Source organism: Dokdonia sp. LLG6352-1, assembly GCF_045055815.1.
In the GTDB taxonomy this organism is placed as follows: domain Bacteria; phylum Bacteroidota; class Bacteroidia; order Flavobacteriales; family Flavobacteriaceae; genus Dokdonia; species Dokdonia donghaensis.
In genome coordinates this window covers 1,016,715-1,074,385 of the sequence record NZ_CP159329.1, presented here as the reverse complement: position 1 = coordinate 1,074,385, position 57,671 = coordinate 1,016,715, and the positions used below count along the sequence as shown (strand labels likewise).

At 38.3% G+C, this 57,671-nt stretch carries 51 protein-coding genes and 1 tRNA gene (2 of these 52 cut by a window edge); 29 read left to right on the top strand and 23 right to left on the bottom strand.

Translation table 11 applies throughout. The features are described 5' to 3' along the window. A protein-coding gene (locus tag ABVM49_RS04940; protein WP_405203656.1) for a UDP-2,3-diacylglucosamine diphosphatase crosses the window boundary here: on the top strand, positions 1-217 show its 3' end. The gene continues 545 nt to the left of window position 1, outside the view; the window shows 217 of its 762 coding nt (coding positions 546-762); the start codon falls outside the window, past its left edge; its stop codon occupies positions 215-217. 25 nt (positions 218-242) lie between these two features. Here the strand turns inward: ABVM49_RS04940 and recJ are convergent, their stop codons facing one another. Genes recJ through ABVM49_RS04925 form a run of 3 tightly spaced genes read right to left on the bottom strand, consistent with a single transcriptional unit; the run spans position 243 to position 3,947 of the window. Next, on the bottom strand, positions 243-1,934 hold the full coding sequence (recJ, locus tag ABVM49_RS04935; RefSeq protein WP_405203277.1) for a single-stranded-DNA-specific exonuclease RecJ: 1,692 nt from the start codon (positions 1,932-1,934) through the stop codon (positions 243-245). Beyond that, positions 1,934-3,487, bottom strand: a complete 1,554-nt coding sequence (locus ABVM49_RS04930; protein WP_405203276.1) for an SPOR domain-containing protein — start codon at positions 3,485-3,487, stop codon at positions 1,934-1,936. The genes recJ and ABVM49_RS04930 overlap by 1 nt, the downstream gene beginning before the upstream one ends. Before the next feature lie 10 nt (positions 3,488-3,497). After that, positions 3,498-3,947 (bottom strand): OsmC family protein, encoded by a 450-nt coding sequence (locus ABVM49_RS04925; RefSeq protein WP_035326110.1) that lies wholly within the window; start codon positions 3,945-3,947, stop codon positions 3,498-3,500. 106 nt (positions 3,948-4,053) lie between these two features. Here ABVM49_RS04925 and ABVM49_RS04920 point away from each other — a divergent pair, with 106 nt between their 5' ends. From ABVM49_RS04920 to ABVM49_RS04900, 5 genes are all read left to right on the top strand, one after another. Next, positions 4,054-4,644 (top strand): carboxymuconolactone decarboxylase family protein, encoded by a 591-nt coding sequence (locus tag ABVM49_RS04920; RefSeq protein WP_375251878.1) that lies wholly within the window; start codon positions 4,054-4,056, stop codon positions 4,642-4,644. Positions 4,645-4,764: 120 nt separating this feature from the next. Continuing rightward, positions 4,765-8,172, top strand: a complete 3,408-nt coding sequence (gene ileS / locus ABVM49_RS04915; protein WP_405203274.1) for an isoleucine--tRNA ligase — start codon at positions 4,765-4,767, stop codon at positions 8,170-8,172. Between the two features lie 2 nt (positions 8,173-8,174). Continuing rightward, positions 8,175-8,558, top strand: a complete 384-nt coding sequence (locus ABVM49_RS04910) for a TraR/DksA C4-type zinc finger protein (RefSeq protein WP_035326112.1) — start codon at positions 8,175-8,177, stop codon at positions 8,556-8,558. A 69-nt stretch (positions 8,559-8,627) separates the two neighbouring features. Further along, positions 8,628-9,254, top strand: coding sequence for a hypothetical protein (locus tag ABVM49_RS04905; protein WP_405203273.1), 627 nt, complete (start codon positions 8,628-8,630; stop codon positions 9,252-9,254). Between the two features lie 34 nt (positions 9,255-9,288). Continuing rightward, entirely contained in the window at positions 9,289-9,921 is a 633-nt protein-coding gene (locus ABVM49_RS04900; RefSeq protein ID WP_405203272.1) for a lipoprotein signal peptidase, read from the top strand. Here the strand turns inward: ABVM49_RS04900 and ABVM49_RS04895 are convergent. Genes ABVM49_RS04895 through ABVM49_RS04870 form a run of 6 tightly spaced genes read right to left on the bottom strand, consistent with a single transcriptional unit; the run spans position 9,908 to position 14,399 of the window. After that, positions 9,908-10,327 (bottom strand): response regulator, encoded by a 420-nt coding sequence (locus tag ABVM49_RS04895; protein ID WP_405203271.1) that lies wholly within the window; start codon positions 10,325-10,327, stop codon positions 9,908-9,910. The genes ABVM49_RS04900 and ABVM49_RS04895 overlap by 14 nt on opposite strands. 26 nt (positions 10,328-10,353) lie before the next feature. Then, positions 10,354-11,505 carry an ATP-binding protein gene (locus ABVM49_RS04890; protein ID WP_405203270.1) on the bottom strand — a complete coding sequence of 384 codons (1,152 nt, stop codon included), beginning with the start codon at positions 11,503-11,505 and terminating at the stop codon, positions 10,354-10,356. Between the two features lie 45 nt (positions 11,506-11,550). Then, a complete protein-coding gene (locus ABVM49_RS04885) occupies positions 11,551-12,111 on the bottom strand; it encodes a 5-formyltetrahydrofolate cyclo-ligase (RefSeq protein WP_405203269.1) in 561 nt (186 codons plus the stop codon). Then, positions 12,083-13,093, bottom strand: coding sequence for a succinylglutamate desuccinylase/aspartoacylase family protein (locus ABVM49_RS04880; RefSeq protein WP_035326119.1), 1,011 nt, complete (start codon positions 13,091-13,093; stop codon positions 12,083-12,085). The genes ABVM49_RS04885 and ABVM49_RS04880 overlap by 29 nt, the downstream gene beginning before the upstream one ends. 12 nt (positions 13,094-13,105) lie before the next feature. Continuing rightward, positions 13,106-13,978, bottom strand: coding sequence for a 30S ribosomal protein S6--L-glutamate ligase (rimK, locus tag ABVM49_RS04875; protein WP_038598070.1), 873 nt, complete (start codon positions 13,976-13,978; stop codon positions 13,106-13,108). Next, complete coding sequence (locus tag ABVM49_RS04870) at positions 13,953-14,399, bottom strand: ATP-dependent zinc protease (RefSeq protein WP_405203268.1); 447 nt, start codon at positions 14,397-14,399, stop codon at positions 13,953-13,955. The genes rimK and ABVM49_RS04870 overlap by 26 nt, the downstream gene beginning before the upstream one ends. A 102-nt stretch (positions 14,400-14,501) precedes the next feature. On the opposite strand from ABVM49_RS04870, the gene uvrC reads away from it, so the two are divergent. The 3 genes from uvrC to ABVM49_RS04855 all read left to right on the top strand — a co-directional run bounded on the left by uvrC (position 14,502) and on the right by ABVM49_RS04855 (position 19,424). Beyond that, positions 14,502-16,298, top strand: a complete 1,797-nt coding sequence (uvrC, locus tag ABVM49_RS04865; RefSeq protein ID WP_380031713.1) for an excinuclease ABC subunit UvrC — start codon at positions 14,502-14,504, stop codon at positions 16,296-16,298. Continuing rightward, on the top strand, positions 16,295-18,526 hold the full coding sequence (locus ABVM49_RS04860) for a patatin-like phospholipase family protein (protein WP_405203267.1): 2,232 nt from the start codon (positions 16,295-16,297) through the stop codon (positions 18,524-18,526). Before uvrC ends, ABVM49_RS04860 begins: the two co-directional genes overlap by 4 nt. Positions 18,527-18,656: 130 nt before the next feature. Further along, positions 18,657-19,424 (top strand): hypothetical protein, encoded by a 768-nt coding sequence (locus tag ABVM49_RS04855; RefSeq protein WP_405203266.1) that lies wholly within the window; start codon positions 18,657-18,659, stop codon positions 19,422-19,424. Positions 19,425-19,492: 68 nt separating this feature from the next. On the opposite strand, the gene pyk is transcribed toward ABVM49_RS04855, so the two are convergent. From pyk to ABVM49_RS04825, 6 genes are all read right to left on the bottom strand, one after another. Then, the gene (gene pyk, locus ABVM49_RS04850; RefSeq protein WP_405203265.1) at positions 19,493-20,920 is read right to left on the bottom strand and encodes a pyruvate kinase; all 1,428 of its coding nucleotides are present in this window, start codon (positions 20,918-20,920) and stop codon (positions 19,493-19,495) included. After that, the gene (locus tag ABVM49_RS04845; protein WP_405203264.1) at positions 20,920-21,402 is read right to left on the bottom strand and encodes an IPExxxVDY family protein; all 483 of its coding nucleotides are present in this window, start codon (positions 21,400-21,402) and stop codon (positions 20,920-20,922) included. The genes pyk and ABVM49_RS04845 overlap by 1 nt, the downstream gene beginning before the upstream one ends. 99 nt (positions 21,403-21,501) lie before the next feature. Continuing rightward, positions 21,502-23,142 (bottom strand): sensor histidine kinase, encoded by a 1,641-nt coding sequence (locus tag ABVM49_RS04840; RefSeq protein WP_405203263.1) that lies wholly within the window; start codon positions 23,140-23,142, stop codon positions 21,502-21,504. 89 nt (positions 23,143-23,231) lie between these two features. Then, positions 23,232-23,969 (bottom strand): ribonuclease III, encoded by a 738-nt coding sequence (gene rnc / locus ABVM49_RS04835; protein ID WP_038598085.1) that lies wholly within the window; start codon positions 23,967-23,969, stop codon positions 23,232-23,234. 7 nt (positions 23,970-23,976) lie between these two features. After that, the gene (gene fabF, locus ABVM49_RS04830) at positions 23,977-25,230 is read right to left on the bottom strand and encodes a beta-ketoacyl-ACP synthase II (RefSeq protein ID WP_375251862.1); all 1,254 of its coding nucleotides are present in this window, start codon (positions 25,228-25,230) and stop codon (positions 23,977-23,979) included. 10 nt (positions 25,231-25,240) lie between these two features. Then, complete coding sequence (locus ABVM49_RS04825; protein WP_013750595.1) at positions 25,241-25,474, bottom strand: acyl carrier protein; 234 nt, start codon at positions 25,472-25,474, stop codon at positions 25,241-25,243. Positions 25,475-25,651: 177 nt separating this feature from the next. Here ABVM49_RS04825 and ABVM49_RS04820 point away from each other — a divergent pair, with 177 nt between their 5' ends. From ABVM49_RS04820 to ABVM49_RS04805, 4 genes are all read left to right on the top strand, one after another. Continuing rightward, positions 25,652-26,245 carry a phosphoribosylglycinamide formyltransferase gene (locus ABVM49_RS04820; protein WP_405203262.1) on the top strand — a complete coding sequence of 198 codons (594 nt, stop codon included), beginning with the start codon at positions 25,652-25,654 and terminating at the stop codon, positions 26,243-26,245. A gap of 4 nt (positions 26,246-26,249) precedes the next feature. Then, positions 26,250-26,885, top strand: coding sequence for a viroplasmin family protein (locus ABVM49_RS04815; protein ID WP_405203261.1), 636 nt, complete (start codon positions 26,250-26,252; stop codon positions 26,883-26,885). 207 nt (positions 26,886-27,092) lie between these two features. Beyond that, the gene (locus ABVM49_RS04810; protein WP_035326150.1) at positions 27,093-28,025 is read left to right on the top strand and encodes a PfkB family carbohydrate kinase; all 933 of its coding nucleotides are present in this window, start codon (positions 27,093-27,095) and stop codon (positions 28,023-28,025) included. 44 nt (positions 28,026-28,069) lie between these two features. Beyond that, entirely contained in the window at positions 28,070-29,968 is a 1,899-nt protein-coding gene (locus tag ABVM49_RS04805; RefSeq protein ID WP_405203260.1) for an amidophosphoribosyltransferase, read from the top strand. Positions 29,969-30,314: 346 nt separating this feature from the next. On the opposite strand, the gene ABVM49_RS04800 is transcribed toward ABVM49_RS04805, so the two are convergent. Beyond that, a complete protein-coding gene (locus tag ABVM49_RS04800) occupies positions 30,315-30,923 on the bottom strand; it encodes a superoxide dismutase (RefSeq protein WP_035326152.1) in 609 nt (202 codons plus the stop codon). A 267-nt stretch (positions 30,924-31,190) separates the two neighbouring features. On the opposite strand from ABVM49_RS04800, the gene ABVM49_RS04795 reads away from it, so the two are divergent. From ABVM49_RS04795 to ABVM49_RS04780, 4 genes are all read left to right on the top strand, one after another. Next, positions 31,191-34,328 (top strand): UvrD-helicase domain-containing protein, encoded by a 3,138-nt coding sequence (locus ABVM49_RS04795; protein WP_405203259.1) that lies wholly within the window; start codon positions 31,191-31,193, stop codon positions 34,326-34,328. A gap of 24 nt (positions 34,329-34,352) precedes the next feature. Continuing rightward, the gene (gene kbl / locus ABVM49_RS04790) at positions 34,353-35,546 is read left to right on the top strand and encodes a glycine C-acetyltransferase (RefSeq protein ID WP_405203257.1); all 1,194 of its coding nucleotides are present in this window, start codon (positions 34,353-34,355) and stop codon (positions 35,544-35,546) included. Between the two features lie 120 nt (positions 35,547-35,666). Continuing rightward, on the top strand, positions 35,667-37,079 hold the full coding sequence (locus ABVM49_RS04785; protein WP_405203256.1) for an OmpA family protein: 1,413 nt from the start codon (positions 35,667-35,669) through the stop codon (positions 37,077-37,079). Between the two features lie 67 nt (positions 37,080-37,146). Then, entirely contained in the window at positions 37,147-39,837 is a 2,691-nt protein-coding gene (locus ABVM49_RS04780; RefSeq protein ID WP_405203255.1) for a PD-(D/E)XK nuclease family protein, read from the top strand. 79 nt (positions 39,838-39,916) lie between these two features. Here the strand turns inward: ABVM49_RS04780 and ABVM49_RS04775 are convergent. Continuing rightward, a tRNA-Ala gene (locus ABVM49_RS04775) sits at positions 39,917-39,990 on the bottom strand. Positions 39,991-40,000: 10 nt separating this feature from the next. Then, positions 40,001-40,795 (bottom strand): universal stress protein, encoded by a 795-nt coding sequence (locus tag ABVM49_RS04770; protein ID WP_405203254.1) that lies wholly within the window; start codon positions 40,793-40,795, stop codon positions 40,001-40,003. Between the two features lie 47 nt (positions 40,796-40,842). Here ABVM49_RS04770 and ABVM49_RS04765 point away from each other — a divergent pair, with 47 nt between their 5' ends. Next, positions 40,843-41,343 carry a GNAT family N-acetyltransferase gene (locus tag ABVM49_RS04765; protein WP_405203253.1) on the top strand — a complete coding sequence of 167 codons (501 nt, stop codon included), beginning with the start codon at positions 40,843-40,845 and terminating at the stop codon, positions 41,341-41,343. A gap of 20 nt (positions 41,344-41,363) precedes the next feature. Here ABVM49_RS04765 and ABVM49_RS04760 read toward each other — a convergent pair whose 3' ends face one another. Next, on the bottom strand, positions 41,364-41,510 hold the full coding sequence (locus tag ABVM49_RS04760) for a hypothetical protein (protein ID WP_237747102.1): 147 nt from the start codon (positions 41,508-41,510) through the stop codon (positions 41,364-41,366). Between ABVM49_RS04760 and ABVM49_RS04755 the strand changes: the two genes are divergently transcribed. Beyond that, complete coding sequence (locus ABVM49_RS04755) at positions 41,452-42,729, top strand: MATE family efflux transporter (protein ID WP_237747167.1); 1,278 nt, start codon at positions 41,452-41,454, stop codon at positions 42,727-42,729. The genes ABVM49_RS04760 and ABVM49_RS04755 overlap by 59 nt on opposite strands. A 56-nt stretch (positions 42,730-42,785) precedes the next feature. On the opposite strand, the gene ABVM49_RS04750 is transcribed toward ABVM49_RS04755, so the two are convergent. Next, complete coding sequence (locus tag ABVM49_RS04750) at positions 42,786-44,672, bottom strand: cation:proton antiporter (RefSeq protein WP_405203250.1); 1,887 nt, start codon at positions 44,670-44,672, stop codon at positions 42,786-42,788. Between the two features lie 219 nt (positions 44,673-44,891). Here ABVM49_RS04750 and ABVM49_RS04745 point away from each other — a divergent pair, with 219 nt between their 5' ends. The 6 genes from ABVM49_RS04745 (at position 44,892) to ABVM49_RS04720 (ending at position 51,687) form a co-directional block, all read left to right on the top strand. Next, positions 44,892-45,752 carry an MBL fold metallo-hydrolase gene (locus tag ABVM49_RS04745; RefSeq protein ID WP_298349691.1) on the top strand — a complete coding sequence of 287 codons (861 nt, stop codon included), beginning with the start codon at positions 44,892-44,894 and terminating at the stop codon, positions 45,750-45,752. After that, positions 45,736-47,430: a S8 family peptidase gene (locus ABVM49_RS04740; protein ID WP_405203249.1), complete on the top strand. Its 1,695-nt coding sequence runs from the start codon at positions 45,736-45,738 to the stop codon at positions 47,428-47,430. The genes ABVM49_RS04745 and ABVM49_RS04740 overlap by 17 nt, the downstream gene beginning before the upstream one ends. A 72-nt stretch (positions 47,431-47,502) precedes the next feature. Further along, entirely contained in the window at positions 47,503-49,350 is a 1,848-nt protein-coding gene (locus tag ABVM49_RS04735) for a M1 family metallopeptidase (RefSeq protein ID WP_405203248.1), read from the top strand. A 126-nt stretch (positions 49,351-49,476) separates the two neighbouring features. Further along, positions 49,477-50,025, top strand: a complete 549-nt coding sequence (locus ABVM49_RS04730) for a hypothetical protein (protein ID WP_405203246.1) — start codon at positions 49,477-49,479, stop codon at positions 50,023-50,025. A gap of 80 nt (positions 50,026-50,105) precedes the next feature. Continuing rightward, positions 50,106-50,765: a hypothetical protein gene (locus ABVM49_RS04725; protein WP_405203244.1), complete on the top strand. Its 660-nt coding sequence runs from the start codon at positions 50,106-50,108 to the stop codon at positions 50,763-50,765. Between the two features lie 169 nt (positions 50,766-50,934). Next, positions 50,935-51,687, top strand: a complete 753-nt coding sequence (locus ABVM49_RS04720; protein ID WP_405203243.1) for a hypothetical protein — start codon at positions 50,935-50,937, stop codon at positions 51,685-51,687. Positions 51,688-51,698: 11 nt separating this feature from the next. Here ABVM49_RS04720 and ABVM49_RS04715 read toward each other — a convergent pair whose 3' ends face one another. Beyond that, positions 51,699-52,973: a Y-family DNA polymerase gene (locus tag ABVM49_RS04715; protein WP_405203242.1), complete on the bottom strand. Its 1,275-nt coding sequence runs from the start codon at positions 52,971-52,973 to the stop codon at positions 51,699-51,701. Beyond that, a complete protein-coding gene (locus ABVM49_RS04710; protein WP_038598120.1) occupies positions 52,970-53,326 on the bottom strand; it encodes a S24 family peptidase in 357 nt (118 codons plus the stop codon). The genes ABVM49_RS04715 and ABVM49_RS04710 overlap by 4 nt, the downstream gene beginning before the upstream one ends. A gap of 138 nt (positions 53,327-53,464) precedes the next feature. Between ABVM49_RS04710 and rnpA the strand changes: the two genes are divergently transcribed. From rnpA to ABVM49_RS04690, 4 genes are all read left to right on the top strand, one after another. Next, positions 53,465-53,845 carry a ribonuclease P protein component gene (rnpA, locus tag ABVM49_RS04705; RefSeq protein WP_405203241.1) on the top strand — a complete coding sequence of 127 codons (381 nt, stop codon included), beginning with the start codon at positions 53,465-53,467 and terminating at the stop codon, positions 53,843-53,845. Positions 53,846-53,994: 149 nt separating this feature from the next. Next, complete coding sequence (locus ABVM49_RS04700) at positions 53,995-55,620, top strand: S41 family peptidase (RefSeq protein WP_405203240.1); 1,626 nt, start codon at positions 53,995-53,997, stop codon at positions 55,618-55,620. Continuing rightward, on the top strand, positions 55,613-56,494 hold the full coding sequence (locus ABVM49_RS04695) for an OmpA family protein (protein ID WP_380032195.1): 882 nt from the start codon (positions 55,613-55,615) through the stop codon (positions 56,492-56,494). The genes ABVM49_RS04700 and ABVM49_RS04695 overlap by 8 nt, the downstream gene beginning before the upstream one ends. A 4-nt stretch (positions 56,495-56,498) precedes the next feature. Beyond that, positions 56,499-57,290 (top strand): SUMF1/EgtB/PvdO family nonheme iron enzyme, encoded by a 792-nt coding sequence (locus ABVM49_RS04690; protein WP_405203239.1) that lies wholly within the window; start codon positions 56,499-56,501, stop codon positions 57,288-57,290. 55 nt (positions 57,291-57,345) lie between these two features. Here ABVM49_RS04690 and ABVM49_RS04685 read toward each other — a convergent pair whose 3' ends face one another. Then, positions 57,346-57,671 carry the 3' portion of a GNAT family N-acetyltransferase gene (locus ABVM49_RS04685; RefSeq protein ID WP_405203238.1) on the bottom strand. It continues 130 nt past the right edge of the window, so the window shows 326 of its 456 coding nt (coding positions 131-456); its start codon lies beyond the right edge, outside the window; it ends in the stop codon at positions 57,346-57,348.

Below are 57,671 nucleotides of genomic sequence, written 5' to 3'. Positions count from 1 at the left end.
TCTCGGAGAAGAAAACGAGTGGCTTGCAGCTTATGCAAAGCGCAAACTTGAGACTGCTCACTATGATTATTTTGTTTTTGGGCACCGTCACTTACCTATGACCATACAGGTGGGAGAAAACAGCACCTATTACAACATAGGTGACTGGATTGCACACTACACTTATGGAGTGTATGATGAGAATGGCTTTAAACTCGAGGAGTTTCTCAAGAAATAAATTATCATAAGGAAAGGCCTAGATATTACTTAATATCTTTTAGTCTAAGCTGGAGGCTTACATTACCATTCCACTCATTTTCATCTATGGCGTAGGCTGCCATAAATGGCTTTTTATTTGTAATTAAATCATACTTATCGCCTAGATTAAAACCTATACACCCTATCTGTGAACCTCTGCTGTTTTGAACAACAGCCGCTTTAAGATGTGTTTGATCTGCCCCTACTTTTTTACCATAACCAGTATCTGTCAAGTTTTTAGTCATAAACGTAGGTGACATATTACGTGGCCCAAACGGTGCAAACTGCTTTATAATACGGTGAAACTTAGGCGTAATATCTGCGAGGTTTATCTCACTATCTATAGAAATCTCTGGCACTAGCAAGCGCTCATCACAACTAGCGGCAACCACCTCCTCAAACTTTGCTTTAAAAGCCTCATATTGCTCTGGTAACAAAGTGAGTCCTGCGGCATATTTATGTCCACCAAACTGCTCTATATGCTCTGCACACTCGTGTAGGGCGTTATATACATCAAAACCTTTTACAGATCTCGCAGAGGCTGCATACTTATCACCACTTCTTGTAAAAACAAGGGTAGGCCTGTAATATGTTTCAATAAGTCTAGAAGCCACAATCCCTATCACCCCTTTATGCCAGTCTTCTTGAAAAACAACGGTGGTTTTATTTCCCTCCTCTTTATTCTCTATAATTTGATCTAAGGCTTGCTGAGTAATACTCTTATCTGCTTCCTTTCGGTCGGAGTTATATTGCTCTATCTCAGATGCAAACTTGGTTGCTGTCTCTAGATCTGTCTCTCGTAATAAGCTCACCGCGTGATTACCGTGCACCATCCTTCCCGCGGCATTTATACGTGGGCCTATGATAAAAACAACATCTGTGATGGTAAGGGTTTCCTTTTTGACTTGCTTGATTATGGCTTCAAATCCGGCTCGAGGTACTTGGTTTATCACATTAAGCCCGTGATAGGCAAGTATTCTGTTTTCTCCTGTGATAGGTACTATATCTGCGCCTATTGCGGTAGCAACAAGATCTAGGTAAGGAAGAAGTTCTTCAAAATTTTGCTTTCGCAAAAGCGCTATTGCACTTATAAGTTTAAAACCTACACCACAACCACATAACTCATCATAAGGATACGAGCAATCTTCTCTTTTTGGGTCTAAAATAGCAACAGCATCTGGCAGCTGATTACCGGGTCTGTGGTGATCACAAATAATAAAGTCAATTCCTTTTTCTTTTGCATAAGCGACTTTCTCAATCGCTTTTACACCACAATCTAAAGCGATAATGAGTGTCATATCATTATCTGCCGCAAAGTCTATACCCATATAAGAAACACCATAACCCTCTGCATAGCGATCTGGAATATAAGTTGCCACCTGCGGGTGAATGGTATCGAGATAAGAACTCATTAAGGCAACACTCGTGGTACCATCTACATCATAATCACCAAATACTAGGATGTTTTCGCCTTGAGCTATTGCCTGCTCGATACGTGCTACAGCTTTATCCATATCTTTCATCAAGAATGGATCGTGCAAAGCATCTAGTGAGGGTCTAAAAAAGTTTTTTGCTTTCTCAAACGTGTCAATATCTCGCTGAATAAGGAGTGTTGCAATAGGAGCTTCTACTCCCAGCTCTTGTGCTAGTTTTGCTACTTTTTGTGCCTCTGGTTTTGGTTTTAAAGTCCAGCGCATTAATTAAGATTCGTTTTAAGCATCCACGTTTTTTCTAAACCTGGTATTTGTTTAATCGTTTTAAGTTTATCGTACAGAGATACCGCATCCTTACCCGCCTCTGTAAATACATAAAAGAGCTTATTATCTGGGCGGTAAAACATTTGTGGCTGTAGATCTTTTTCTTGTAACGTTTCCATCCACCGCTCTGCATTTGCAGCGTTAGAAAATGCGTTTGTAATAATGTAATACCCCGGTGCTATACCTTCTATAGTAATTGACGGCTTTTCTAATAAAGCGGCTAGGTCTTTATTTACCACCGCTGGTGCTTGATATTTTTTGTCTTCTTTTACGGTAACATCTGGCACTGCAATTGCTACTTTTTGATTTACAATAACTTTTTTAGGCTTAGGTACAACCGGTTCTTTTACAGGAGCAACGGTAGCAGTCTCTGAGGTAGGCGATCCTACACGCTTCTCATTATAATAGCGCTCACTTATGGTGGTTTGGAAAGCGGTAAAAAATAAAAAGAAACGATCTGAGCGTGTTTTAAATTTCATTTTTACACCACCCGTGCTATTTGCAATAATCTTATTTTGAGCTGTAGGGATTTTAATTTTTGCAAGGTCAAAGCCTAACGTATTAAGACTACTAGGCACTCTTTTTGTAAACCGCTTGTCGTTTATAGTAATCGTACTGTTAAAGAAGTTGCTAGAAGCTCTCACCTCATTATCTAGTGTGACAAATATTTTAGTTTGAGGGTCAAAAATACTTATCTCATCACGACCTAAGTTACCATCACCCTCGAGTGCTCCTATAGTTACAGCAGTCTCTAGCTCACCATTTTCTGAGGATTGAAAATTTCCAAAATCAATTTCTACGGCTTTTTTATTTACAAACTCAAGTCCATTAAACGTGGTGATATATTGTAGTGGCTCACTATCGTCTTCATACACCACGTATAGTAACCATCCAGCAGAGCTTCCTCCTATTATTTCACCTTGAGTGGCACTTACATTTGCGACTGTAATCTCCCCATCTACAAAAGCCTGCATTTGTTCTGTTACATCTGCCACACACGCATACGGTGCTCTAGATTTTACAGAAACATTAGTTGCATTTTCTCCATCATACACTAGTGAACCACGCACGCGTTGATAAGCTCCGTTAGGTAATTTTAGTAACACTTCTTGTATGTCGTGAGCACGCTCATCAAGCATTTTATGATAGACCCTACCATCTTTCATACGTTTGCCACTGCGCTCGCCATTATAGGTGCCAGACCAGTGCAAACCAGCATAAACAATCTTAACATCTTTCTTGAGATTAAGATATGCGCTACTAGAGCTCCAGGTACTGGCATCATTATCTATGTCTACATACTTCATCTTAAACTCATCGTTCACCTTTTCTAAGTCATTAAAAGGCTTTTCGGTGTTTTTACTCAAGATATTATTGCCTATTACAGCTGTGTTACCACGCACATAAAATTCTTTATCACGTGTAAAAGCTTGTGAATCTTGGGCGATTGCAATGGTAGGTAGCGCGCAGAGTAAGAGTAGCAGTTTTCTCATTACTTGCTGGTTATGAGTTGCTAGTTTCTAAGGCTGCTTCTGGGTGGTAGTGAACTGCTATTTCTAGCTTACAGAATTTTCTAAACATTTCCATTACTCCGCAGTATTGCTCTTCAGAGAGTGTTACTGCTTTTTGGATTTTTTCTTCATTCAAGTCATCACCATAAAAGTGATAATCTAGCCATACGGTGTGATATGTTTTAGGGTGCTCCTCTGTAAGTTCTCCTTTTACGACCATTTTAAATTTAGGTACATCTACCCTCATCTTGTTGAGTACAAATACCACATCAAGACCAGTACATCCCGCAAGACCAGAAAGCATCATTGCCTTAGGACCCATCCCGTCGTTATTACCTCCATTTTCTGGAGAAGTATCTATGAGTACTTTATAACCTGTAGGGCTATCTGTCTCAAATTGCATTCCTTGTTTATAGATTGTAGTTACTGTATGTCCAGCCATTTTATGTTTGATTTTCTTAAAAAATGAAGGTACAAAATTGGTAGATAAAATGCCTATATTGCTTTCGCGAAAGCGTAAATAAGAACATTAATTTAAAATATATACGATGCCATTAGTAACACCACTCTCTGCCGAGCACGACGAAACAACCAAAGAACTTGCACTATTTTTTAATGAGACACTAGGCTTTTGTCCCAACTCGGTACTTACAATGCAGCGTCGTCCAGATATCTCACGTGCATTTATAAATCTCAACAAAGCCGTGATGGCAAACCAAGGCCGAGTAACTTCTGCCTTAAAACGTATGATTGCTTGGGTGTCTAGTAATGCAACTGGATGTCGTTACTGCCAGGCGCACGCTATACGTGCTGCAGAGCGTTATGGAGCAGAGCAAGAGCAACTAGATAACATCTGGGAGTATCGCACACACGATGCCTTTTCTGATGCTGAGCGTGCTGCGCTAGATTTCTCTCTAGCAGCAAGCCAAGTACCGAATGCCGTAGATGCAAAAATCAAGGAAGAATTATACAAATACTGGGATGAAGGTGAGATTGTAGAAATGCTGGGAGTGATTTCACTCTTTGGATACCTTAACCGCTGGAACGACTCGATGGGAACTACCCTAGAGGAAGATGCCATAGAGTCTGGAAATCAATACCTCGGGAAACACGGTTTTGAAGTAGGGAAACACGTGTAAATCACCTTATCATATATAAATTTATTATACTCGAAGTGCCTCAAGATGTTATCATCTCGAGGCACTTCTTTATTGCCTAAAAATCCCGTAAATTCGCGCACAACATTTAAAGACTACAAAATGAGCGCTAAGTTCACTGAATATAAAGGATTAGACCTTCCTAACATCGCTAGCGAGGTACTTGCCTACTGGAAAGAAAATGACGTTTTTGAGAAGTCGGTTACTTCTCGAGAAGGAGCAAAACCGTATGTGTTTTTTGAAGGACCACCTTCGGCAAACGGACTACCGGGTGTACACCACGTACTAGCGCGTGCGATTAAAGATATTTTTCCTCGTTATAAAACGATGAAAGGCTTTCAGGTAAAGCGTAAAGCGGGATGGGATACACACGGACTTCCTGTAGAACTTGGTGTTGAAAAAGAACTTGGTATTACCAAAGAGGATATCGGCACAAAAATCACTGTAGAGGAGTATAACGAGGCTTGTAAAAAAGCCGTGATGCGCTACACAGATATCTGGAACGACCTTACAGAAAAAATGGGCTACTGGGTAGATATGGAAGATCCATACATCACCTACAAGGCTAAGTATATGGAAACCGTATGGTGGCTACTTAAGCAAATCTATAACAAAGATTTACTATACAAAGGGTACACCATCCAGCCGTATTCTCCTAAGGCGGGAACGGGATTAAGCTCTCACGAACTTAACCAGCCTGGCTGTTACCGCGATGTCACAGATACTACGGTGGTTGCACAATTTAAAATCACAGATCAAGGTGAAAACCCACTTGCAAAAGAACTTGCAGACGGGAACACCTACTTTATCGCCTGGACGACGACTCCTTGGACACTACCTTCAAACACGGCACTTACCGTTGGGAAAAAGATAGATTATGTACTCGTTGAGACATTTAACCAGTACACATTTGAGCCAGTAAAGGTTATCCTTGCAAAGAATTTAATCTCTAAGCAGTTTGACAAGAAATTTATTTCCGCTTCCGCGAAAGAAGTACTGGACACATACAATGCTGGAGATAAAAAAATACCATACTTCGTAGCTAGAGAATTTAAAGGAGCAGACCTTCTTGAACTTCGCTACGAGCAACTATTTGACTTTGTACAGCCTAATGATAATCCTCAAGATGCTTTCCGTGTAATAGCAGGAGACTTTGTAACGACAGAGGATGGTACGGGTATCGTACACACGGCACCTACTTTTGGTGCAGATGATGCTTTGGTTGCAAAACTAGCTTCACCAGAAATTCCACCGCTTCTTATTAAAAATGAAGATGGTAACCTTGTGCCACTTGTGGATCTTCAGGGGAAATTTCGCCCTGAGCTCAAAGAGTTTGGAAATAAGTATATCAAGAATGAATATTATGCAGATGGTGAGGCTCCAGAACGTTCTATGGACGTGGAACTTGCGATACGCTTAAAAGAAGAAAACAAAGCCTTTAAGGTAGAGAAGTACGTACACAGTTACCCACATTGCTGGCGTACAGATAAGCCGGTACTTTACTACCCGCTCGATTCTTGGTTTATAAAAGTGACCGATTTTAAAGATCGTATGCACGAGCTTAACCTTGGCGTAAACTGGAAACCTAAGTCTACAGGAGAAGGACGCTTTGGAAACTGGCTTGCAAATGCAAACGACTGGAACTTATCACGTAGCCGTTTCTGGGGAATACCGCTTCCTATATGGCGTACCGAAGATGGAAAAGAAGAAATACTCATAGGCTCTATAGCCGAACTTAAAGCCGAAATCCAAAAAGCACTTGACAAAGGTGTGATGGACACAGATCCTTTTGAAGGGTTTAAAGTGGGCGATATGAGTGAGGAGAATTATGAGCTTGTAGATCTCCATAAAAACATTGTAGATAAAATCACCCTAGTATCAGACAGCGGGCAGCCTATGACGCGTGAAGCAGACCTTATAGATGTATGGTTTGACTCTGGATCTATGCCGTATGCACAATGGCACTACCCTTTTGAAAATAAAGAACTCGTAGAAGACACTTGGCGTAAAGCAGATTTTATAGCCGAAGGTGTAGACCAAACTCGTGGATGGTTTTATACACTACACGCGATTGCAACGATGATCTTTGACGATGTTGCCTATAAAAATGTAGTTTCTAACGGACTTGTACTTGACAAGAATGGGCAGAAGATGTCTAAGCGTCTTGGTAATGCAACAGATCCTTTTGAGACCTTAGAAAAATACGGGCCAGATGCAACGCGCTGGTATATGATTTCTAACGCAAACCCTTGGGATAACCTCAAGTTTGATTTGGAAGGAATAGAAGAGGTAAAACGTAAGTTCTTTGGAACGCTTTACAACACGTATAACTTCTTTGCGCTGTATGCAAATCTTGATAATTTCGCTTTCGCGGAAGCGGAAATAGAACTTGCTCAACGTCCAGAAATAGACAGATGGATACTATCAGAACTTCACAGTCTTATAGCAACAGTAGATAAGTTTTATGCGGAATATGAGCCTACCAAAGCAACAAGGGCGATAGACACTTTTGTACAAGAAAACTTATCTAACTGGTTTGTACGATTAAGTAGAAGACGTTTCTGGAAAGGTGAATATGCTACCGATAAAATCTCTGCATACCAAACATTATATACCTGTCTTGAGACGGTAGCAAAGCTTAGTGCTCCCGTAGCACCATTCTTTATGGAAAAACTCTATAAAGACCTCAACGCTGCTACTGGAAAAGAAAATTTTGAGAGTATACACCTCGCAGAATTCCCTGTGAGCGATGCCGCTTATATAGACACTGCGCTTGAGCACAAAATGCAAAAGGCACAGATAGTAAGCTCACTAACACTCTCATTAAGAGCAAAAGAGAAGATCAAAGTACGCCAACCTTTACAGCGTATTATGATCCCTGTGCTTAATGAAAATGACAAAAATGAGATCCTAGCCGTAGCAGATTTGATTAAATCTGAGGTAAACGTCAAGGAAATTGAGCTCATTTCTGATGATTCTGGGATCTTAGTAAAGCAAATTAAGCCTAATTTTAAGGTATTAGGACCTCGTTTTGGAAAAGACATGAAGCTGGTTGCCAGCAAGATAAATTCTTTACAAGCTGAGGATATCGCAAAAATTGAGCAAGATGGAGAATTAACCGTTGAAATTAATGGGGAAAATACTATTTTGCAGGCAGGTGACGTTGAGATAACATCACAAGATATTGAAGGCTGGCTAGTTGCGAGCAACGCTGGAGTAACTGTTGCACTAGATGTAACGATAAGCGATGACCTTAAAAAAGAAGGCGTGGCACGAGAATTGGTTAACCGTATTCAGAACCTGCGTAAGGATTCTGGATTTGAAGTGACAGATCGCATACACATACAGTTACAAGATGAGCCGGCAATTGCTCAAACGGTAGCTGCAAATGCAGACTATATTAAAGCAGAAACACTAGCAGATACTCTAGAAATTGTACCTACAGTAAGTGAAGGGCTAGAGATTGCTTTTGACGATATAAAAACATTTTTAACCATTTCAAAACACTAGTTATGGCAAACGACACACAAGAAAGATTTGGCGATGCACAGCTCGCTGAGTTTAGAGAATTAATAGAAAAGAAGATCGAAAAAGCACAACACGATCTCGAGCTTATCAAAAGTGCTTACCTCAACGATGGTAACAACGGTACAGATGACACGTCACCGCAGTTTAAATCTTTTGACGAAGGTAGCGCCACGATGAGTAAAGAGGCAAACAGTGCACTTGCTATACGTCAAGAGAAATTTATACGTGATCTTAAAAATGCGATTACTCGTATTAATAACAAGACATACGGTATATGCCGTGTGACTGGGAAGCTTATCAACCCAGAACGTTTAAAGTTAGTTCCTCACGCTACATTAAGCATTGAGGCAAAGAATATGCAGTCATAATAGTTGTTATACTTCTATAATTAAAAAAGCGTTCTTATGAGCGCTTTTTTTATAAATCCCTTTTAGTATTTGAGTTTACGTTTGTCCATATTATTTATGCTAGTCACGATGAGTTTATATGCTCAAAAACGACTTTCACAAACTTATGATGCAACAGCTATAAAGGAGTTGTATATACATAGTAATGAGATTTTTAAAATTAAGATTACTACAGGAGAGGTAAGAGAGATTACAGTAGCGACCATTATAGATGGGGAGACCTTTGCAAGTACGATGCTTAATACTTCCACGAACGATGGCGTACTTAAAATCACTACAGGAAAGACTCCAGATTACATCCCTTATAATGATAAACTAGCTGCCCATAAGGTAATGGCTATTGAGCTTGAGATTATTATTCCCAGAGGTTTAGATGTTTCTATTTACTCAACTTTGGCTAGTGTAGATACCTATGGAAAGCTTGGCCAAGTACGCATAGATCTAGGTCGCGGGCATTTTAAGGGGGAAGAATTCCGCTTTCGCGAAAGCGGAAAAATAAACACCATATCTGGGAGTATTTATATCTCCAGTAATCTGGTGAATGTGACCGCACAATCTAGAAATGGAAAGATTGATATCCCCCCTACTCAAGCAGAAGGCCCACTACTCGCAATCAAAAGTATACACGGTGATGTGACGGTAGTAAAATCGTTGTGAATACCCTATTTTTGTCACGTTTCAAAACTATATTATGTCTTTAAAAAAAGTTGCTCTTATTGTGTTCTTGATACTTCTAGTAGATCAAGTACTTAAGGTATATATTAAAACTAATTTTTACCTACGTGAGAGTATACAGGTTTTTGGTCTAGACTGGTTTCAGATTTTCTTTGTAGAAAATCAAGGAGCTGCCTGGGGCGTAGAGCTACCAGGTAAATATGGTAAAATCACGCTCTCACTCTTTAGACTTATTATAGCTCCAGTGATAGGCTATTACTTATATAAGTCTGTAAAAAACAATGCGCCAAAATTACTGGTTATCGCACTGTCACTCGTCTTTGCTGGTGCTATAGGTAATATTATAGATTCTCTTATTTACGGATCTATTTTTAGCGCGAGCACGCCTAGCCAGATTGCGACCTTTATGCCAGAAGGTGGTGGGTATGCAGACCCTCTCTTTGGAAAAGTGGTAGATATGCTCTACTTCCCTTTTATACAAGATGCTATGTGGCCAGAATGGGTTCCTTTTTTAGGAGGTAAAACCTTTACATTTTTTAATGCCATATTTAATATTGCAGATATGGCGATAAGTACGGGCGTAGGTATCCTACTTGTATTTAACAAGCGCGTGTTTCCTCAAGAGGAAAAAGTAACTACGGCACAGTAGGTGCTTCTGAAAATATTTCTACTAGCTCTTTAGGGCCTATAGGTTTTACAATAAAGTCTTTTACGAGGTTAAAGTGCTTAGAGCGTTCTATATCTACAGGGTTTATAGAGCTACTCACAATATACAGTGTACAGTTGTTAAGTGCTGGAAAGTCGTGCTTGCTCAATTCTTCAAGAAATCCCCATCCATCCATTATAGGCATATTGAGGTCTAGTAAAATTATTTGCGGGACAGGCTGTCCTTGAGGATCTTTAAAGCTGCTTACGAAGTGATTTAACGCCTCTTCACCGTTTTTAAATACAAGTATTTCTTCTGCGAGTTTACGTATGTCTATGAGCTTGGTAAGTAGGCTCACGTACATATCATCGTCATCTATGAGACAAGCTAGTTTTATGGGGTAATTCATATATGATTGGGGGAATTAACTTAAATCTACTGTAATGTAACAATAAATTTTGAACCTTTATCTACTTTGCTTTCTACAGTAATGTCTCCGCCCATTGCTTGGACTTCATTATGTGTTAGAAAAAGTCCTAAGCCTAAAGCATTTTTATTACCGTGAAAGGTTTTATATAGTTTAAAAAGATCTTTACCGTGCTTCTCTAGATCTATACCTAAACCATTATCTCGTACCATAAGGTATTTCTTGCCATTTTCTTCATAGGTAAAGACAGTTATTTCTGGGTCACGGTCTGGATGTTTGTATCGCAACGCATTAGTTATCAAGTTTTGTAATATACTTTCTAGATAAGCTTCTATGTACATCACCTCTTCTACTTCAGAAAATTCTGTATACATAACCGCCCTACTCGCTCTAATATCTTGGCTAAGGCCAGCGACTACACGGTCATAAACGTCTTTTATAACGACAGGTTCTAATTTCGTATTTGAGATATTATGAACACTTACAATCTTATTAAGATGCTGAAGTGTAACGTCTAGGCTATTGCCTATTTTTTCAAAGTTATTTACTAGCTCTATTTGATCTTCTGTAAGAGTAGATCTATCCATTAAGGCGGATGACATTTGTAAATTGCTCACCTGTGACCTTAAGTTATGAGATATAATATGTGCAAAGTCATAGAGCCTAGAGTTATGAGCTTCTATGAGCTTAAGAGATTGCTCCAGTTGTTGCTCTCTTTTCTTTTGTTCATCTATTTTTCTAAAAACTCCTCGTATCCCTATAATCTCTCCAGATTCATCTCTAAGCGGTTTTCCTTTTGCAATAGCCCAGAAAATCTCTCCATTATAAGTTTGCATTTTTATTTCTGTAGAGAATGGTTTCCCTTCTGCACAACCAAAAAAGAACTCTGTTGCTCGATCTAGATGCTCTTCTGCATAAAATGTATAGCCGGACTTTAATGTGGGTACGTAATCTTTGGGGACATCCAGTATGACACGTGCCTGATGGTCAAAATGACTGGTTTTATTTTTAAAATCTACACTCCAGCCACCAGCCTCTGTTAATGCAGAAATTTCTTGATAGTAAAATTTATCAATAGAAAACTGATCAGACTTTTCCATAGGTGATGAGCGGGTATGAGAATTTTTCCTTCTCTTCATTGTAAAGGCAGTTATATTCATAAATATGATTTGGGATTATGAATATACCAAATAAATCAAAATAGCCTAAAAATGATACACCTTTTTCGGTGTAATACAGCTATTTAGCGCAATGTCTTGGCTGTTTTTTACAATTATCTCTTCTTCTGGCTCAAAAAAACTAAGCCCTACTTTTACCACATCACTCTTACATTGAGATAAAAAGCGATCATAAAACCCCTTGCCGTAGCCCACTCTGTTACCTTCTTGATCATAAGCTAGTAGAGGTATAAAAACAACATCTATATTTTTTACAGGTATTTCAATACCGCCAGCTGGTTCTGGAATACCATACTTATTTACAACAATTTTTGTGCTGTCTGTAAGTAAATAATGCTTCATCGTATTGTCGTTAAAATCTGATGACGAGAGTACAATATTCTTGTCTTTACCTCCTAAAATCGAAAGAAGAAACTCCGTGTTAATTTCGCGTAAGCGTTCTATAGGCAAGAAGATGTGATAAAACTCGTGCTCCCATATATCAAGACTCAATACTTGATTTGCAATTTCAAGACTTAGTTCATCTAGCTTTTCTAGAGTTAAGGCATTACGAAGGTTTTTATACTTCTTCCTCAGCTCCTGCTTCATCTTGGTCTTCATTATGTTCTCTAGAGATATTAAAAATTGCATCACCTTGATACACAAGTGATGCCTCATTTACATTAATTACATACCCCTCATTTTTTGCCTTCACCACGTGTCTAAATTTTCCATAAGGATCTGTAATGGTTGCGATATGTTGTCCTACAGTGAGGCGCTCACCACAAGAAACTTTAGTATGTAGTAACCCTGAATATTGTGCGCGCATCCAGCGAGTGCTCTCTACGAGTACTGAGGGTTTTGGTGCTTCTGGTACTGTAAATTTATCATCAAGCATATCTAAATGATTAAGTACTCGCATTGTACCAAAAACACCTAGTCGAGCAATTTCTTTATCGCTTACTTTAGATTTACCTCCCTCAAAGAGAATGGTAGATTTATTCATTCTAGAACAAGTGGCTCTATATGATTTTGAAATTACTTTGGAGTGTAATGTAAATGGCGCATTAAAGATAGTTGCATACTTCATAGAGTCTACATCTAGCGGGTCTATACGAACTTGTGCAACGTTAAAACGAGAGGCACCTCCGGTATGAAAGTCTAGACATAAATCTGCTACGGGTAAAATTTTCTTTACAAACTGGTAGGCAAATCTACTGGCCAGTGACCCTCTAGGATTACCAGGAAACACCCTATTAAGGTCTCTCCCATCTGGAAAGGCACGTTTCATATCTAAAAAACCAAAAATATTGACCACTGGCACACAGATAATGGTTCCTATTTTAGGTTTGTTTATCTTCTTTGCTATAAGCTGCCTTACAATCTCTACACCATTTATCTCGTCACCGTGTATGCCGGATGTAATTAATATGACAGGGCCAGGCTGTACGGCCCTTTCTATAATGATAGGCACCTCAACAGAGGAGGCCGTATATAATTTTGCAATATTAAAATTTACTGTTGCGCTCTTACCTGGTAAGATTTGCTCCCCTAGTATGGTGAGCACATTATGTTCATCTATGTGTGCCAAATGTTTTGATAATTATATGCTACGCTCTATATAACGTATGATAGTCTTTGCTATATCTTTTCCAGTTGCTTTCTCTATACCTTCAAGACCAGGTGATGAGTTTACCTCAAGTATAAGCGGCCCGCGCTCACTTTGTAGCATATCTACACCTGCTACGCCTAGTCCCATTGCTTTTGCCGCCTTGATGGCTGCATTTTCTTCTTCGTCAGATAGGGTTATAATCTCTGCAGTACCACCGCGATGAAGGTTTGATCTAAACTCTCCTTCTTTTCCTTGTCGCTTCATAGCGCCTACTATCTGCCCGTCTACTACAAAGGCTCTTAAATCTGCTCCCTTTGCTTCTTTGATATACTCTTGCACTATCACGCGCGCTTCTAGTCCATTAAAAGCTTCTATCACAGACTCTGCTGCATTTTTTGTCTCTGCTAGAACAACACCTAGCCCCTGTGTACCCTCAAGTAGTTTTATAATGAGAGGTGCTCCACCTACGTGAGCAATCATCTCTCCTACGTCACGAGAGTAGTTTGTAAAAACAGTTTTAGGTAAGCCTAGCTTAGATCTAGATAAGATCTGAAGGCTACGCAGCTTGTCCCTACTGCGCACAAGCGCCTGTGAGGTAGTGGTGGTAAATGTATTCATCATCTCAAACTGTCTCACAACGGCAGTGCCATAAAAGGTGATTGACGCCCCTATCCGTGGTATGACAGCATCTGCAGTCTCAAGGGTTCTATTTTTATAGAATACCGTAGGGTTTTTCTTCTCTATAATAAGATCACACTTAAGAGGGTCTATGACCTCTACACTGTGACCTCTTTTGAGCCCAGCTTCTTGCAGCCTAGCCGTACTATATAAATTAGGGTTACGAGATAAAATTTTTAGATTCATTCTTTTTGAGGTTATAAGACACATCTGTAAGCGAGGTGTCTACTATGAATTTATTGGTAAGGAACTTACGACCTAGAAGTACAGGAAATCGCATATCTTCCCTAGAGGTTAGGGTGAGTGATATTTTATATGTTTTTCCATATACGGTAATCTTGCTCTGCACCTCATAACGATACTGTATCTCTCCATTACTACTGCGCACCGCAGCAATGTCATAATCGCTAAAAGTCATCACTTGGCCATTGTATAAAGGGTGCTTTTTACCAAAAAATGTACAAATAAGGTTATCCTTCTCTTCCACAATGTTATGACAGTGTATGGATGAGGTATAAGCTCCCGTATCAACCTTTACATCGATATCTTGAAGTCCCAATTCTGGAAAGTCTACTTTGTCTGTGCGACCTATTATACGTTTTGGCATATGATAGCAAGGTATAAAATATGCGCTTTCTTTAAGTAGATTTTAACGTGATTTTTTATGCTTTCGCGAAAGCGTAATACCAATCATATACTATCTTTGGGTATGCCTGCTGCTCCAATAGAACTTCAACTCAAGACCCTCCCCACCAGCCCGGGGATATACCAATATTACGATAAGAATGAAAAATTACTATACGTAGGTAAGGCAAAAAATCTCAAAAAACGTGTGTTATCTTATTTTAACAAAACACACGATAACGGGCGTATACGCACAATGGTGAAAAAAATTTACGAGATGAAACACATCGTCGTAGAGACCGAAACAGATGCGCTCCTTCTGGAAAATAGCCTTATAAAAGAGTATCAGCCGCGGTATAATGTCTTGCTTAAAGATGATAAAAGTTACCCGTGGATTTGTATTAAAAACGAGCGCTTCCCAAGGGTGTTCCCTACGCGTAGATTAATTAAGGATGGTAGTGAGTACTTTGGCCCATACACGAGTATGAAAACGGTGCGTACACTTCTAGATTTAATAAAAAATCTTTACAAATTGCGCACCTGTAATTATGACCTATCTAAAGAAAAAGTAGACGCTGGTAAATTTAAGGTTTGTCTTGAATATCACTTAGGTAATTGCGAGGGGCCCTGCGAAAACAAGCAGTCAGAGCAAGAATATCACGAGCATATAGAGCACATACGACAGATTGTGAAGGGAGATTTTAAGGACTCTCTGGCTCGCTTTCGCGAAAAAATGAAAGCCCACGCCGAAGCAATGGAGTTTGAAGATGCACAGCGCATTAAAGAAAAACTTGACATACTAGAAGGCTACCAGTCTAAGAGTACCGTTGTAAATCCAAAAATAAGTAACGTAGATGTTTTTTCTATTATAAGTGATGAAGGCTACGGCTATGTAAACTTCTTACAGATAAGCCACGGTGCTATTATAAAATCACACACCTTAGAACTCAAAAAACAACTAGACGAAACAGATAAAGAACTGCTAGAGCTAGGTATTATAGAAATACAACAACGTTTTGATCATAACTCAAAAGAGATATATGTGCCATTTCCGGTAGATCTTGGCTCTAGATTTAAAATCACTGTGCCCAAGCTAGGAGACAAAAAACGCATACTAGAACTCTCTGAGCGTAACGCAAAATACTACCGTATGGAGCGTTTTAAACAAACTAAAATTGTAGATCCAGATCGCCATACTAATAGAATTATGGCACAAATGAAAGTAGACCTACGACTTAGTGAAGAGCCTAGACACATAGAGTGTTTTGACAACTCAAACATACAGGGTACAAACCCCGTTGCCGCCTGCGTGGTGTTTAAAAACGGTAAACCCAGTAAAAGTGACTATCGTAAGTTTAATATAAAAACTGTCGAGGGTCCAGATGATTTTGCAAGTATGGAAGAGGTCGTATTTAGAAGATATAAACGCTTGCTTAATGAAGGAGAACCACTACCTCAACTCATTATTGTAGATGGTGGTAAAGGACAACTATCAAGCGGCGTAAAGGCACTAGATGACTTAGGGCTGCGTGGTAAGATTGCAATTATAGGTATAGCAAAGAGGCTTGAAGAACTGTTTTATCCTGGTGACAGCATCCCGCTATATCTTGATAAAAAAAGTGAGACCCTTAAAATCATACAGCATTTACGCAACGAGGCTCACCGTTTTGGTATTACCTTTCACCGCAACCAGCGCAGTAATGCTGCACTAGGGACAGAACTAGATACCATAAAAGGTATAGGTGAAAAAACTATCGTAGATTTACTTAAACATTATAGATCTGTTTCAAAAGTAAAAACTGCTTCAAAAAAGAGTCTTACAGAGGTGATAGGGCCAGCAAAAGCAACAATTATCTATAACCACTATCACGTAAAACAATGAGAAAACTCCTCCTCATCGCAATAACGCTACTCGCCATACCTATCTATGCGCAAGATGTGCCAGAAGGTGATGTAAAAGTAGGTCTTGTGTTAAGCGGTGGTGGTGCAAAAGGACTTGCTCACATAGGTGTTCTTAAAGCTATAGAAGATGCAGGTGTGCGTATAGATTATATTGCCGGCACAAGTATGGGAGCCATCGTAGGCGGTCTTTATGCATCTGGTTATACTGCTCAACAACTAGATTCTATTTTCACTGCGGTAAATTTTGATAATATCATTCAGGATAATTTACCTCGTAGAGCAAAAACTCCTTATGAGCGTCAAGATGATGAGCGATATGCCATCACCCTCCCTTTTGACAATTTTAAGGTCTCCCTACCTAGCTCACTTAGTAAAGGACAAAACACCTATAATCTTCTTGTTAAGAACCTTGATCACGTGTCTGACCTTACAGATTTTAGTAAGCTGTCCATTCCCTTTTTGTGTATCGCTACAGATGTAGAAAATGGAGAACAGGTAGTCTTAGAAGAAGGTTACCTACCAGAGGCCCTAGGTGCTAGTGGGGCTTTACCATCGCTTTTTAGTCCTGTATTGCTTGATGATAAAGTCCTCATAGATGGTGGTGTGGTAAATAATTATCCGGTAAAAGAGTTACGTGATAAAGGGATGGAGATTATCATAGGAGTAGATGTACAAGATACCTTGCGAGGTAGAGATCACCTCAAATCTGCCACAGAAGTACTCTTACAGATTAATAACTATCGCACTGCAAAAGCGATGGAAACGAAAAAGAAGGACACAGATGTTTATATAAGACCCGCCATAGATGACTATTCTGTGGTCTCTTTTGATCAAGGTCGTGAGATAATAAACCTTGGGGAGACTAAGGCAAAGGAGCAGTTTCAAACTTTACAAGCTATAGGGGTGAGGCAAAAACCGCTTTCGCGAAAGCGTGTTTCACCCACCATAAAAGATTCTATACAAATTGCTACCGTTAGTATTACTGGTAATGAAAAATACACACGTGCTTACGTACTGGGGAAGCTTAAGCTCACACCACCGGTTAAAATTTCTTATGAAGATTTTTATAATGGATTAAATAACCTCTCTGCAACCGAAAATTTTGAAAAGATAGGCCACCGCTTACAAAATGTAGCGGGTGAAAAAGTATTGCACTTAGAGCTTCAAGAGTCAAAAAGCACACAATCATTGCGCCTTGCGTTACATTATGATGATTTATATCGAACTGCGGGCCTTGTGAATTTTACAAAAAAAAGAGTTCTATTTAAAAATGACGTTGCCTCTTTTGATCTTATACTAGGTGACAACATTCGGTATAATTTTGATTACTATATAGACAAAGGTTTTTACTGGAGCGTGGGTCTTAAGTCTTCATACACCTCTTTTGAAAAAGGCGTAAATGCCCAACTTTTTGATGCCACAGATGGGGTTTCTCTCGAAGGTATAAATCGCGTTAACCTAGGCTATCAAGATGTATCAAATAGGATATATTTACAAACCATACTGGCAAAACAATTTTCTTTTAATATAGGTGTACAGCATAAGTTTCTTGATGTAGAAACAGAGACTGTACTACCTACTACAGAGGGAGAAACCGCTGTAATCTTTGACAAAAGTCATATGGGTGGGGCTTATTCTCAACTCAAATATGACTCGCTTGATAACAAGTATTTCCCAAACTCTGGAGTGCTATTTGATGCAGATTTTGATGTTTATTTATTTTCATCAGACTATAATAATAATTTTAGTGAGTTTGGTATTGCAAATGCAAGATTTATGTATGCCGCAAGTCTTTCAGATCGCATCACGACAACAGTTGAAGCCGCTGGTGGATTTAAATTAGGTGGTACAAATAATAGGTCACTAGACTTTGCACTAGGGGGATATGGTGCAAAAAGAATAAATAATATTATCCCATTCTTGGGGTATGATTATTTAAGCATACTAGGTGACGGTTATGTAAAAGCTGTATTTGATATAGACTATGAGATTTTTCCCAAAAATCATATTAATGTTTCTGCAAATTTTGCAAATGTAGGGTATGACCTTTTTGATAGTACTAAGTCCTGGTTACCTCCACCAGAGTATTCTGGATACTCCTTAGGTTATGGCGCAGAGACCCTACTGGGTCCTCTTATAATAAAATATACATATAGTCCAGAAGTAAAGAGTAGCGAGTGGTTTATAAACCTTGGTTTTGAATTTTAATTTGCGTTAAGGCAATAATAGCAAGGGCTAAGCGTTGTCGTAGTTTTATCATTTTTTTAACGATACCTCAGTAATTTGTGGCACATATCGTGGTTTCTCTTGATACATTGTTTAACCAAAATCATCAATTATGAAAAACCACATCTTCACCCTTGCTATTATTTCAATTGTAACATTAGCTAGTTGTAACTCTAAGTCTAATAAGGAGGAACCGCAACAAAATAATGAGCTTATTGCGATTGCCTCTCCCAGTAATGAACTTACAGAAACTTACTATTATGTAAATGCAACTTCAGGCTTATCTCTGCGCTCTGGTACAAATCTTAAATCAAAAAAACTTCTTGTTCTCCCTTATGGTGCTCAAGTAAAATACTTAAGTACTCCACAACATACAGCAATGACCCTAGGAGGTATCTCTGGCGAGATGGTTGAGGTAAGTTATCAAGGAGCTACTGGTTTTGCCTTTAATGGATATCTCACTACTCTAGCCCCTCCTCAACCTCGAGAGACGGTAAAAGATTATGCAAATCGCATAAGTACAAAAGATCATATAGTAAATGTGGTTACAAAGGCTCATAAAGACGGAGAGGCATATGGTATGACAACATCTATAGAGCTACCCTCTAAAACTTGGGAGGAAACGTATAAAATCACACAACGCCTATTTAATTTACCTAAAGAAATTCAGCCCAATTTCAACACTAAGGGCTCGGTAACAATTTTGAACAAAGAAAAAAGAGAAAGAACACTTACAGACGAGCTTACTATAAATGTAAGTCCCAAAGGCAAAATACAAAACCTAGCATATGCCTATAATCTTAAAAACTATAAGCGTACGGTTGTAGTAACAAAAACACAGAATGGATTTCTCATTACAGAAGTAGAGGACTCTAAATAGTGGGTGACAAAATCTAGAGCATAAAAAAGGAGCCATATAGGCTCCTTTCTTCTATTAATTTAAAGCGTTTATACTTCTGAAACTCTTAACGTATTTACCATACCCTTCTCTGGTAATGGCATTGCAACGAGATTAATAAGCATATCTCCTTTATGTACAATACCAGTATCTACCGCAAGCTGTCTTATATCTTCTACAGTTTCATCTGTGCTTACAAACTTGTCATAAAATAATGCTTTTACCCCCCAAAGCAAGTTGAGTTGTGTAAGTATGCGCTTGTTAGATGTAAAAACAAGTATATGTGAAGATGGTCTCCACGCCGAAATTTGGAAAGCAGTATACCCACTATTAGTAAGCGTTGTAATCGCTTTTGCATCTATCTCATCTGCCATATGAGCAGCGTGATAACATATTGCTTTTGTAATGTAACGTTTAGTCTTAATGTGTGGTGGTGCTTGTGGCACTTTTATTAGGTCTGAATCTTCTACATTACGACATATAGACGCCATTTTTTCTATTACTTGTACAGGGTACTTCCCTACAGATGTCTCTCCAGACAGCATTACCGCATCTGCTCCATCCATTACAGAGTTTGCCACATCATTTACTTCTGCACGTGTAGGTGTAAGGCTTGAGATCATAGTTTCCATCATCTGGGTAGCTATAATTACTGGTATTCTTGCCTTTTTTGCTCTTAGAACTAATTGCTTTTGTACAAGTGGCACTTCGTGTGCTGGTATCTCTACTCCTAGATCGCCACGAGCCACCATAAGAGCATCACAATAAGCCACAATCTTATCTATATTTTCTACAGCTTCTGGCTTTTCTATTTTTGCAATAATAGGCACTTTATGATCTGAGTGCTCTTTAATAAGTTTTTGTAATTGCTGTAAATCCTCTGCGTGACGCACAAATGAGAGTGCCATCCAGTCTACTTTAAGCCCTAACGCAAAAATGGCATCTTTTACATCCTTTTTTGTAAGTGCTGGTAACGATATATCAGTGTTAGGTAGGTTTACTCCCTTTTTAGAACGTAGTGGTCCACCTTGTATCACCTTTGCTTCTACTTCTGTCTTACCGTCTGTTTTAATGACCTCAAACATAAGCTTACCGTCATCTAGTAAGATGCGCTCACCGGCTTTTACATCTCTAGGAAACTGCTTATAGTTCATATAAACGCGTTCCTTTGTTCCTTCAAATTCTTTTTCGGTTGAGAAGGTAATGATGTCTCCCGGGTTTACGATTACCTCTTCTTTCATTTTACCTACTCTAAGCTTTGGGCCTTGTAGGTCTGCAAGTATAGAGGTATTAAATCCAGTTTCTTCACTGAGCTCACGTATCATTGCAACGCGCTCCTTAACGTCTTCATAATCTGCGTGCGAAAAATTGATACGGAAAACGTCTACCCCGGCATTCATCATATCGAGTAAAACTTCTCTCTTACTAGTTGCTGGCCCTAGCGTAGCAACAATTTTGGTTTTTTTTCTTGTCGACATTATTCAAAAATTAAGTGTTCTTTATTCTTTAGTGCGTTTACATCTACGTCATATGCTGTGACGATCTGAGGTATTTGATTCAAAATTTTTAAGGTTTTTGCTTTCGCGAAAGCGTTACCATCCTCAATAACTTTTATAAAATAGTCTACTTGTTGTAGTTCTGGTATAAAATAAGCCGTTTTAAGGCTTTGTTGTGCTTCAAATAGCCCTGTGGAGACCTCTGAATTTATGGCCACCTTAGACTTGTTTGAAAACACGTAGTAGTCTATATACTGTTGCTTATCATTAAATTCAAAACAAGGATATCTTGTTGTGCTATCATATTGTGTTAATAAGAGGTCTTCGCGGGTTCTGGATAAGCGAACTTCTAAATTTTTATTAAGTAAATATGCTAGATAATAGGGCTCTAATGAACCGTGTATGGCTATGAGTGTGAAGTCATAACCAATGGAATCTTCTAAAAGAATTTTATACATTCCCATAGTGATAAAGCAAGTGAGAAAGATACAAAGAAGCATCTAAAGCAAGTGGGGGGATATGTAAAACTTACGTAAACGTTTTCGTTAAAATTGGGTGTTTTTTTATGATTTTAAAGGTAATGTAAATGTGACTATGGTTCCTTTACCTTCTTGAGATTCTATACTTAAATCACCGTTGTGGGTTTTTATAAACTCATTAGATAATATTAGGCCTAACCCTGAGCCTTTCTCATTACGTGTTCCTTTTTGAACTGTAGTTTCTGTAAGACTGAGTATTTTTTTTCGATAAGCATCTGTCATCCCTATCCCGTTATCTTCTATTGTAAAAATAAAATCTTGAGCTGTTTTTGAGAACTCTATGACTATGATATCATTGTCATTTGAAAACTTAATCGCGTTAGATAATAAATTTCTTATCACTGTAGCAATCATATTTTTATCGCCCTCTACTGTGCCTTTAAAACTAGATTCTAGACGTACGTTAATCCCTTTTTGCTTTAAATTATCGCTATATACCTTAATTTGATCTTTTGTAATAGCTAGAATATCTAGGGGTATAGGTTCATACTTTATTTGACCTGTTTCTAGCTTAGACCACTTGAGCAAGTTATCTAGTAAGGATATGCTGTTGCGACTAGAATCTTCTAGTGAATTTATAATAGCAGCAGTTTGCTTACTCTTAAACTCTTCTTGCTTTAAAACATCCAAAAAATTTATCACAGAAGATAGAGGGCTTCTTAAGTCGTGAGCTACAATAGAGAAAAATTTATTTTTTGTAGCAACTACCTCTGAGAGTCGTTTATTTTGAGCTGCTATCATTTTGTCCTTACGCTCATAAACGTAAAACTGTACAACTAAAAATAGCATAAAGCCTAGTAAGGCTAAGTACCAAATCAAAGAGGTTATAAACATAACCATACTATTCTCTTGTGGGCGTTTATATGCGGTACTCACTACAAATTTTTTGTTATAAAAATTTACTGTGGTTGATACATATGACTCATCTGGGATGTTAAAGTTTTTAAAGTACTCTGGGTCTTCTGTTTTTGCATAACACTTTTGACCATTATAAGATTTTGCACGGTCAAAGTAATTTCCGTTTCCTGCTTGAAATCTATAGACAAAATCTTCTTTGTTTACATTCTTGTAAACACGATCTATTATAGGCGCAAACTCTGCTACGGTTGTAATATAACCTTTAGATACTCCATTGTCATCTAGTATGCCAAAACCTAACGGAAGACCTACAATACCTTCTATAAGGTTTGTAGGATTTGATGCATAATATTTACTACTACGCATTAAAGTGTCCATCCTACTTATACCAGATTTACCTATGATTTTTTCTAAAGAAGTACCCTCCAAATTTTCAAGGGCAGTCTTTTTCATTGTAAAATCAAATTGAAAAATATGATTTGTGTCTAAGTATGAAATACTAAATGGTGGAGGTATGGATAGATCTCTAAGCTGCATATCTAAGAGGTACTTTATGTCTTCCTCTTCTAGATACTCACCATCTGTGATTTCTATATATGCTTTAATACCAGAGACAAGAGCAGCATAAGTGTTTAAAGAGCTTTGTAACTCAAATGCGGCTCTTTTATTTGCTCTATCAAGTTGTAAGTATTGTGTCTCTTCTTTTTGTTTGGCAATATTTGAAGTTACCCAGTTTACCGCAAGCGCTGTAACTAGTGCGAGTAGTGTAAATACGAGATAATATTTTTTTGGAAACTTCACTGACATAATTATGAGCATTTCTGCTCTAGAACTTAATCTGCTAAGGTAAAGATGATTACGTCGCTAATGTAGTGAAATGATTTATAAATTAAAGTCTACTGTGACTCAATTTCTCGTTGATATGCATAAAATGCACGTTTTGAGGCTATCTCTTCGGCTTTTTTCTTACTTGTAGCACGTGCCTTGGCAATAATTTTACCATCTATATGTAGACGCACACCAAAGTGCTTTACTGCATCTTGACCCGTATCTTCAAAAGTTTCAAACTTGAAAGTATGTTTTTCCTTTTGACACCACTCTATAAGAACGCTCTTATAACTTATAATCCGCCCCTCTAGTTTTTCAATATCTACATAAGGCTCTATAACTCGCTTTGCTATAAACTTCTCACAGTAACGATAACCGCGATCTAGGTATATAGCTCCGACAAGGGCCTCAAAGAGATTACCGTGTATGTTTGCACCAAAGTTATCTATAGGTATACTAGCCTTCACATATCTTACAAGGTTAAGATCACGCCCTAGCTCATTGAGATGTTTACGACTTACTACTTTAGATCGCATTTTTGTGAGATACCCTTCATTACCTCCTTGTACTTCATTAAAAAGGTGCGCTGCAATGACAGACCCTAGCATAGCATCCCCTAAAAACTCAAGTCTCTCATAGTTGAGAGGATTTCCATCTTCCTTTTTAAGGCCTAGAGATCTATGTGTAAATGCCTTTTCATAAATTGCAAGATTCTTAGGTTTAAAACCTATAATGGATTGCATACGCATAAAAAAACTCCCGTCCTTTTCAGCACGAGAGTTAAATATTTTTTTAAACGTACTCATCTATATATTAAGCGTCTAATTTTTTAAATAATACACAAGCATTGTGCCCTCCAAAACCGAAGGTATTGCTCATTGCAACATTTACTTCTTTTTCTTGCGCTTTGTTAAGCGTAAGGTTAAAAGATGGGTCTATATTTTCATCTACAGTAGTATGATTTATAGTAGGAGGAACGAGACTGTGCTGCATTGCAAGTATTGCTGCAATAGACTCTATAGCTCCAGCTGCACCTAGTAGGTGACCTGTCATAGATTTTGTAGAATTAATATTAATATCTGCGGCGTGCTCACCAAAAACTTTTGAAATAGCCTTAAGCTCTGCAACATCTCCTAGAGGTGTTGATGTACCGTGGGTGTTAATGTGGTCTACATCTTCAGGGTTTAAACCTGCATCTCGTAAACAATTAAGCATCACTCGCTCTACACCTATACCGTCTGGATGTGGTGCTGTCATATGATAAGCATCACTTGACATACCTCCACCTAGAACCTCTGCATAAATCTTTGCACCACGTGCTTTTGCGTGTTCATATTCTTCTAGTATTAATGCTCCTGCTCCCTCACCTAGTACAAAACCATCTCTGGTTGCATCAAAGGGTCTAGAAGCCGTCTCCATATCATCATTTCTGGTAGATAAGGCGTGCATTGCATTAAAACCTCCCATACCTGCTGGTGTAACAGCAGCTTCACTTCCTCCAGTTACAATAATATCACAATGACCTAAACGTATATAGTTTAGAGCATCTATCATCGCATTTGCAGAAGACGCACAGGCAGAAACCGTTGTATAGTTAGGCCCCATAAAACCGTGCTTGATAGAGATATTACCAGGAGCAATATCTGCAATCATTTTTGGGATAAAGAATGGGTTGAACCTAGGGGTACCGTCTCCAGCACCAAAGTTTAGAACTTCATTTTGAAAAGTCTCTAGACCACCTATACCGGCTCCCCATATAACCCCAACTCTAAATTTATCAACAGAGTCAAGGTCTATGCCCGCATCATTGATAGCCTCATCTGAGGCTACCAATGCGTACTGAGCAAATCTGTCTAGCTTACGAGCTTCTTTCCTATCAAAGAAGTCGAGAGCATTAAAGTTTTTAAGTTCACAAGCAAACCTCGTTTTAAACTTTTCTGCATCAAAATAGGTGATGGGCGCGCACCCGCTTTTCCCTGTAGAAAGTCCTTCCCAGTATTCCTGAATATTATTTCCTATCGGGGTAAGTGCACCAAGTCCGGTAACTACTACTCGCTTTAACTCCATATGTAGGGACTTATTTAGCCTCTTCTATATAAGATACTGCTTGACCTACGGTCGCAATATTTTCTGCTTGATCATCTGGAATCTGGATATCAAATTCCTTTTCAAACTCCATAATGAGTTCCACTGTGTCTAGTGAATCAGCGCCTAGGTCGTTTGTGAAGCTTGCTTCAGTTACAACTTCGTTTTCGTCTACTCCTAATTTGTCTACGATAATCGCTTTTACTCTTGATGCAATGTCTGACATAATTTTCTAATTTAAATTTTTATTTAAGTCGCAAAAATAACAAACTTTACGGTTAAACAAGTTTGCAACTCAAAAATGTGAAGGTAATTTACGGAAATATAAAATAAGTTCCTTTCTATAACCTTCAAATAGTTACTAATATTTCTTTATTTCGCACCCACAACAGCAACAAGAAAAATGAAACGAATTGTGATTTTTGCCTCGGGTAACGGTACAAATGCCCAGCGTATTATAGAGTATTTTCGGGATCGTACGGATGCACAAGTCGTGCAAGTACTTACTAACAACCCGCGTGCCAAAGTTTTAGAACGCGCCACAAAGCTAGATGTACCGGCATTAAGTTTTAACAGAAAAGCTTTTTATAAAAGTGATGATGTTCGGCATTTACTCACTGCAACAAAGCCAGATCTTATCGTTCTTGCTGGCTTTTTATGGCTTTTTCCAGAAAAAATCATTTCGGCATTTCCAGATAAGGTCATAAATATACATCCTGCGTTGCTCCCTAACTTTGGCGGTAAAGGGATGTACGGGATGAATGTGCACGAGGCTGTTTACGCTTTCGCGAAAGCGGAATACCTTAAAAATTCCACTCAAAAAATCCACACAGGCATCACCATACACAAAGTAACACCCGAGTATGATAAGGGAGATTTTTTATTTCAAGCCAAAGTTGAAGTCACTCCAGAAGACACCCCCGAAGCAATTGCCGAAAAAATACACCAGCTAGAATACACGCACTTTCCAGAGGTAATCGCAAAGTTCTTATCTTAGAGAGATGGCAAAAAAAGAAAAATTCTATGTGGTCTGGGAAGGTAAAAAACCTGGAATCTATACCTCTTGGAAAGATTGCAAGGCAATGATTACTGGTTATGCTGGGGCAAAATACAAGAGTTTTGAAACCTTTGCTAAAGCAAAAACCGCTTACAATGGAGACTATAGTGACTTTAAAGGCTCCTCAAAAAAGAAAAAAGTACTCACCGCCGAAGAAAAAGCAACATACGGCGAGCCTAACCTCTACTCTATCGCGGTAGATGCGGCAAGCTCTGGTAACCCAGGCGTGATGGAATATCGTGGGGTAGATACTCAAACAGTAAAACAACTCTTTCACCAAGGGCCTTTTAAACAAGGGACTAATAATATAGGAGAGTTTCTAGCGCTTGTACACGGGCTGGCCTACTTAAAAAAGATAGGTAGCGACCGTCTTATATATAGTGACTCACGCATCGCGATAGGCTGGGTAAAAAAGAAGCATTGCAAGACTAACCTCAAACAAAGTCAAAAAAACAAAGATGTTTTTGACCTCATCACACGCGCAGAGCAGTGGCTTAAAACAAACACCTACACAACCACCATCGTAAAATGGGAAACCAAAGCCTGGGGAGAAATTCCAGCAGATTTTGGAAGGAAGTAAATAATCTTATGAAAACAGAAAAAAAGAAAATATATACGATGGCAATTTCGGCTTTTCTTACCACGCTGGTTATAAGAAACTGGGATGCTTTAAAAAGTTTTATTGCCAGTTTATTTGCATAATTTAATTTAAAATTTTCGCGAAAGCGGTCTCCTTAAAGTTGAGTTGTCAAACATTCAAAACCGTATATTTGCACAAAAATTATAGATGAGTAAATTGGTTATTGTTGGTTCTTGCGCTTTTGATGCTATAGAAACACCTTTTGGAAAAACAGATAAAATTATAGGGGGAGCTTCTCCTTATATAGGACTTGCTGCGGCACAGTTTGATAATGTTGATCCAGCCATTGTAGCCGTAGTAGGTGATGACTTCCCTCAAGAGTATCTTGATTTTCTTGCAGAGAGAGGTATTAATACAGACGGTATAGAGGTTGTAAAAGGTGGTAAAACATTTTTCTGGAGTGGTAAATATCATAACGATATGAACTCTAGAGATACACTAGCAACAGAGCTTAATGTACTAGCAGATTTTTCTCCTAAGGTTCCTGCATCACATAAGGAAGCACCTATTGTAATGCTAGGTAACTTGCAACCACAAGTACAGCTTAGTGTTATCGAGCAAATGGATGTAAAGCCTAAGCTTGTGATACTAGACACAATGAACTTCTGGATGGATATCGCGCTTGATGAGCTTAAAACTACGCTCAAAAAAGTAGATGTTATTACTATAAATGACGAGGAAGCGCGCCAGTTGAGCGGAGAGTACTCACTTGTAACTGCTGCAAAGAAAATTCACGAGATGGGACCTAAGTATGTAGTCATTAAGAAGGGCGAGCACGGAGCACTTATCTTTGAAGGAGATAAAATGTTTTTTGCGCCAGCGCTGCCACTGTCAGACGTTTTTGACCCTACGGGAGCTGGAGACACCTTTGCGGGAGGATTTGCAGGTTATATTGCACAAGCAGGAGACACTTCTTTTGAAACAATGAAGACGGCTCTTATATATGGCTCTTGTCTAGCATCCTTTACTGTAGAAAAATTTGGAACAGAGCGATTACAATCTGTAACCCCAGAAGAAATAAAAGAAAGATTGCATCAGTTTAAACAACTTGTTCAATTTGACATAAACATAAACGACTAAATCCTGCGCTCCAATTTTCTGGAGCGCTTTTGTTTTATAAAGCTATGAGTGACGCTATTAAGCACGAATGTGGTATTGCAGTAATAAGACTAAAAAAACCACTAGAATTTTATAAAGAAAAATACGGTACCGCTTTTTACGGTGTAAACAAGATGTACCTTATGATGGAAAAACAGCACAACCGTGGTCAAGACGGAGCTGGTTTTGCCAGCATAAAACTAGATGTTGCTCCTGGCGAGCGTTACATCTCAAGACAGCGCTCTACGGCACAACAACCTATACAAGATATTTTTGCAGAGATTAATGGGCGTATCAATACCCTAATGACGGCAAATCCAGATAAGAAGGATGACGTAGCCTGGCAAAAAAGTAATGTCCCTTACATAGGTGAGCTACTATTAGGTCACGTGCGATATGGCACCTTTGGAAAAAACAGTGTAGAGAGTGTACACCCTTTCTTGCGTCAAAACAACTGGATGCACCGTAATCTCATAGTTGCCGGTAATTTTAATATGACTAATGTAAACAAGCTTTTTAACAAGCTCGTGTCATTAGGACAGCACCCTAAGGAGCAAGCAGACACCATCACAGTGATGGAAAAAATAGGTCACTTCCTTGATGATGAGGTAGCAAAACTTTACAAAAAACTAAAAAAGGAAGGCTTTAATAAACAACAAGCCTCACCTCAAATTGCAGAGCGCCTTAAGGTGGCAAAAATTTTACGCCGTGCCTCAAAAGATTGGGATGGCGGTTATGCAATGGCCGGACTTCTAGGTCACGGAGATGCATTTGTACTAAGAGATCCAGCAGGTATACGTCCCGCATATTATTTTGAAAATGACGAGGTAGCCGTGGTAGCAAGTGAGCGCCCAGTTATACAAACAGCCTTTAATGTGCCTTTTGAAGAAGTAAAAGAGCTAGATCCAGGTGCCGCAGTTATTGTAAAGAAAAACGGAACGCTTACAGTAGAGCAAATTTTAGAACCGCTTACGCGAAAAGCTTGTTCCTTTGAACGTATCTATTTCTCAAGAGGCTCTGATGCCGAAATATATAAAGAGCGTAAAATGCTAGGTCGTCTTCTTATGCCTCGAGTATTAGAAAGTATAGATCACGATACAAAAAACTCTGTTTTTTCTTTTATACCTAACACCGCCGAAACATCTTTTTACGGGATGGTAGAGGCAGCGCAAGATGAGCTCAATAGACAAAAAGGACAAAAAATTCTCGCTGCAAAGGGAGATCTTACAAAAGCACAGCTCACAGAGATTTTATCACAGCGACTGCGTACCGAGAAGATAGCTATAAAAGATGCAAAGCTTCGTACATTTATTACAGAAGATAGTAGTCGCGATGATCTAGTAGCACACGTTTATGATGTTACCTATGGAGTAATAAAGCCAGAAGACAAGCTAGTAATTATAGACGATAGTATCGTGCGAGGTACCACTCTTAAAAAGAGTATTATCAAAATGATGGCTCGTTTAAATCCAGCCAAAATCATTGTAGTATCAAGCGCCCCTCAGATTAGATACCCAGATTGTTATGGTATAGATATGGCGAGACTTGAAGATTTTATAGCATTTAGGGCTGCTATAGCTTTACTTAAAGACAATGGTAAGGAGGATCTTATAGATGAAGTATATAAACAATGTAAAGAACAAGTAGATCTTAAAGATAAGCACGTTAAGAACTATGTAAAGCGTATTTACGAACCATTTACACAGCGCGAGGTTTCTCAAAAAATAGCAGAGCTTCTTACAGATGACACTGTAAAAACCGAAGTAGAAATTATCTATCAAACGGTAGAGAGTTTACACGAAGCTTGTCCAGAAAACCTAGGAGATTGGTATTTTACCGGAGACTACCCCACAAACGGTGGACACCGTGTAGTAAATAAAGCCTTTATAAACTTTGTAGAAGGAAATAAAGAAAGAGCTTACTAATGGCGTTCTTAATTAAATCATAAATTGCTCAAAAACTGTGTATTTCGTCTAAAAATTGAGTTTTTTATCTAAAAATTGCATCATACTTAAAAAATGACTCTTATATTAGCAAAGCCATAGCATAAGTAGGTTAAGTTAATGGTAGATTTGGGGCAAAAAAAGGTGGATCTTTCCACCTTTTTTTATGCGCAATCTTTACATAAAGTGATGTAGTCAATTTCTTATTAAAAGATTTTATCACATCTCATTATAAACTCTGCTAGAGTAAGATCCTCTTAAAAAGTTAAGACATAAAAAAAAGGTCCATTCTGATGAATGGACCTTTTTAATTTATATAAACTATCGCTTATTTGTTTTGAGCATATAGAGCGCTTACTTTTTCCCAGTTTATTACATTAAAAAATGCATTTACATAATCTGGACGTCTGTTTTGATAATTAAGGTAGTATGCGTGCTCCCATACATCAAGTCCTAAGATAGGAGTTCCTCCACAACCTACTTTAGGCATAAGTGGGTTATCTTGATTAGGTGTTGAGCAAACCTCAACTTTTCCACCTTCGTGCACACATAGCCAAGCCCATCCTGAACCAAACTGTCCTCCTGCTGCAGATGAGAACTTGTCTTTAAAAGACTCAAAGTTTCCGTAAGCCGCGTTTATAGCCTCTGCAAGTTCACCCGTAGGCTCTCCTCCACCGTCTGGAGACATAACTTCCCAAAAAAGTCTGTGGTTATAAAAACCTCCACCATTGTTACGTACAGCAGTGTTAGACATATCTAGGTTAATAAGTATATTTTCTATAGTCTTACCTTCAAGGTCTGTTCCCTCTATGGCATTGTTTAGTTTATTAGTATATCCAGCGTGGTGCTTGCCGTGGTGGATCTCCATAGTCTTTGCATCTATATTAGGCTCTAGAGCATCTTTTGCATATGGTAATTCTGGTAAGGTAAATGACATTTCTCTTTCGTTTTTGGTTAAACTTCAATTCTGATTTTAACAAAGTTACATAAAGTAAGGTATTCTTTATGTTATAGAATTCTTATAAATAGGTGTACGCTTTCGCGAAAGCGTAATAAAACACAACAAATTAACGCAACCGTTTAGAAATTAAAGGTCTTATAATTATAGACATTCATTTTAGGGGTATTATAGGTGTCTATATAATTATTAGGTTGAGGTTTGACAAAGCCACCTTTATGGGTGGCTTTTTGCTATCTTAGTGCTATGACCGAAAAGAATACATTTATTGTGCTCAATGCCTCTGCAGGATCTGGTAAAACATATAGTCTTGTAAAGCAATACATCACTACGCTTCTTAAAAGTAAGGATCCTAATAAGTTTAGACATTTACTTGCAATCACTTTTACAAACAAGGCAGTTGCCGAGATGAAAAACAGAGTGCTCGAAACTCTTAAAGCCATAGGTGATTATAAGCAGGGTGATAAACCAGATATGCTAGATGATCTGGCTAGCGCTAGTAACTTGCCGGTAGATGAGGTGGTCCATAAATCAAAGGAGATTCTCAATAGAATTTTACATAATTATGCTGCTTTTGATATTGTTACGATTGATACACTTACGCATAGAATTATACGCACCTTTGCAAAAGATCTTAATATCTCTAGCAGTTTTGAAGTGTCTCTAGATCAAAAAACGCTCAGCGCACAAGCTGTAGATGCTCTTGTTGCAAAAGTGGGTGTAGATGATACCATTACTAAGGTACTCGTAGATTTTGCTCTTGAAAAAGCAGATGATGATAAGAGCTGGGATATAAGTAGAGATTTACTAGAAATTGCCACGCTATTACATAATGAAAATGATCTCAAGGCGCTAGAACTTCTAAAAAGCAAATCATTATCAGACTTTGATGAGCTTGCTACATTTCTTAACACTCAAATTAAGTCTCTGGCTAGTAAACAGCAAGAAACGGGTAAAAGTCTTTTAGACTTTATACACACATTAGGTCTAGATCAAAAAAGTTTTGCCAGCGGCTATTACTATAAGTTTATAGTACAAGTGGCTAGTGGCATAAAAGGTCTAAAATATTCTGGTTCTGGTTATAAAGACAATATCGAGGAGTATGCATTTTACACAAAGGGACAAAAAGATGATATAAAATCTATAATAGATGCAAATAGAAATCGCTTTGTAGACGACTTTTTAAAACTAAAATCTCTTGCCTCGCAGCAAAAGAAGTATGAGGCTTTTCGCTCTAAGCTTATACCACTTTCTGTTTTACACCTTATTAAAAAGGAGCTCGACCTTATTAAGGAAGAAGAAAATGTATTGCTTATATCAGATTTTAATGCCCTTATTTCAAAATCGCTTAAAGACCAACCTGCTGCATTTTTATATGAGCGGCTCGGTGAGCGATATACAAATTACTTTATAGATGAGTTTCAAGATACCTCGGTGATGCAGTGGGACAATCTCGTCCCACTTATAGATAATACGATAAGTAGCGCCTCTAGTGATGAAGTAAGCAATTCTTTATTACTCGTAGGTGATCCAAAACAAGCTATATATAGATGGCGCGGTGGTGAGGCAGAGCAGTTTATTGCTCTTAGCCACCAGATTAATCCTTTTACTACAGAGGCTACTGTGGCTCGCCTAGACACTAACTATAGAAGTAATGAGTCTATTATTCATTTTAATAATAGTTTTTTTACACACCTTGCCGTACACTTTGATAATGAGCTCTATAGTGAGATTTATAAAACAGATAATGCACAAGGCACAACTAGCAAAAAGAATGGATATGTTTCCCTAGAGTTTATCGATTATGAGAATAACGAAGAGGCAGACCTTCTATACCCAGAACGAGTTATAGAAATCATTAATGAAGTTACGGCTCAAGGGTACTTGCACTCGGATATTTGTATTCTTACAAGAAGTAATAAACACGGTACACACATTGCTCAAGTTTTACAAGAGGCAGGTACAGAGGTTGTCTCCTCAGAGAGTTTACTTATCGAAAATTCTCCTACCGTGCAGTTTATACACAACTTTATTACAATGCTTTCTTTTCCAAAACAGTTAGAGTATAGACTTGCTGTACTTTACTTTTTAGGAACACATTATTCTATAAAAGACACCCACAATTTTTACAGTACTCATACGGCTAGCACATTATCAGAATTTTTAGAGCAGCTCAAAGCTTTTGATGTTTTTATACATCTCGATTACTTAAAAAACCTCTCTCTTTATGAGTATATAGAGTACGTTATACGCTCCTTTTACTTAGCTCCAATATCTGATGCATATGTAGTGGCATACCTCGATCTGGCTTATAATTATGCTCAAGCTCACAGTGGTGGTGTTTTAGGTTTTATAGACTACTGGGAAGAAAAAAGAGAAAAAGCAAGTATCGTAGCACCAGCACAAGACAATGCTGTGCAGATAATGAGTATTCATAAATCAAAAGGGCTTGAGTTTCCAGTAGTAATATATCCTTATGCAGACTCAGACTTGTATCGCACTCGTGGCGAGCACCAGTGGTTCCCTATGGAAAATGAAGATATTAATGGTTTTAACACCTTAATGGTTCCACATAATAGTGCGCTTAACGATTTTGGAGAGGCGGGTGCTGCTCTTTTTGAAAAAAGAAATAATGAGCAACAATTTGACACCATAAATGTACTTTATGTAGCTCTAACTCGTGCCTCAGAGCGGTTATATGTGTTATCACGCTTTCGCGAAAGCGTAAAAAAAATAGGTTCATATAGTGACCTTTTTATCGATTATCTTCAAAACAACAATTTGTGGAATAACGACCAGCGAGAATATAGTTTTGGCAGCAAAACAGCCGCTATTAAAAAAAACAAAACTTCTGATTATCAAAATTTTACACCCACCATTCGGTCTACAGCCAAAGAAGAGTTAGGTATACAAGTAATTACTCAGGCTAGTTTTCTATGGGATGAGAAAAAGCAAAATGCAATTACTTATGGTAATCTCATACACGAGTTAATGGCCGCTGTTACAGACCACAATACAATTACAGCGGTAGTTGATGATGCTGTGCGCCACGGTATTATACCTCAAGAAAGCCGAAAGGTTATGACGGGCATAATGAATCAGGTTGTCTCACATCCAGACCTAAAGTTATTTTTTGAAGAAGAAAACACCGTTTATAATGAGCGTATGATACTGGCTAGTGATGGTCGTTTTCACATACCTGATCGTGTTGTAGTTACTCCAGATGGAAGTACTATAATTATAGACTATAAAACGGGTGCCCATAACGACTCTTATGCAAAACAACTTGCAACCTACGCCGGGTTATATCAAGAGATGGGTTATAACGTAACTCATAAACTGATTGTTTATATAGACAGCACTATAGAAGTAGTCGCGGTTTAATACCTTTGTAAAAAACAAACACATATGTACGGTAGTATACAACAACACTTACAAAAAGAACTTGCAGAAATTAAAGATGCAGGACTATATAAAAAAGAGCGCATTATCACATCTCCTCAAGATGCGGTAATCACAATTTCTACAGGAGAAGAGGTAATAAACTTTTGTGCAAATAACTATCTAGGGCTGTCATCACACCCAGAAGTAATACAAGCTGCAAAGGACACTATGGATACTCACGGTTTTGGGATGAGTTCTGTACGTTTTATTTGTGGTACACAAGACATACATAAAGAATTAGAGCAGCGTATTGCCAAATTTTATGGAACAGAAGACACTATATTATATGCTGCTGCTTTTGATGCAAATGGTGGTGTTTTTGAACCGCTACTAGGTAAAGAAGATGCTATCATATCTGACTCGCTTAATCACGCTTCTATTATAGACGGTGTGCGCCTATGTAAAGCTGCGAGATATCGCTATGCAAATAATGATATGGCAGATCTAGAAGAGCAACTTAAAAAAGCAAATGAAAATGGTGCTCGTCACAAAATAATAGTTACAGATGGTGTATTCTCAATGGACGGTCTTGTTGCTCCACTAGATAAGATCTGTGATCTAGCAGATAAGTATGATGCCCTTGTAATGATAGATGAATGTCACGCTACAGGTTTTATAGGTGAGCGCGGTATAGGTACGCTAGAAGAAAAAGGTGTTTTAGGTCGTGTAGATATTATTACTGGTACATTAGGTAAGGCACTAGGTGGCGCAATGGGAGGATATACAACTGCAAAAAAAGAGGTTATAGAAATACTACGCCAGCGTAGTCGTCCTTACTTATTTTCAAATTCTCTTGCTCCAGCCATTGTAGGTGCTTCAATAAAAGTCTTAGATTTATTAGAAAAAGACACTTCTTTACGAGATAAGCTAGCAGAAAACACAGCATATTTCAAAAAAGGAATGAAAAAAGCTGGTTTTGATATTATAGATGGAGACTCGGCAATTGTGCCTGTAATGCTCTATGATGCAAAGTTATCACAAGATATGGCAGACGCACTTTTAGAAGAAGGTATATATGTGATAGGCTTCTTCTTCCCCGTGGTACCAAAGGGAAAGGCACGTATTCGTGTACAATTGAGTGCTGCTCATTCTATTGAACATCTTGATGCTGCGATAGCAGCTTTTACAAAAGTGGGAGAAGGTTTAAAAGTAATTTAAACGGTCCTTACCCCCTGTTTGTAAGGGAGGTTTGGAAAAATTTAGTACTTTTAGCTTTGTTGATTAATTTTAACAACTTACTTTTGTCGGTAATTAACACTTAAAATTTAAGACTAAACAATGAAACATCTTAGCAGATTTTTAGTTGCAGCACTTATGATTCTTGCTTTAGGATCAGTGAATGCACAAGACGCAAACAATCCTTGGGCTATCTCAGTCGGAGTAAACGCAATTGACACATACCCAGTAGGTGACGCAATAGACGGAGTTCCTGGAGCTGGTGAATTAAGAGGAAACTTATTTGAAGAATTCTACAATGTTGAAGATCACTGGAGCATCGTACCTTCAGTTTCTTATGTAAACGTTTCTCGCTACTTAGGAGATGGTTTCACATTTGGAGTATCTGGTTCATTAAACAGAATTGACAAATTAGGAGATTCAAGACCAAGAAATGAATTACAATACTACGGAGCTGATGGAGATTTCTCTTATAGCTTAAGAGACCTTATCAATGGTGAAGGTGGATGGTTTGATCCTTCTCTTTCTGTTGGTGCTGGTTATACGTGGGTAGAAAGTTCACTAGACGGTGAGTTAGGTGGTTTTGGAACTGCAAATGCTGCTGCCGGAGTTAAAATTTGGTTAGGAGAAAACTTCAATATTGGTTTACAATCTAAATATAAGCACGCTTTTGAAGATGATGGAATCAAGCACTTTCAACACGTTGCTGCTGTAGGTATTGTTTTCGGAGGAAAAGATACAGACGGTGATGGTATATATGACAAAGATGATGCTTGTCCAGAAGTTGCAGGTCTTCCTGAGTTTGACGGATGTCCAGATTCTGACGGTGACGGTATCCAAGATTCTAAAGATGCTTGTCCTACTGTTGCTGGTTTAGCAGAGTTTGATGGTTGTCCTGATACAGATGGTGATGGTATTCCTGATCCTAAGGATGCTTGTCCTACTGTTGCTGGTATCGCTGCTTTAGGTGGTTGTCCAGATGCAGATGGTGATGGTATTAAAGATGCTGATGATACTTGTCCAAATGAGGTAGGACCACGTGCTAACAACGGATGTCCTTACCAAGATAAAGACGGTGACGGTGTATTAGATAAAGATGATGAGTGTCCAGACGTTGCGGGTACTGTAGCAAACAATGGATGTCCAGAAGTATCTGTAGAAGTTCTTAATGACCTTAATGTTCAGTTTAAGAATGTACTTTTTGATTACAACAAAGCTTCTTTACGTTCTGAATCTTACGCTACTCTTGATAACGTTGCTTCTATAATGATGGAGTACCCAACAACTCGTTTCCTTATCGAAGGTCACACTGATGATAGAGGACGTGATGCATATAACTTAGACCTTTCTGACCAGAGAGCTGCTTCAGTAAGAAGCTACTTAACAGGAAAAGGAATTCCAGCGTCTCGTTTAGAGTCTAAAGGATTTGGTGAAGCTAGACCAGTTGCTTCAAATAAAACTGCTGCAGGACGTCAAGAAAACAGACGTGTTGAGCTTTCTATTCTAGAGCAATAGAAATAAAATAAGATTTTTATAATCTTAAAAACGCCTCGCAATTGCGAGGCGTTTTTTATTTTAGACTATGCAAAGTTTTATAGACGTCGTACTAGAAGAGGAAAGTGTAATAGATAAAGATAATCTCATATTTATTTTACCTAGCCGAAGAGCTGGTAATACACTTAGAAAGAAAATAGCTCAGCGGGCACATAAAACTTCATTTGCTCCACAAATTTTCTCTATTGAAGAATTTATATCTCACATAACAGGATTAAAATCTGCGAGCAATGTAGACTTAATATTTAATCTCTTTGAAAGTTATACAGAAGTTGTAGAGAAGGAGAAGCTAGTAACCTTCCAAACTTTCTGTGGCTGGGCTCAATCTATATTGAGTGACTTTAATGAAATAGATCGGTTTTTGCTCGATCAAAAAAAAGTCTTTAACCACCTTAAAGATATAAAGGAACTATCAGATCATTGGTCTTCATCTACAAATGAGATAGTTGTAAATTATATAGACTTCTGGAACAACTTGCTTGAGATTTACACAGTCTTTTGCGAGAAATCACTTCATAATGATGCTGTCCATCAAGGGTATATTTATAGACAAGCTGTAGAGGTTATAGAGCATTACATATCTTCCTCTACTCAAGTAAGACACGTTTTTCTGGGCTTTAATGCGCTTAATACTGCAGAGCAACAAATTATACAGGCCATACTAGCATCAGGAAATTCGGAAATTTATTGGGATACAGAAAAGTCATTTATAAAAAACCCATATCACGAGACTAATCTCTTTATAAAGAAATACAAGCGAGACTGGGCATATTACAGCACCAATAACTTTTCTTGGAGTTTTGATAATTATAGTACTTCAAAAAATATAAATACTTATGCCTGCTCACAAGATGTCCTACAGGCCAAAACTCTAGGAACTATTCTTGAAAAAACATCTCAAGACGCACTTTCCAAAACTGCTATCATTCTAGGAGACGAGGCATTATTATTACCTGTACTTAACGCACTACCTACACACATCCATAAAGTAAATATTACTATGGGTATTCCAATAGGTAAAACCCCGACAGCTTCATTTTTTGAGCAACTGCTTGGTTTAAAAAAGAATCCACAGACTAACGGGTATTATTACAAAGATGTTTTAAAAGTACTACGCAATCCCATAACTCAGGCATTACTAAAAGAAACAGCCACAACATTACAACAAGAGATTATATCTAAAAACCTCATTTATGTCTCTACAGACGTATTACTAAATACTGTAAACCAAGAGCACCTAAATATTGCCAAGACCTTATTTTTAGAATGGAATGATAACCCAAAACTCGCCGTATCAAATTGTCTTCAAATCATTAGTGACTTAAGAACTATATACGACGAAACTCAAAACAGTTTACAAGTAGAGTATCTCTATGGGTTTTATGTAGCTTTTAATAAGTTAAAAACACTTATGGAAGTAAAAGAGCATATAAGTGATATCTCAACATTTATCCTCTTTTATCGTGATATTATTTCTTCAGAAACTATAGATCTTAAAGGTGATCCAGATCAAGGTTTACAAATTATGGGAGTCTTAGAGTCTCGTGTACTAGATTATGATCACGTAATCCTCACCTCTGTTAACGAGGGAATACTACCTTCTGGTAAGAGCCAAAACTCCTACATACCCTACGATCTTAAAAAGCTATATGATTTACCTACATATTCAGAAAAAGATGCAGTATATGCTTATCACTTTTACCATCTTTTACATAGGGCTTCTACTGTAGATCTATTATATACAACTCATAGTACCGGACTAGGAAGTAGTGAGCAAAGTCGTTTTATAAGACAGATAGAAGAAGAAGGAATTCATAACCTTACTAAATATACAGTTACACCTGCATCACACAGTACAAGCAAAAAGTCGCAAGTGATAGCAAAAACACCAGAGGTGGTTATAAAATTATCACAGTTTCTCAAAAGAGGCATATCTCCCTCTGCACTTACCACCTATTTACGCAATCCAGTGCTATTTTACGAGCGCTATATTCTCGGTATAGATAGTAGCGATGAGGTAGAAGAAACCGTTGCAGCAAATACAATGGGTACCATAGTCCATAACACCCTTGAGGAACTCTATAAACCACACATAGGTATTGTACTTACAGAAGATATTTTAAAAGATCTCATTAAAGGTATTGAGCAAGAGGTACGTAATCAATTCAAATCAGAATATGGTCTAACTCATATACAAGAAGGTAAAAATAAGATCATCTACGCGGTTATATGTCGCTATGTTCACAATTACCTAAAAAGAGAGATATCCTTGCTTAAAAAGGGCGATACTGTCATAATACAAGCGGTAGAAGATGATTTACGTGATATATCCCTCACAGATACTATTACTGTAAGAGGTAAGGTAGATCTTGTAGAACAACGCAACGGTCACCTCAACATTATAGATTATAAAACCGGTAAAGTAACACAAACCAATCTCAACTTAAAGTCTTATGAAGATTTGCTTCTGCCTGAAGGTAAATTTGAAAAAGCATTCCAAGTGCTTATGTATGCATTTATGCTTAACAAAAAGAAGCCTCTTCAGTTTCCCGTAAATGCGGGAATAATATCTTTCAAAAATCTACAGTCAGGCTTTCTACCATTTAAATACAATAGAAACCAAGAGATCACAACAGACACCCTTTTGGAGTTTGAGAGCGTTTTAAAAACATTGGTAAAAGAAATATTAGACCCTTCTATACCTTTTACAGAGAGGTAGTTTACGCTTTCGCGAAAGCGTACTAAAAACATATAAAAAACCCATCAATAGGAATTGATGGGTTTTTATTTTTTAAGCGTGGAGAATACCAGATTCGAACTGGTGGCCTTTTGACTGCCAGTCAAACGCTCTAGCCAACTGAGCTAATCCCCCAAAATAAAATTTACTCTTGAACTCTTAAAATGAGTAGTGGTTTAGGTGTAAAGAACTCTTTTTTGAGTACTACATTTTTTTCCCAGAGTTTTTTAAAGAAACCTCTCTTCCTACGCACCACACAAACTATATCTGGGTTTACAGACTGAAAATGTTCAAGTACACCTTGATAGGTAGTTGCGTTTGAGGTGGTCTTATAAGATGCACTCATCTCCTTAAGGTCGTCAGATACGTTTTTCATCTTATCGTCACTCTCTGGTGTCTCTACGTGCAAAAGTTGAATCTCTGTGCCAAAATGCTTTTGCATTTTTTTAAGCGGTTCTAGATGACGTTTTTTATCAAAGTTTCCATTTTTAAAAGCCATTAGTATTTGAGATGGCTGTTTAAAGGTTTCGTTTTCTGGCACTATGAGGGCTGGTATATTAGTACTCTTTACGAGCTTTCCAGTTGTATTACCAAGATAGACCTCGTCACGTACAGAGTTACTGCGCGGTGAGAGTACCATAAGATCTACAGGCACGTGTTTATTAAAACGCTCTACACCATCTACCACTCCACCTTTTATAGGGTGTGATACAACAGAGACTCCTTTATGATCAACCGTACTTACCACTTTCTCTAGTGTGTTTTCTGTATCTTCTTTAAGAACGGTGTTTAACTTTGAGGCGCTTCCTGCCTTAGAAAATTCTTGAAACACTGAGATAACATACACATTTGCATCTACCTCTTGAGCAAGATCTATTGCATATTGAAGTGTGTTAACCGCACTCTTTGATGAACCTATAGGAACAAGAATATTTTTCATACCGTAATTTGTAATTTTACATAAGATTACAAAAATACTTTTAAACTATGATTGTAAAGGCAGAAAAAATAGACATTCCAGAGATACTTGCGCTCACTAGAGCGTGCGCAAAATCTATGATTGAAAAAGGCATCTATCAATGGAATGAGCATTATCCTAGTGCCGCCGCTTTTGAGCAAGATATAGACCGTGAGGAACTTGTGGTTTTAAAAAAAGACGGAGCTATCATAGGGACCATCGTGGTGTCTACCGTTATGGATAAGGAGTATGAAGATGTTGAATGGTTAACTCCATCCCAGGGTAATATCTACGTACATAGACTAGCCGTATATCCAGATATGCAGGGTAAGGGTTATGCAACAAAGTTGATGAATTATGCTCTCTTTTCTGCACAATTTGGTGGGGCTCCATCTTTAAGGCTTGACACATTCTCACAAAACAAGCGTAATCAACAATTTTATGAATCTCGTGGTTATAAAAGACTGGGTAACATCTATTTTCCAAAGCAAAGTAATGATCCCTTCTATTGTTATGAGCGCATTATATAAGATGTATTTTTGTAACTCAATTATTTTAAAGCCTGAGTTATCACTATACTATCGCACAACATAGATATTTCCTTTAAGCGCATACAGCAGCTGGCAGTTCCTGCGCTTATTGCTGGTATTGCAGAGCCTGTACTCTCTAGCACAGATGCTGCAGTAGTAGGCAACATCGCAGAAAATAGTGTCGAAGCGCTCGCTGCTGTAGGTATTGTAGGTTCTTTTCTCTCTATGCTTATATGGATACTAGGGCAAACACGTAGCGCCATTTCTGCCATAATATCTCAAAACCTAGGTGCTGGAAAGCTTGAAGATATTAAAGTGTTACCTGCACAGGCTATTTACTTTAATATCATTCTATCTATCATTGTTTTAGGGAGTACATACTTCTTTGTAAAAGAGATTTTTATGCTCCTTAATGCAAAGGGGTTGGTGTTATCTTTAAGTATAGACTATTATAATATACGCGTGTGGGGTTTCCCGCTTACACTGTTCACCTTTGCCGTGTTTGGAATTTTTAGAGGGTTACAAAATACCTTCTGGCCTATGATTGTGGCTATTATAGGCGCCTCTCTTAACATAGGTCTTGACTTTATGCTTGTATACGGGATAGACGGTATTATTGAGCCTATGGGGGTTAAGGGTGCTGCCTGGGCAAGTCTCGCAGCACAGGCTGTAATGGCTATACTAGCGCTTGTGCTTTTACTTATAAAGACAGACGTTTCTCTTAGACTACGATTACCGCTGCACCCTGAGATTAAAAGACTTATCTCGATGAGTCTTAACCTCTTTATAAGATCATTTTCTCTCAATGTGGCTCTTGTACTTGCTGTACGTGAGGCGACCGCAATAAGTGATGAGACAGTAGCTGCCCACACCATTGCGGCAAATATATGGCTCTTTACAGCATTCTTTATAGATGGCTATGGAGCGGCTGGCAACCTATTAAGCGGTAGATTGCTAGGTGCAAAGGACTACCCCAACCTCTGGCTACTCACAAAACGAGTTATAAAATATAACCTTGTTGTTGCTGTTTTCTTGATGATTATCTGTGCTATTCTATACAAACCTATGGGCTTACTCTTTAGTAATGACGATGCAGTACTTATCGTATTTTATGGCGTATTTTTTATGGTGATTGTAATGCAACCTATTAACGCTATTGCCTTTACTTTAGACTCAATTTTTAAGGGTCTAGGAGAAATGGGGTGGTTACGTAACACACTTCTTGTGGCCACATTTTTAGGCTTTGTGCCCGTGCTTTATATAAGTAAATACACGGGGTGGGGTATTTTGGGAATATGGTGTGCCTTTATGGTCTGGATGCTTTTTAGGGCAGGGATGCTCATTTACTTTTACAAGAAAAAGTATTACCCACTAGCCATAAAGTAACGTTTCTATAGATATGAGAATGGTTGAGAGCGCTTTCGCGAAAGCGTACTAAAAACCTATTCCTTTTCTAAAGGTTCCTCTACCTTTTTATCGCTGTCTTTTTCAGTTTCAAGCAATGCTTCATCAAAAGGTTTTCCTAAATAAACAATATGGCTCCCCTGGAAAGACTTAACATCAAGCTCTTGTACAAATGACCCTATAATATGTATGGTTCCATCCTTCTGTTTTACAAAAAGAGGAATCATCTCATCATCATCTGTAATAATTTTTGCCACTTTTGAGTACTCTTCTTTTGTAGAAATAGGCACTTCACTTATGGTAGGATACTGCCTTGTGACCTCAGTCATATTTATAAAATCATCTGTTGCAGAGAAGAGACCTTCTTTAGGTAACTGTGCTATATTGTCCATCTCTCTTTTTGAGATGAGACGGTACGCTCCGTTTTCTCCAAATTGTTTTCTAAAACGGTTTATCGCATACTTATTGATATCGCTATTACCTGTAAGTGACATTAGATATCCTATATCGCTTAGCTCTACGTCATCTGTAAGATCGTCTGAGTAAATATTAGCCTGCATTGCCATAAGCCCCGCCTCTTTTGCGATACGTATGTGGTTTGTGTTGCTATCCAGCAAGACTACGTGGCGTCCATTTTTTTGAAGATACTTAGCAATAAGACGTGGCATTTCTGAGGCACCTACTATAAGTATTCCTTCAGATTTTACTAAAAATACGCCTACTGCCTTAGCAAATAGCCTAGCCGTTGTCGCGTTAAGAAGTACCGTCCCCAGTACAATCATAAATACAAGTGGTGTGATATACTCTGCACCAGGCTCTCCTTTAATAAGAAGTTTTGACCCAAAAAGGGAAGCAATACCTGCCGCTACAATACCGCGTGGACCTACCCAAGAGATAAAAAGCTTTGCGTTAGTCTGTAAATCTGAGCCCCAAGTACTCAAGAAAACCCCTATAGGTCTTACTATAAACACCACTACAAGGAATAATGCCAGTGTCTCCCATCTATATAGTAGCTCAAGGTCTACAAGGTTCATATTTGCCGACAGCAAAATAAATAGTACCGATATAAGTAGTACACTAAGTGACTCTTTGAAGTAAAGTAACTCTTTTATATTAGGTAGGTTTATATTACCTAATACCATCCCCATTACAACTACGGCTAGCAGTCCAGACTCGTGAGCAAACTGGTCTGACATCACAAATACGCCTAGTACTGCCGCTAGTGTAAAAACATTCATCAAGTAGTGAGGTACTAGCTTTCTTTTTACAATAAACGCAAGCGCGTGAGCAAACGTAAACCCAAAGGTACTACCAAAAAGCACAATTTTTCCAAACTCAACTAGCGCTGTTTTTGTAAAAGCAGCGCCCTCCCCTACAGATATAAACTCATACATAAGTACCGCCACAAGCGCGCCTATAGGATCTATAAGAATCCCTTCCCATTTAAGAACGGTAGAGATATCACGCTTTACGGGTACATTTCTTAATATAGGTGATATTACTGTGGGTCCGGTTACAATGATTAATCCAGAAAACAACAATGATATCTGTAAGCTTAGTCCAAAAATCCAGTAGGCAGCAAGACCAGCTCCTATAAACGTCACGAGACTACCTATAGAGATAAGCTTTGTAATTACTGGGCCTACATTTCTTATTTCATCACGTTTTAAGGTAAGACCACCCTCAAAAAGTATAATAGATATCGCTAGCGAGACAAAATAGTATAGGCTCTCTCCAGGGAATAATCCTTCTTCTCCATTCCAGATAGGTTCTATCCATTTTGTACCATCTTCAGATATAAGTGTAGATACGGGCCCCACAAAAAGACCTATGAGTAGTAGTGGTAAAATGGCAGGTAATTTTAAACGCCAAGCAGCCCATTGTGCAATGATCCCTAAAATTATGATTCCGGCTAGTTCTAACATATGAATTCAGTTTTGATGCGATATTAGTGTTTTAAAGCTTTTGGCTTTCGTTGTGAAGTTACAATTCTTTGTTAAAAACTAATGTATATAAGGGTTTAAAAACTCTCTTTTTGGTATTTTGCAGAGATTTATGTGATGGATAAAAGCCTTTTTTTGAGGTGTTTTCCGCTTTCGCGAAAGCGTAAAAAATACCATCCCAACTACTATTGACACGTTTTTATGAAAATATATCCTATTGAGGCTGGTAATTTTAAACTTGATGGTGGTGCGATGTTTGGCGTGGTGCCTAAGTCTATATGGAGTCGTACTAACCCTGCAGATAGTAACAACCTTATAGATATTGCAGCGCGCTGTCTCCTTATAGAAGATGGAAATAAGCTCATCCTTATTGATAATGGTATGGGTGACAAGCAGTCTGAGAAGTTTTATGGATATTACTATAGATGGGGTGATCACTCTATAGATACATCACTGGCCCAGTATGGTTTTCATAGAGATGATATTACAGATGTGTTTATGACGCACCTGCATTTTGACCACGTAGGCGGGGCCATACAGTGGAACAAAGATCATACGGGTTATGAGCCAGCTTTTAAAAATGCTAAGTTCTGGACTAATGAAAATCACTGGCAGTGGGCTATTGAGCCTAATAATAGAGAGAAGGCGAGTTTCTTAAAAGAAAACCTCATCCCTATGCAAGAAAGTGGCCATCTACACTTTATAGAACGTGGTGAAAATGCCTTTAAAGAAACAAGCGAACTAGGTTTTGGTATTCTCTTTGCAGATGGTCATACAGAAAAGCAAATGTTACCACATATACAGTATCAAGATAAGACCATCGTTTTTATGGCAGATCTTGTACCTACATTAGGTCATTTACCCGTACCTTATGTGACTGGTTATGATACACGCCCACTTCTATCTATAGATGAAAAAGAACGATTTTTGAAACAAGCGGCAGATAATAATTATTACCTCTGGCTAGAACACGACGCTCACAATGAGCTTGTTACTGTACAACATACCGAAAAAGGTGTGCGTGCAAAAGATATTTTTACCTTTAATGAACTATTTAATTAATAATATGAAGATTCAAACTACAAAATCCTTTCTTCTCGCAGCTACTGCTGCAGCTTTTCTAACAGCCTGTGACACGCCTAGTGCACTCGTTACAGTACCGGTAGAAAATGTAGATAGCAACCCTCTTAAAGTAGCTGCCCTTACAGATGCTCAAGAAAAAGCGTGGAGCTATGCAGACCTTAAAGCAGACACCATACCTGGTATGAGTGTAAATCGCACCTATGAAGAAATCATACCTAATAAAACTGGACAGCAAGTTATTGTTGCAGTTATAGATTCTGGTATAGACATAGAACACGAAGATTTAAAAAATAAAATCTGGACAAACCCTAACGAGATACCGGGTAATGGTAAAGATGATGATAACAACGGGTATGTAGATGATATACACGGATGGAATTTTCTAGGTGATGTAAATGCAGAGCAGCTAGAGTTTGTACGTATTATAAAAAGATACGAGAGCCAGTTTGAAGGTAAAACACTAGCTTCTATACCAGCAAACCAAAGAGAAATCTTCCAACAGTATCAAAAAGCAAAAAGTGAGTATGACACGAAAGTAACAGAGGCACAAGCAAACAAAACACGTTACGAGCAAATTTTAGGGCAACTTAAAACATCGCACGCGGCTGTAAAAGCAAAGCTGGGTAAAGAAGATTATACTGCGGCAGATCTTAAAGCCATTGCAAACCCTACGGCAGAGATGCAGCAACACGTTGCGTTCTTAACACAAATGTTGAGCTATGCAGACTCAATACCTGAGTTTATTAAAAATATAAATGATGGTGTAGATTACTTTACAAATCAGCTAGAGGCAAACTACAACAAAACAGCAGATTTTAGAAAAGTACTAGGTGATGATCCTTATGATATCACAGATACAAACTATGGTAATAACAACGTGTATGGACCAGAGCCAGACGGTGCAAAACACGGTACACACGTAGCAGGTATTATTGCTGCAGAGCGTGACAATGGTAAGGGTATGAATGGTGTTGCAAATAAAAACATCAAGATTATGGCACTACGTGCAGTACCAGATGGTGATGAGTATGATAAAGATATCGCACTAGCAATACGCTATGCGGTAGATAATGGTGCAAAGGTGATCAACACCTCATTTGGAAAATACTACTCTCAAAATCCAGAGTGGGTTTATGAAGCCATAAAATATGCGGCAAAGAAGGATGTACTTATCGTAAATGCTGCGGGTAACGAAGGGATAAGCCTTGATGATCCGGCAAATAGAGTATACCCTAACGATCAGATAGATAATGTAAATGAGATGAGTGACACTTTCCTCACTGTAGGAGCACTTAACCTTAAGTATGGTGGAGAGCTTGTAGCAAGCTTCTCAAACTATGGTAAGTCTCAAGTAGATGTATTTGCTCCTGGTGTACGTATATACAGTACTACTCCTGAAGATACGTATGAGTTCTTACAAGGTACCTCTATGGCATCGCCTAACACGGCTGGTGTTGCAGCAATGCTACGTAGCTATTATCCAAAATTAAGCGCTGCAAACATTAAAAAGATCATAATGGCTAGTGGTCTTGCTACCGGTACTCAAGTTATCTTAGGAGGTGATGAGACTAAGAAAGCGCGTTTTAGCGATATTTCAAAATCTGGTGAGATGGTCAATATGTACAATGCTTTTAAACTAGCAGAGCTACAAAAATAATTTTAGTAATTTCTAAAAATCCCAAGTTCCTCGATAGTGGAATTTGGGATTTTAACTTTAAATCAATCTATAATGAAAAACGCTTATAAATTACTGGTGATGGTATCGTTGTTCGCTTTCGCGAAAGCGTATGCACAAAACAACACCTCTTACTGGCAACAACACGTCGACTACGAGATGGAGATCGATATGAATGTAAAAAACTATCAGTACGATGGTAAACAGAAGCTAGTGTATACAAACAACTCACCAGAGACGCTAGACCGTGTGTATTATCACCTTTACTTTAACGCATTTCAACCAGGTAGTGAGATGGATGTGCGCTCGCGCAACATTGCAGATCCAGATGGTCGTGTTAAAGATCGCATAAGCAAGCTAGGGCCAGATGAGATAGGTTTTATAAAAGTAAACAGCCTTACTCAAGATGGTAAAAAATTAAACTATGAGGTAGCCGGTACTGTGCTAGAAGTACAACTTGCAGAACCTATCGCACCAGGAGCAAGTACAACCTTTAATATGGATTTTAAAGGACAAGTACCTGTACAGATACGCCGTAGTGGTCGTAACAATAAAGAAGGTGTCGCACTATCTATGACACAGTGGTACCCAAAAATGGCCGAGTATGATTTTGAAGGCTGGCACGCACATCCTTACATCGCTCGTGAGTTTCACAGTGTATGGGGAGACTTTGATGTAAAAATCACAATAGATGAAAACTACACCGTAGGTGGTACAGGATATTTACAAGATCCAGAAGATATGGGTCACGGGTATGCTGGCACTTCTATGGAGCCTGGTAAAAACGCAAAGCGTGGTAAATTACAATGGCACTTTAAAGCGCCAAATGTACACGACTTTACCTGGGCTGCAGATCCTGAGTATGTACACGATGTGATTATGGGAGAAAATGATACAGAGCTACACTTCTTCTATAAAAATAAAGAGTCTATAAAGGCAAACTGGAAAAAACTACAGCCTATGACGGCAGACTTACTTGCCTTTTATAACAAGCACGTAGGTACATACCCTTACAAGCAGTACTCTGTGATACAAGGAGGAGATGGTGGTATGGAGTATGCAATGAGTACACTCATCACTGGTGAGCGCAAGTTTGGGAGCCTTTTTGGTGTGACTGCACACGAGATGGCACATACTTGGTTTCAATTCTTACTGGCAAGTAATGAGGCAAAGCACGAGTGGATGGATGAAGGATTTACCTCATATATCTCTGCTCTGGCCGAAAATGAACTTACAGGAGGTGATAACCCTAATCCAGTTGCTGGATCATACAGAGGGTACTACTACCTTGTAAAAAGCGGTAAAGAACAACCACAAACTACACACGCAGACCGTTACAACGAGAATATGCCTTACAGCATCGCTGCATACAGTAAAGGGGCCGTATTTCTTGCACAACTAGGATACGTTATAGGAGAAGATAACCTTAAGAAAACGCTCAAAAAATACTTTGACGATTTTGCTTTTAAGCACCCTACGCCTAACGATATTAAACGTACGGCAGAGAAGGTTTCTGGTATGGAGCTAGACTGGTATCTTACAGACTGGACACAAACTACAAATACCATAGACTACGGTATCACAAGCGTTGAGGCAGATGGTAACAAAACAAAGGTTACGCTTACGCGAAAAGGGTTAATGCCTATGCCTATAGATCTTTATGTAGATATGGCAGACGGTTCTCAAAAATCATACTATATGCCACTGCGTATGATGCGTGCCGAAAAACCAAACCCAACGCCAAACATTACTCGTGAGCAACTCGCAGACTGGCCTTGGACAAACCCTACATATACCTTTACGATAGACGCACCTATAAGTAAAGTAAAGATGATGAAGATTGATCCTACGTCAAAAATGGCAGATATTGATCAAACAGATAATGTGTGGGAAAACAAGTAAGATAACCTCACATTGCTAGATCTTAATTAAACCAGCTCATTACGAGCTGGTTTTTTTGTTTGAATGCTTTTTTGGATATATATATATATATATTGCAAGCTCACATCAATCAAATCATCAATTTTAATGTCACTATTTAATCACAACCCTTCTGGGTTTAATACAATTACAGGGCTTACTACGCCAAAAATTTACAAAACTACGCTTAGTTGTTTCTTACTACTTATTACCTTAGTAACAACGATAAATGCCCAAGAGACAGATGCACTTCTCGAGAAAGGAATGGTAAAGGCAAACTTGCTTTTTGCCCCATCTATTAACTATGAGTATAATGTATATGATAACTTTACTTTAAAGGCAGAGGCGGGAATAACTCCTACTTACTTTGATATTTTCGGAAGTAAAAAAGTTGCCTTTTTTCAAAAATATGAGGCACAGGGCAAATATTATTACAACCTTAAAAAGAGAGTCTCAAAGGGTAAATCTGTAAGCGGTAATTCTGGAAACTTTGTGGCTGCAGTCTATAATTACCAAAATAAAGAAGCCTTGTTTAGTGAAGCAAGCCGGTCTACAGATTTCTCAACGCTAGGTGGTGTTTGGGGTTTTCAGCGTAGTTATAATTCTGGACTCAGTTTACTTTTTGAAATAGGCTTTGGTTATGACTTTGCATATTGATCTAATGGCAGAGATACTAACGGAAGACCATTTCCTCTCATAGGTTTTGAACTAGGGTGGGTGATTTTTAAACATAACTAATGAAGACGCGGCTTTTATTATTGCTACTCTCGTTTACTTCATTGCTCTCATACGGGCAGATAGATGGTATTAATATCTTCTCATCACTTTCTGGTTTTAGAAATGTAGGCTATGAAGATAACTTATTTACAAATGCAGAAATTGGTATCGGGTTTTTAAGCAACTCACGATTCTCTCCTGAGATAAGTATAGGATATCTAGGAGCCTCTCCAAACACTCAAATACGTGTTGTTAACAGAGATGGTAGTGTCTTAGAGCAGCAAGTAAGATCGCAAGTAAGAGGACTACTTTTAAATGCGGGTTTGGTAACTCGGCTCACAAAGAGAGAAAGTATATGGTTATATACACTTACAAATGTTTCCTTCGCCGCAAACACTACATTTAAGGCGCGTCTTTTTGAAGGCGATAAACTTAATAACCTGCCACTAAGAGAAACTATTACAGAACGTGATAACTCGGTCTTTTTTAATGTTGGTTTAGGAGTAGAAGGATTTATTGATGAAGATGAAAAATGGTCTACCTCATTAGCTCTAGTGTATACAACCTTTGATGTATTTAATAACTTTAAAGACTTAAAATTTGAAGATTCTGATACTAACCTAGCGCTTCCTAGCAATGGAGGTTTAGGATTGCGGTTTCTTATTCGCTATCATCTATGATAAACTGGTAGACATATAGAATATGTGGGAGAACTAGTAATAATCTCACTTTACTAGTATACTTATTTAAACCAGCTCATTACGAGCTGGTTTTTTTATAAAGACTTTATGATTCATAATCTTCTGATACTATGATAGTTTTATATTTTTAAACGTGAGTAAAGCGTTTATGAATTATAAGTTACTTTTTCTTTTTTGCTTGGTGGGGAGTTATACCTCAGCACAGACGCTCGAAGGGACTATTTATAATGCAACGCAAACACTACCTGGTGTAAGTGTAAAAAACTTGTCAAGAAATATACAAACCCAAAGCACTAGTAATGGCTCATTTACTATTGCGGCAGCAGTAAATGATTCTGTTTCTTTCTATCTCTTTCCGTATGCACCTCAACTTAAAGTGATCACCGCAAAAGATATGACCAGCCCCATAGTCATTGAGTTAAAAAAAGTAAACAATGAACTTGACGAGGTACTCTTGCGTAATACGCCTAAAAAAGAAACCACTTTTAGTGCGCCGGCTTATGAGCAGACAGTCCAGCAGTCTATACTAGGAGATATTGACAAAAACGGGCATCTCTACGTCCCACAAGCGTCTACTTACGGAATTAACTTTGTTGCACTATTTAAAAAGGCACGTAAGTTATTTAAGAAAAAGGACGGACGGAGAAATGCAAAAACAACTCCAGCCATTACTTCCTTACAATTAGAAAAACTCTTTAAAGAAGACCCTGTCTTTAATGATGACTTTTTATATAACGAGCTAGGCCTACCAGAAAATAGTGCTTACTACTTTTTTGACTATTGTGAATCACGACAGTTAGATACAAACCTCCTCAAACCCAAAAACAGCTTCTTGCTTATGGATAAACTTATGACACTGAGTGAGGAATACAAAGAGCTGCTTAACTCTCTAAAGGAATAGTCTGATAAATACTACCCCTTCCCTATCTCCAGTAAACTATCCCACTGGGTTGTATATCGTGGGCTGCGCTCCTCTTTAATGAGTTCCCATTCCTTATTACTTTTTGAAGTGCCAGATAATCCTGCCGAAACTGTAGACTTCCCGTAGCGATTATTTATCGCGTCAAAGGCTTTTATGAGGCGCTTATCTCCCGTCGCTTCGGGCATAAAGAGATTACCTTGTACTTGCTCCTCTGGTATGAGACCTAAAAGGTCTACACCCACTTTTTTGTACTTAAATCCTGGCTTATAAATTCGCTTTAAGGCTTTCTTAGCTTCCACGATAAGCATAAAGGTATCATTAGTAGGGACAGATAAGGTTACAATTGTTTTATCTGCGTGTTGCACATCATTTGTACTGTGATAGTTTGTGGTAAGATATATACGCAGTTGTGTGCAGCAACATTTTTGAGAGCGTAGCACCTCGCTTACTTCACTTATATAGTAAGCGCAGGCTTCTTCTATTTGTGGTAGGTTATCCAGTTTTTTACCAAAGGATTTTGCCGTTCCTATTGCTTTTTTCTTTCGCGGAAGCGTTTCAAAAGGAATACAAGATTCTCCATTAAGCTCCCGCCACAAGCGCTCCCCTACTACGGTCATTTCTTTACGTACCCACGCCAGTGGTACTTCTGTAAATGCATAAGCTGTAAAGACACCTATATGAGCGAGACGTTCCACGTGCTTTTTACCTAGCCCCCAGATGTCTTTTGTATCTGCCCAGTTAAGTGCCTCTATGCGTCGCTCCTCGGTATCCATCACATACACGTGGTCAAAGTGTGCTACCTTTTTTGAAATACGGTTTGCAAGTTTTGCCAGTACCTTAGTAGGTGCAATGCCTACTCCTACGGGTATCCCAGTGCGCTGTACAATTGTATTTTTAATTTGATGACCGTAGGCATTAAGATCTACGTGAATCATCCCAGAGAGATCTACAAAAGACTCATCTATACTGTACACCTCAACGGCAGGTGAGAACTCGCGCAGAACATTCATCACGCGGTCAGACATATCTCCATACAAGGTGTAATTTGATGAGAAGAGCGTGACATCGTTTTGTGCCAGCAACCCTTTTATTTTAAAAAGTGGGTCGCGATATGGGATATGTGTGAGCGCCTTTGCTTCTTTATTTTTTGCTATAATACAACCATCGTTATTACTCAGTACAGCGACAGGTCTACCTTTTAAGTCAGGTCTAAATACCTGCTCACAAGAGGCATAAAAACTATTACAATCTACCATCGCAATCATACCGCCTTGTGTATTATGTAACTTATCATTCCCCAGAGTTCTATAGGTTTTGAAGCATTTATTCTTTGCACATCAAAACCCTCTTCTGTAATTACTAGTGCCAGTTTACCCTCTTGTGCTACTTGTGCGCGGTCTATTATCAAAACATCTTTATCAAGAATGTTATGTGACTTCCAGCTATCACCCTTTACACGTACAAAAAAGGTCGCATCACGAGAAGAACTAAGTTCCTTGTTTAGGTCTATCATAGGCTCACGGTAATGTGTCGCAGGACTGGGGAAACCTGTTTGTACAGACCGGTTACCCGAGTAGTCTGTCACAGCACGTTTTACTTTTTGAGGTTCTGTCTTCATAGATGGCAAAATTATGGATATTTTCCAATAAAATGTATTTTTTCCAATATTTGATGTGCTGTATTGTGATTTTTTTTGCTTTCGCGAAAGCGTATATCTCCTCCATTACCTACCTCAATTCTACTATCTTTGCCAGCAATGGCACACTCATACCCAAGAAAAGAAAAGCTAAAATCTAAGAAGCTCATAGAAGCGCTTTTTATAGAGGGAAGGTCTGTCAAGTCTTTTCCGCTGCGGCTCATATATATGGAGACACCGCTCAAGGAAGAAGGCATATCACACCAAGTGAGCGTTTCTGTATCTAAGCGCAATTTTAAACTTGCCGTATCTCGCAATCGTATAAAACGCTTGATGCGAGAGTCATATCGTTTACACAAAGACCAGATTTGTATAAAAGGCACGACCTTTGTGATGCTTATTATCTATACAGGTCGAGAAGAAGTCTCTCAACAACAGCTGCATAAGGCTATGGTCAAACTTATAAAAAGATTTAATGATGCGATAGCTCCTGCATCTTAAGTTTGTTGCATCTCTGGCCTTTTCTTATCTTGTTAAGTATAGGCGTATTTTTTATACGCAGATGGATTAAAAAAAACAAAAAGTAGATAATTACGCTTTCGCGAAAGCGTTATACGCACAACTATAGTCTCTTACAGACATCTTGTATTATGAAAAAGAAAATATTCATTCCCGTTATTGCTGTTGTCATAGGTATCAGTACGGTTAGTTTTAAAAGCGACTTTTTTGAAATCGCAAAGCAAATCGAAATTTTTACAGAGCTCTTTAAGGAGCTTAATATGAATTATGTAGATGAAACAAACCCTGCAGAGCTTATGGATAGCGCTATAGAAGGTATGCTTGCAGATCTTGATCCCTATACAAAATACTGGACCGAGCAAGAGGTAGAAGATGCAAAAATTAACCGCTCTGGAGACTATTCTGGCATAGGTGCCACCGTGCGCAATCAAGACGGCAAAATGACGATTATAGAACCGCGTAAAGGATACCCGGCAGATAAAGCAGGTCTTAAAGCAGGTGATGAGATTATAAAAATAGGTGACATTACCGTGGCAGATGTAGATGGTGATGCTGGAGATTTACTTAAAGGAGCTCCAAACAGTGAAGTGGTCATCACCTACAGGCGCCAAGGAAAAACGGATAAAGCCACTATAAAACGCTCTGCGGTAGAGATAGATGCAGTCCCGTTTTCAAAACTCATAAATGGTGATACTGGGTACATAGTGCTTACAAAGTTTAATAAAAAGGCATCTAGCCAAGTAAAAGAGGCACTTGTGAGTCTTAAAACAGATGGTGCTACAAAGATTATACTTGACCTACGTGGTAACGGTGGTGGTTTACTAAGTGAGGCTATAAATATTTGTAATCTCTTTTTACCTAAAGGGTCTCTCATTACAACCACAAAGTCTGTAGTAAAAAAATACAATAAGACCTATACGACTTCGCAAGAACCTGTAGATACAGAGATACCTCTTGTGGTGCTTGTAAATGGCAGGTCTGCCTCTGCCTCAGAGATTGTTTCTGGAGGTTTACAAGATTATGATAGAGCTGTGGTGGTAGGCGCTAGAACCTTTGGTAAAGGTCTTGTACAGCGCCCTAAACCACTTACTTATGGTACATCTGTAAAAATCACGATATCTCGCTACTACACGCCTTCTGGTCGCTGTATACAAGCCCTAGATTACTGGAATCGTGATGAAAATGGAAATGCCGTACGCACCGATGCTGCAGATTATAATGAGTTTAAAACTAAAAACGGTCGTAAGGTACTAGACGGTGGTGGTGTATTACCAGATATACAAGTGAGCTCTGCAAAGTTGAGCCCAGTAACTACTGCCCTTCTCAAGGATAATGCGATTTTTGAATATGCTACAGATTACTATTATAACCATCAGTATAGCGATATGAGTGAGTTCTCGTGGTCACAAGCAGATTTTGCAGACTTTAAATCATTTTTAAATCGTACAGGTTTTAAGTATGAAACCGGTACAGAAAAGGCATTTGCAAAGGCACTAGAACAAGCAGATAAGGATGATCTTAAAACAGAAGTATCGGCGGCTTATAGTCAACTTACTAATGCGATAACGCTAGCAAAAGAAAAATCTATAGATGAGCGTCAAGATGAGATTGAAAATCTACTCATAGATGAGATTGTAAAGAGATACTTTTATCGAGATGGTCTTTATGAGTACCAGATTATAAATAATGTAGAGGTTAAGGAAGCGCTAGCAGTACTAGCAGATAAAAATCGCTACAACGAGATTTTAAATAATTAAAAGGGCTGCATTACATATAGCCCTGCTCCTATTATCTGTACAAGCTTTTGCTCAGGTAGATAAGACACACGAAACCTTTTTTGAGACAGATAAATCTAATCTCGTTGCTATAGAAAATGCAAAGCTAGAACGCTTTATTACCTCTTTGCCTCTAGATAAAATAGAAGATATCTCTATTTATGGCTATTGTGATGACCGGGGTACAGATGCCTATAATAACTGGCTCTCACAAGAGCGTGCAAATACTATTAAACAAAAGTTTGTAGATAGAGGTATTGCAGATAGTATCATAAAAAACTCAGACGGAAAAGGAGAGCTACTTCTCACCAGACTAGATGATGTAGGTAGTGAGGTGCAACGTACCCTTAATCGTAAAGTAGAGATTATAGTATCATTATTAGAACCTCGCGTAGTTCCAAAAGAAGCCATTGCCGAAGAGAAAGAACTAGAAGAGACAAAGGATAGATATAAAACCTTTGAAGATGAGCCTATTGTAAAGGGAGACCGTATCCTTTTAAAAAACATCCTTTTTAAAACTAACTACAGCTATATACACGGTAAGTCACGCAAGGACCTTAATAAGCTAGCCAAATATCTTGCTGCACATCCTGAGATTATTTTTAAGATACAGGGTCACGTGTGTTGTGTAGACCACGGCCGTGATGGTATTAACCTAAAGACTGGAAAACGTAATCTCTCTGAGGCGAGAGCAAAATTTATATACGATTATCTTGCAGACCACGGTGTAGCAAAAAAACGAATGCGATATCAAGGTTTTGGCAGTAGGTTTCCACTAGGTGGTGACCCTAAAGATGATAAGCGTGTAGAGATTCTCGTTACTTATGTGAAGAAAGTAAAGCCTAAGAAAAAGTAATTATATGGTTAAAGTTACGGTAGCAATCTGCATACTTACAATGAGTTTTTTGTCTTGTTCTCAAGCGGTCAAGCCTACATCAATAATCAATGAGGGTATTAATCAAAACTACATTCCTCCGGGTACTATCAAGCTGGTAGATACTATGTTTATTGATAAACAACCCGTGACTAATGAAATGTATAAAGAGTTTTTGAGGCATCGAGATTATTATTGGACTACAGAGTCTTCAAAAATGTTTGAGGCATTACCCACTCACAATGCGCCACTTCCAGATGAAATAAAAGTGTTGCAACAAAACAGTTATGCAGATGCGCTATCATCTTTACTTAATATTAAAGATACCAGTGAAGTAGCCTTGAGTGATGGAGAGAGAAGTACTAATTTTCTTGAAAACCCAGTGTATGCAAAGTACCCTGTACTAGGTGTAGATTATAAAGAAGCTCTTCTTTTTTGTAAATGGCGTTCAGAACTGGCTACTTTGCGTCTTAACCATATCAATAAGACAAAAAAATCTAGAGAACAATTTCCTAAAAAACTATACTACAGGCTCCTTTCGGAAAGTGAGTTTGTAAACGTGATTAATCATTTTAAACAAATTGATCGTTTAAAACAATTACAAGCATCAGAAGCTGGCGTAAAAGATCATCCAGAGGGATATTTGATTACTTATAATCTCGATGAACTACTTAATGACGGTAGTCTCTTTAATATTCAAAGTGAGCGTATTAAAACCGATACGCTTTCTAAAAGTAAAACCTCTTTTAGGTGTATCTGTGAGACAGAGGCTTGGTAAGGTTTACGGCTTAAGTTATGAGTACGCTTTCGCGAAAGCGTAAAAATTCTCGCTATTAGTTTTTCAGCATCCCAATATGAGGAATTCCATCTTCTAGATAGCCCTCACCTACTTCTTTAAAACCAAGATTGTTGTAAAAACGTTTGAGATACGTTTGAGCAGATATTTTTATGGTTGTCTCATCATAATATCGCTCTACAGCTTCTATAGATGTGTTCATTAAGTCATAGCCGTAAGTGTGCGCGCGTTCATTTTCTTGCACTACTACCCTACCTATACTGGCATTTTCAAAATAAACTCCTGGTCCAAAAATTCTCGTATATGCGACTAGCTTTTCGTTTTTATAACCCATCACGTGTACGGCATCTTGATCTTTACCAT

Coding starts and splice junctions, on each gene's coding strand:
- recJ (WP_405203277.1), bottom strand. CDS start 1,934: ATGCGCTGGACTTTAAAACCAAAACCAGAGGCACAAAAAGTAGCAAAA.
- ABVM49_RS04930 (WP_405203276.1), bottom strand. CDS start 3,487: ATGAGAAAACTGCTACTCTTACTCTGCGCGCTACCTACCATTGCAATC.
- ABVM49_RS04925 (WP_035326110.1), bottom strand. CDS start 3,947: ATGGCTGGACATACAGTAACTACAATCTATAAACAAGGAATGCAATTT.
- ABVM49_RS04920 (WP_375251878.1), top strand. CDS start 4,054: ATGCCATTAGTAACACCACTCTCTGCCGAGCACGACGAAACAACCAAA.
- ileS (WP_405203274.1), top strand. CDS start 4,765: ATGAGCGCTAAGTTCACTGAATATAAAGGATTAGACCTTCCTAACATC.
- ABVM49_RS04910 (WP_035326112.1), top strand. CDS start 8,175: ATGGCAAACGACACACAAGAAAGATTTGGCGATGCACAGCTCGCTGAG.
- ABVM49_RS04900 (WP_405203272.1), top strand. CDS start 9,289: ATGTCTTTAAAAAAAGTTGCTCTTATTGTGTTCTTGATACTTCTAGTA.
- ABVM49_RS04895 (WP_405203271.1), bottom strand. CDS start 10,327: ATGAATTACCCCATAAAACTAGCTTGTCTCATAGATGACGATGATATG.
- ABVM49_RS04890 (WP_405203270.1), bottom strand. CDS start 11,505: ATGAATATAACTGCCTTTACAATGAAGAGAAGGAAAAATTCTCATACC.
- ABVM49_RS04885 (WP_405203269.1), bottom strand. CDS start 12,111: ATGAAGCAGGAGCTGAGGAAGAAGTATAAAAACCTTCGTAATGCCTTA.
- rimK (WP_038598070.1), bottom strand. CDS start 13,978: ATGAATCTAAAAATTTTATCTCGTAACCCTAATTTATATAGTACGGCT.
- ABVM49_RS04870 (WP_405203268.1), bottom strand. CDS start 14,399: ATGCCAAAACGTATAATAGGTCGCACAGACAAAGTAGACTTTCCAGAA.
- uvrC (WP_380031713.1), top strand. CDS start 14,502: ATGCCTGCTGCTCCAATAGAACTTCAACTCAAGACCCTCCCCACCAGC.
- ABVM49_RS04860 (WP_405203267.1), top strand. CDS start 16,295: ATGAGAAAACTCCTCCTCATCGCAATAACGCTACTCGCCATACCTATC.
- ABVM49_RS04855 (WP_405203266.1), top strand. CDS start 18,657: ATGAAAAACCACATCTTCACCCTTGCTATTATTTCAATTGTAACATTA.
- pyk (WP_405203265.1), bottom strand. CDS start 20,920: ATGTCGACAAGAAAAAAAACCAAAATTGTTGCTACGCTAGGGCCAGCA.
- ABVM49_RS04845 (WP_405203264.1), bottom strand. CDS start 21,402: ATGGGAATGTATAAAATTCTTTTAGAAGATTCCATTGGTTATGACTTC.
- ABVM49_RS04840 (WP_405203263.1), bottom strand. CDS start 23,142: ATGTCAGTGAAGTTTCCAAAAAAATATTATCTCGTATTTACACTACTC.
- rnc (WP_038598085.1), bottom strand. CDS start 23,969: ATGAGTACGTTTAAAAAAATATTTAACTCTCGTGCTGAAAAGGACGGG.
- fabF (WP_375251862.1), bottom strand. CDS start 25,230: ATGGAGTTAAAGCGAGTAGTAGTTACCGGACTTGGTGCACTTACCCCG.
- ABVM49_RS04825 (WP_013750595.1), bottom strand. CDS start 25,474: ATGTCAGACATTGCATCAAGAGTAAAAGCGATTATCGTAGACAAATTA.
- ABVM49_RS04820 (WP_405203262.1), top strand. CDS start 25,652: ATGAAACGAATTGTGATTTTTGCCTCGGGTAACGGTACAAATGCCCAG.
- ABVM49_RS04815 (WP_405203261.1), top strand. CDS start 26,250: ATGGCAAAAAAAGAAAAATTCTATGTGGTCTGGGAAGGTAAAAAACCT.
- ABVM49_RS04810 (WP_035326150.1), top strand. CDS start 27,093: ATGAGTAAATTGGTTATTGTTGGTTCTTGCGCTTTTGATGCTATAGAA.
- ABVM49_RS04805 (WP_405203260.1), top strand. CDS start 28,070: ATGAGTGACGCTATTAAGCACGAATGTGGTATTGCAGTAATAAGACTA.
- ABVM49_RS04800 (WP_035326152.1), bottom strand. CDS start 30,923: ATGTCATTTACCTTACCAGAATTACCATATGCAAAAGATGCTCTAGAG.
- ABVM49_RS04795 (WP_405203259.1), top strand. CDS start 31,191: ATGACCGAAAAGAATACATTTATTGTGCTCAATGCCTCTGCAGGATCT.
- kbl (WP_405203257.1), top strand. CDS start 34,353: ATGTACGGTAGTATACAACAACACTTACAAAAAGAACTTGCAGAAATT.
- ABVM49_RS04785 (WP_405203256.1), top strand. CDS start 35,667: ATGAAACATCTTAGCAGATTTTTAGTTGCAGCACTTATGATTCTTGCT.
- ABVM49_RS04780 (WP_405203255.1), top strand. CDS start 37,147: ATGCAAAGTTTTATAGACGTCGTACTAGAAGAGGAAAGTGTAATAGAT.
- ABVM49_RS04770 (WP_405203254.1), bottom strand. CDS start 40,795: ATGAAAAATATTCTTGTTCCTATAGGTTCATCAAAGAGTGCGGTTAAC.
- ABVM49_RS04765 (WP_405203253.1), top strand. CDS start 40,843: ATGATTGTAAAGGCAGAAAAAATAGACATTCCAGAGATACTTGCGCTC.
- ABVM49_RS04760 (WP_237747102.1), bottom strand. CDS start 41,510: ATGTTGCCTACTACTGCAGCATCTGTGCTAGAGAGTACAGGCTCTGCA.
- ABVM49_RS04750 (WP_405203250.1), bottom strand. CDS start 44,672: ATGTTAGAACTAGCCGGAATCATAATTTTAGGGATCATTGCACAATGG.
- ABVM49_RS04745 (WP_298349691.1), top strand. CDS start 44,892: ATGAAAATATATCCTATTGAGGCTGGTAATTTTAAACTTGATGGTGGT.
- ABVM49_RS04740 (WP_405203249.1), top strand. CDS start 45,736: ATGAACTATTTAATTAATAATATGAAGATTCAAACTACAAAATCCTTT.
- ABVM49_RS04735 (WP_405203248.1), top strand. CDS start 47,503: ATGAAAAACGCTTATAAATTACTGGTGATGGTATCGTTGTTCGCTTTC.
- ABVM49_RS04730 (WP_405203246.1), top strand. CDS start 49,477: ATGTCACTATTTAATCACAACCCTTCTGGGTTTAATACAATTACAGGG.
- ABVM49_RS04725 (WP_405203244.1), top strand. CDS start 50,106: ATGAAGACGCGGCTTTTATTATTGCTACTCTCGTTTACTTCATTGCTC.
- ABVM49_RS04720 (WP_405203243.1), top strand. CDS start 50,935: ATGAATTATAAGTTACTTTTTCTTTTTTGCTTGGTGGGGAGTTATACC.
- ABVM49_RS04715 (WP_405203242.1), bottom strand. CDS start 52,973: ATGATTGCGATGGTAGATTGTAATAGTTTTTATGCCTCTTGTGAGCAG.
- ABVM49_RS04710 (WP_038598120.1), bottom strand. CDS start 53,326: ATGAAGACAGAACCTCAAAAAGTAAAACGTGCTGTGACAGACTACTCG.
- rnpA (WP_405203241.1), top strand. CDS start 53,465: ATGGCACACTCATACCCAAGAAAAGAAAAGCTAAAATCTAAGAAGCTC.
- ABVM49_RS04700 (WP_405203240.1), top strand. CDS start 53,995: ATGAAAAAGAAAATATTCATTCCCGTTATTGCTGTTGTCATAGGTATC.
- ABVM49_RS04690 (WP_405203239.1), top strand. CDS start 56,499: ATGGTTAAAGTTACGGTAGCAATCTGCATACTTACAATGAGTTTTTTG.